Here is a 57671-nt window from a genome sequence, read left to right as displayed (position 1 = left end):
TGTTTACTTGGGTGTGCATTGGCCGTCGGATGTACTGGCAGGCTGGACGGTAGGGATATTCTGGTCAATCTTATCGCTTATGATAGCCTCTTCCTTACAATCTTCCGGCACTATTGAGCAAGAAACTGATGACAATGATATGTCTCACGACAAGTCGGCGTTGCACAACATTTAAATGGCAACGCAGCTTATTGCGCTGTCAAAAGTGCTTTTTTTGCGGCGGGCTTGGTGAGTAGAGAGGTAAATGGAATGTGAGATAAAAGGGCAAGTATTTCAATGTCTCACTGGCAAACTAACCAACATTTTCCGATAATCATAGTTTTACGCTATTTGAATTTACCATGGAAAATCGACTTCCTTTATATAAGAAATTATTGGTCATGTATCGCATAGAGCCTGGATGCCTTGGTCCACAAGGTGCAGACTTTGTGGAAGACTTTTGTGTATTTGCAAAACAAAAGCTTAAAGATACACATGGTCACTGTTTGCGCTGGACAATTAAACCGCGGTATGACAAATCGCTGCCGGAGCTTGAGTTTCAGATAAAAAACGCAGTGGTGTCTCGTGAAAATGCAACTAAATACATGGGAAGTTTTGATATTGATATTGATGCTTTCGAAGAAAGCTTAGATGAGACATTGGCCGATTTGGTGGATGCGTATTTCGAAAGATAGAGAGACCTTGCCAAGCAAAGGCAAGGTCGCTACTCATTGAGCATTTTCTAGTCAATAGAGGTTAATTTTGCGTAGCCCTCTGATTCTAGCTCGTCATTCACGCATTCTAAAATAAATGCCTCCATCGGCTTGCCTTGCGTACCTTCATCTTCAGCAACTTCTGCACAATATTGCTTTAGTTCAGCAATCAGCTCAGCCGGGGCTTTCTCAGATTCGGTTGCCAATACCGAAAACGTCAGTGCGCTTAAACCAATTAACAACAAACCTTTCATAACCACCTCTTACATTGAGTTAACGATTAACATTTACGAGCTGAATATTGCGCCTAGTTGCTGATATTAAAAAGCTAATTTTTTTGTTCTAGAAGACAAATTCTTTTCATCATTGTGTATCGCTCAATGGGAATAAACTGAATGCTCTTGAGGGAAATGCAAACCTTTAATGGGCATTCAAAGCGCTTTTTGGCATAATGCGCGACCCTAAGTAAAAAGAAATAACAGCGTTAAGCCATGCCCACAATCAACAATGTTTTCTCATCAGACGGTCTACTTGCTAGTGCCATCAAGGGATTCGTGCCGCGTGAAGCACAAACCGAAATGGCAAAAGCTGTAAAGCGTGCCATTGATACGACCGGTAGCCTGATTGTTGAAGCGGGAACAGGTACTGGAAAAACCTTTGCCTATCTTGCACCTGCGCTATTAAGCGATGGCAAAGCAATTGTTTCAACTGGAACGAAAAACCTTCAAGAGCAATTATTTCATCGAGATCTGCCTTTGGTAAAAAAAGCATTAGGCAGTAAACGTAAAACGGCGTTGCTAAAAGGGCGAGCAAACTATCTGTGTTTACACCGCTTAGCACAGCATGGTGGTAACTCGACATTGGTAGAGAAAGATGTTTTAGGTCAGTTATCCGAAGTGAAACGCTGGTCTAGCACCACGAAAACAGGAGATATGGGGGAACTTAAAACGCTGCCAGAAGATGCGCGCGTTTTACCTATGGTTACGTCAACGGTTGATAATTGTCTTGGGCGAGATTGTCCAGATTATGAGGACTGTTATCTGGTGAAAGCGCGCCGTAAAGCGCTTGATGCTGATATTATCGTTGTTAACCATCATTTATTTTTTGCCGACATGGCACTCAAAGATACAGGGTTTGGTGAGCTAATTCCTGAGGCTGATGCCATTATATTTGATGAGGCACATCAAATTCCTGACATCGCTAGTGATTACTTTGGCGAGTCTTTGTCTACGCGCCAAATTCACGATATGGCAAAAGACATTACACTGCTATTTAGAACTGTGCTCAAAGATGCTGGGCAGCTCGATAAAGCAGCGGACAAATGTCGCATGATAGCGTCTGACTTGCGCTTGTTGTTTCCTGATAATCCCGAACGTGGCAATTGGGCTGAAGCCCTTGATAGAGATGACGTGAGGTTGCAAGTTGGCAAGCTTGCAGAAGCATTGGGTGTGCTTCACGAGGTGTGTAAGCTGCATATCGGCCGTGATAAAGACTTGGATAATATGTATGAGCGCGTGGTAGCCGCGCGAGAGCAGCTTGATGCGCTGAGTGATAACCAACAAGAAAATGTTAGCCTGTGGTATGAAACCACGCAGCGTCATCTGATTATGCACTTAACGCCATTATCAATTGCGGCAAAGTTCAGACGCTTTGTATCATCCCCCCCACGAGGTTGGATTTTCACCTCAGCAACGCTAATGGTGAATGGTGGCTTTGAGCATTTCCAGCGACGTATGGGGCTAGAAGAGGCAGAAACGCTAGGGCTCGATAGCCCGTTTAATTACCCTGAGCAAGCCATGCTATGTGTACCACGTTACTTGCCAGAGCCTAACAGCTTTAAGATGCGAGAAACGCTTTTAGAGACCGCTAAGCGTTTAATCAAAGCCAGTCGTGGACGTTGCTTTTTGCTATTTACTAGCCACGCGATGCTCCGTGAGATTGCTGAGAAGCTTGAAAATGAGGTTGATAACCCTTTGCTGGTGCAAGGGACTACCACAAAACAAGCGCTGCTTGATGCCTACCTCGCTGATGAAAAAGCCGTACTCATGGGCACTGGCGCGTTTTGGGAAGGCGTAGATGTGCGCGGCAATGACTTGGTTTGTGTGATGATTGATAAGTTGCCCTTTGCTTCTCCTGATGATCCATTGTTGCAAGCACGCATGGAAGATGTAAAAAAGCGCGGAGCAAATCCTTTTGGCGTCATTCAGATCCCACAAGCAGTAATTACGTTAAAGCAGGGCGCAGGACGATTAATACGAGACCCGTCAGATAAGGGCGTGTTGGTTATCTGTGATAATCGCCTTGTGACTAAGCCCTACGCAAAAACATTTATTGGTAGTTTGCCAGATATGAAGCGTACAAGAAGCCTCGATGAGGTAGAACGCTTCCTTGCTAACATCGATGAAGACTAATTTTGTAAGAGAAAATTATGAAAATTCTAGCTATTGATACAGCTACAGAAGCATGTTCAGTTGCTCTGCAACACAACGATGTGGTTACATCGCGATTTGAGGTGTGTCCTCAGCAGCACAGCCAACGTCTACTTCCTATGGTAGACGAGGTGCTAAAAGAAGCGGGCTTGGCACTAGGCGAATTGGATCTACTGGCATTTGGGCGCGGGCCGGGCAGTTTTACTGGCGTTAGGATCGCAACGGGCATGATTCAAGGGTTAGCGCTTGGAAGTGGCCACAAAGTTGCTGGCGTGAGTACGTTAGAAGCCATGGCGCACGAAACTGCCACAATAAATAGCATCGACAACCTAAATGCAAATAAAGACTACTACATAGCGGTGGCTTCAGATGCGCGTATGGATGAGGTCTATTTCGCGGTGTATAAGTATTCAGGCAATGCCATTTCGTTAGTGATAGAAGAGCAGGTGTGTCCACCTAATGTTGCCATTGAACAATTAGATGCACTTGATGACGCTAACGATGTTGTTGCAGCAGGAACTGGCTGGACGGCATATGAAGAATTGACGCATTGGCTAAAAGACAATTCGAGTCAGGAGATGGCGACGGTGACGTTACCCAATGCACGCTTTATGCTTGAGCTTGCTGCCGTCGCGTTTAAGCAAGGTAATGTGTCAGATGCCGTTGCGGTTGAGCCAGTCTATTTACGCGATAAAGTCACATGGAAAAAATTGCCTGGTAGAGAGTAGTAATATAGATTCACAGCGTCGTAACAGCGGCGCTGGTGTAAATATTGCATAGCCATACCTTGTATGAACATAACTAATAACTTCTCTATACCGTCATCAGGCGCTGAACAAGGGCGTGTTGGCAGGATAAGCAAAGACCCGCAGCAACAAGAAAAGGGGCAAGAACAGTCGTCATTGAAGGCGATGGTTGTTGCGCCTGACGAACAAGGCACAGACAACGCCAAAGCCTATCAGCAGTTCATCAGAGAAGATGGGAATGCGTATTCTCAGCAGGCTATTGCCTCTTATACGAGCTTCGAGAAGCTCAAGCAGCGAGAATCTATTCAATCTATGTTTGGTGTGGATATTTACGCATAATTACGTACTTAGCAGTATATTGCCATTTGATGGTGAACAATTTCTCTATATTGTGCTCTAACACCCATGCGGCACTCTCTTTACAAGTAATTGTTTAAGTTCTAAAACCTAAAGCCATTTTACGAGACGTTCAAGTGAGCTCGGCTATGTAAATTATCGTTTTGTAATAGAACGTTAGTGGTGGTTGTCGCGTAAAAATGCTACTGTCAGTAAACTGAATTGGCGCGTTGTTTTGCATTGCCACGCATTACCTCTTGATAGGTGCCAATGAAACGGACAAGCATATAATGTTGTTTTAGGGATTTCTTAGGAGCAGTAAAATGTCTCGATTCTTGTTGCTACTCGCGGTTGTTGTTTTCTCTGGTTGTGCCATCGTTCCAGAGAGTATTGATGTACCTGAGGGTACTCAACTTGTTAGCTATTCAAAAGCAGTAACCTCAGGAGCTAACGCGCAAGGGCAGAAAGCGCGATGGGGTGGACTTATCGTAGGTGTTGAGAATAAGCCCAATTTAACCCTGATCGAGTTAGCTCAATTTCCGCTTAATCACTACGGTAAACCCAATACGGGTGGCGAAACTGCCGGACGCTTTAAAGTACAGATTGATGGATTTGTTGATCCCATTGTATTTGAAGAAGGGCGAGCTGCGACGTTTTTAGGTACCTTAACGGCGCCAACGGCAGGGATGGTTGGTGAGCAGCCTTATATATATCCGACTATCGTTGCTGATGACTACCACATGTGGCGAAAGCGAGATGTTTACGAGGTAGATACCTTCTTTTTTAACTATCATACAGGTTGGTACTCACCATTTTATGGGTTTTACAGCCCGTTTTATCATCCTTGGGGACATCCCGGTTTTAACCGCACACGAGTCATAAGATATAGAAGTGCACCAAGTAAATCCGCAATGCCGAGCCGTTCTCAAGGTAGAATTATGCAAAGCAATGATGCCGGTCGCTCTGGCGAGCAATCAAACTACAAACGAAAATAACAGCAAATAAAAGAAGGCGGCATATAATTGCCGCCTTCTTCGTATGTCATGGCAATAATTGGTCGTTGTTATATGCTAATAGTTGCCGCAAAAGGAACTGCCAATGTTGGAAACAGAATTTAATGCTGGACCGTTGCAACTCGCTGCATTAGATAATCAAGGAAGTGGACCTGTTGTTATTGGTCTTCATGGCTATCTAGATAATGCCGAGAGCTTGCGCCCTCTTTCTCCCTATTTGCAATCGTACCGATTTATTGCCTTAGATCTTGCTGGACATGGGCGTTCACAGCATCGGCCGATCGGTGCTCAGTATAATCAAGCTGACTATATTCAAGATTTATATGCGCTTATTGAGGAAAATGGATGGGAGTCGGTCATACTATTAGGGCATTCATTGGGGGGAATATTGGCAACGATGTTCGCAGCTTTATTCCCAGAAAAAGTGTCAGCAGTAATCAGCATCGATGCGTGTGGCCCGCTCACTCAGCCTGCAACTACGACCTCTGAGCAAATGCGTGAGGCTGTGCTAAGTCGACACACAAAACGCCGTAACAAATTGCGAATTGTAGATTTAGACGAGGCGGTGAAGGCGAGATGCAAAGTCTCTGACATTCCACCTGACCACGCGCAAGTAATACTCTCACGTAACCTTACGCAAGATGCGGGTGGACATTGTTTTTGGTCCTCTGACCCAAGATTAAGAACTAAGTCGGTGCTGCGCCTTACTGAAGACCAAGCCGAAAACTTAATGAGAGAGATTCGATGCCCAGTACTATTTATCGGAGCATCGAACAGTTTTAAGCAGTTAGAGACTGTTTTTCCTAAAAGAGCCCCGTGGTTCAAAAATGCACAATATGTGCAATTCGTAGGCGGTCACCATATTCATATGGAAAATACTGACGATGTAGGCCTACTAATTCGGCAATTTGTTGAGCAATTGTAAATTGGGCCGTTTATTTTTTTTTACACATCCTATACTATTCGCAAGTTATCAGACCAGTTATATGAGACGCGGTCTCTTTGCGCTCATAAAAGTAGTATAAGAATAAAGTAGAGGAGGTTTTGGTGGAAAAAACCTGGCTTAAGCATTATGACCCTCGTGTATCCGCAGAAATTGATGCAGATCGCTATGCGTCTGTTGTAGACATTTTCGAGCAGTCGGTTAAAAAGTTTAAAAATAAAGAAGCCTTCATTAACATGGGGCATTCTATTACCTTTGAAGAGCTCGATACGTTGTCGGCGCAGTTTGCGGCTTATTTGCAAGCAAGTGGATTAAAGCGTGGCGATGCTGTGGCAATCATGATGCCAAACCTTCTTCAGTATCCTGTAGCTATGTTCGGGATTTTGCGTGCAGGTATGGTGGTTGTTAACGTAAACCCACTTTACACGGCCCGCGAATTAAAACACCAACTTAACGATGCAAATGCAAAAGCCATCGTTATTGTTGAAAACTTCGCGTGTACATTAGAAGAAGTTATCGCAGAGACTAATCTACAAGAAGTCTTTCTTACTGCACTAGGTGACATGTTACCAGCGCCAAAACGCTGGATTGTTAATGCCGTAGTGAAGTACGTGAAAAAGATGGTTCCTGCTTTCAACTTGCCAGAGACTACATCTTTCACTGCTGCCGTTAAGAAAGGGCAGTCGCTGGAATACAAGCGCCCTGAAATTGCAAATACTGACTTAGCATTTTTGCAATATACCGGTGGTACAACTGGCGTTTCAAAAGGCGCAATGTTGACGCATCGCAACATGGTAGCAAACCTTGAACAGGTTTCGGGTATTCTAGAAACAGTTATCGAGGAAGGGGAAGACTTTGTTGTTACGGCCCTGCCTCTTTATCATATATTCGCTTTGCTCGCGAACTGCCTAATGTTCGTAAAGTATGGTTGTCGCAACCTACTTATTACTAATCCGCGCGATATGCCAGGGTTTGTAAGCGAACTGAGCAAATACCCATTCACCATTTTGCCAGGTGTAAACACATTATTTAATGGCTTGTTAAACACCCCAGGGTTTGACGAACTTGATTTTAGCAAATTTAAGTTTGGTCTTGGCGGCGGTATGGCAGTCCAGCGTCCTGTTGCTGAAAAATGGGAAAAGGTTACCGGAACGGTATTGCTTGAAGGCTACGGCTTGACTGAGTGCTCTCCTGTTGTGGCGGTAAACCCTCCACAAATAGAAGCGTATAAAGGCGCTATTGGCATGCCTGTACCGTCTACGGATATTAAGCTGCTTGATGACGACGGAAACCCTGTTGAAAAAGGTGAGCCAGGCGAAATGTGGGTGAAAGGCCCACAAGTGATGAAAGGCTACCTGAATCGCCCTGAAGCAACAGAGGAAGTGTTGAAAGACGGTTGGCTGGCAACGGGTGACATTGCAACGATAGATGATGAAGGTTATCTGTATATTGTTGACCGTAAAAAGGATATGATCCTCGTATCGGGCTTTAACGTGTTCCCTAACGAAATAGAAGAAGTGGCTGCCATGCATGAAAGCATTGTAGAAGCTGCTGCAGTTGGGGTTCCACACGAAGTAAGTGGTGAAGTTGTTAAGTTATTTGTAGTACGCAACAATGAATCACTGACTGAAAAAGAGGTAATTGCGCACTGCCGTAATCACCTAACAGGTTACAAAGTACCTAAACAAGTTGTTTTCAAAGATGACTTACCTAAAACCAATGTAGGAAAAATTCTGCGTCGGGAGCTTAGAGACTAATCAACTATTTTTAGAATTAGTTTTTTAAAGCCGGCGTGAGCCGGCTTTTTTATTACTGTGCAAAATTATGCAATATCAATTAATAACGACATTTGAACAACTAGAAAAAGTATGTACTACAGCGCAGCGTCAAGAAGCAATAGCCCTTGATACCGAGTTTGTAAGAACACGTACACTTACTCCCCACTTAGGACTCATTCAACTGTATGACGGCCATCAGTTGGTGTTAATCGACCCGCTCGCTATTGAAAATATGCAGCCATTTGTGGCGCTGCTTGAAAATACTGATGTTGTTAAGGTATTGCATTCGTGTTCCGAAGACTTAGAAACGTTCTTAACTGCATTTGATACTATTCCAACCCCCATCTTTGACACGCAATTCGCCGCAAGCGTACTTGGAAAAGGGCCAACGCTGGGTTACGCAAAGCTCGTTGAAATGCTTTGTGACGTAGAGCTGGACAAAGGAGAGTCTCGAACAGACTGGTTAGCCCGTCCGCTACGAGAAGCGCAACTAAGCTACGCAGCTAATGATGTACTGTATCTACTGCCGTGTTATCAGCAGTTAGCCAGTGAAATACAGGCAGTAGGTAAAGCCGACTGGGTGTTTGAAGAAATCGCGTTGCTAGGTGCAAAAAAACGAGCGCAAATGCCTGAAGACTTCGCATACTTACAAATTAAAAATAGCTGGCGTTTAAATGCAGAGCAGTTAACGGTTTTACAAGCGTTAGCTGCATGGCGCTTGAATACTGCAAGAAAGAAAGACTTAGCGCTTAACTTTGTGTTTAAAGAAGGGCACTTATTTGAAGCGGCACAGCGTTTGTCAGATAGCAAATCTGCATTATCTCGAATCAATGGTGTTAATCATCAATCGGTGCGCCGTTATGGCGATACCATTGTTGCAATTATTGAAGAAGCCCGTACTAAATTCGCGCAAACGCCTGAAAAGTTCAGGTTGCCTGTTGTACTGCGTTTAATTGATATTCCTAAATATAAAAAGACGCTGGCTGAGTTAAAGAGTGTTTCTGAGCAAATTGCTGATGAAAATGGTGTAAGTAGCGACGTTATTGCCTCTAAAAAGCAGTTAAATCAATTGCTAAAATGGTACTGGTTTCAAGTTGATGAAACGCGAGTGCAGGGGCTTAAGCCTGACGTGTTGTCTACCTGGCGAGCGCCGTTATTTCAACCTTATGTATCAAAACTGTTGGGCGATGCCCCATAACTACGAATAAAATTTACCTCTAACACAAGGCGAGACGTATTATGCTATGTGCGGTATATAAAACCCGAAGAAAAGAAGGTATGTATTTATACGTACCTAAAAAAGGTGACTTTAGCGATGTGCCAGAGCCTTTGATGGCGCGCTTTGGTTCACCAGAATTGGTGACCATATTAGCGTTGGAAAAGCGCGAACGTTTGGGTCTTGTTGACAAACAAAAGTTGATCGATGAGCTCAATGACAAAGGTTTCTATTTACAAATGCCGCCCAAAGAAGACAACTTGCTAGAACAGCATCGCGAGTCACTCGGCCTTTCTAAAACGCCTGACAAAAAGTTCTAAGTTATCCATGTTACATTATCTAATTACCAGTCTTAAACGCTGGCAAAGTGCATTGTGTGCAAAGCAAGTACATCATTATTCAGGTGCAGGGCTATGCGTTTTTTTCACTCTGCTTACCGCTTTCTCTGTCAGTGCCTATGCGCAAGACGATAGCGCGGAAACCGAAGCTGCGTTTGCCAATTATGTTTCGGCTTTAAAGAGTGAGGCTGCTACCAAAGGCTTTGACCCTACTATTGTAAATGCCGCATTTGCAGACATTCGTTTTCGTCCAACTGTGGTGAAATCAGATAAGAATCAGCCTGAACGAAAAATTACCTTAGACAGTTATCTTGCTACCCGTGTGCCGGATTGGAAGGTTAACCAAGCTGTCACACTTTATCGTGAAAACAAAACACTGCTCGATAACATAGCTAAAGAGTATGGCGTACAAGCTCGCTTTATCGTGGCCTTATGGGGTAATGAATCTAACTTCGGCAAAATTCAGGGCAACTACAGCGTATTATCGGCTCTTGCGTCACTGGCATTTGAAGGTAGAAGAGAAAAGCTTTTCAAAGACAACTTCTTTGCAGCACTGAAAATACTTAATGAGGGCCATGCCGATGTGACTGCTTTTAAAGGGTCGTGGGCGGGCGCGATGGGGCAAACACAGTTTATGCCTGTGTCTTTTCTCAACTATGCTGTCGATTATGACGGCGACGGCAAAAAGGATATTTGGCAAACGAAAGCTGATGTATTTGCCTCTATTGCGAATTATCTTTCGTCAGAGGGCTGGAATGATCAAGGCACCTGGGGACGGCAGGTCAAACTGACTCGACCGGTAAAAATATCAGGCCTGTCAAAAGCAAATATGAAACCCTTGTCATTTTGGCGCGACCAGGGAGTAACGCGATACGATGGTCGAGATTTACCCAATGCCGATGTCAATGCGTCACTCATTATGCCCGATGGTGAGAATGGCCGGGTGTACTTGGTCTACGACAACTTTCATACACTCATGAAGTGGAATCGTTCTTCTTACTTTGGTGTGTCAGTGGGCTATCTTTCTGAGCGTATAAAGCGAGGTTATTAATGACTTATCAACATATTGACGATCACGGTAAGCCTATTGCACTTCCAGTAAACAAGGTGGTGTGCATTGGTAGAAATTATCTCGACCACATCAATGAGATGAACTCGACAATTTCAGAAGCACCGTTGTTGTTTATGAAGCCAAAAGCGGCAATGTGTAATATTGCAAACGACATCGCTATTCCTACTACACTAGGTCCTTGTCATAACGAACTTGAAGTATCGGTGCTACTGAAAAAAGGACTGAAAAATGCCAGTGAGCAAGAAGCTGCTGAAGCCATTTGGGGTATAGGCTTAGGCCTTGACTTAACGCTTCGCGAGGTACAAGGGGCACTTAAAAAAGATGGTCAGCCTTGGGAGAGAGCAAAGTCGTTTGATAATAGTGCTCCACTGTCTCAATTCATTCCAATTGATGCGTTTGGTGATTTGGACGACCTTAAGTTTACACTTACGATAAATAACGAAGTGCGTCAAAGTGGGCATACAGCATTAATGCTACACAAAATTATCCCGTTAATCGCTCATATGTCGACTATATTTACGTTAGATGCTGGTGATGTTGTACTCACCGGCACACCCAAAGGCGTTGGTCCACTGTTTGAAGGTGACATTTTGTCTATCTCGTTACATGACTATTTTACACTAGAAACAAAGGTAACCGGGGAATGACGACCGCTTTTTGGGAAACTAAATCATTAGAAGAAATGACTCAAAGCGAATGGGAGTCTTTGTGTGATGGCTGTGCAAAATGCTGCCTTCACAAATTCATTGATGATGAAAGCGCAGAAGATTATTCGCCTACCGATCACATTAATACCAATGAACAAATTCATTACACGAACATTGTATGTTCATACCTGAATACCAAAAAGTGCGAGTGTACTCAATATGCTAAGCGTACAGAGCTTGTGCCAGACTGCGTAAAGCTAACAAAAGACAATCTGAAAGATATCTTTTTTATGCCCCCCAGTTGTGCTTACAGACGGTTACACGAGGGAAGAGGGTTACCCTCATGGCACCCGCTTTTGAACAAAGGGAAAAAGCACGCTATGCATGCAGCGGGCATGTCGGTGCGCAACAAGACGGTATTTGAAACCGATGTCGACTTAAATGATTTTGAAGATTACATTGCAATTTGGCCGCTTGAAGATTTGGATTAGTCTTGCATTAAACACTATTTTTAGTCGTTGACGATGGCGTAGAGTAGGGCATCTCTGCCGAATACACGTTTACGGCATAGCCCTTCTTTATTGCAGCCAATACGTTCAGCAACCCGAATGCTCGCCTTGTTATTAGGCTCAACAAAGCATTCTAAACGGTATAAATTCATCTGTGAGAATGCGAGCTTCTTAAGGGCTTCGCAAATGGCGGTTGCTAAACCTCTACCACATGCATCAGGCCTAAGCCAGTAGCCAAGGTTTGCAGTTAGGTGGGTGTGGTTGATGTAATTAATGATCCCCATCCCCAAACACTTTTCATCGTGCATAAGAAGGTAGGTCAAGCCATAACCCGTGTCCCGCGCCTTTTCCATATTCTCGATACATTGCTTTGCCAACGCTGGAGTCACCGGACAAGTCGATGCACCAAACCAAGGTTTGACGTGGTGAATAGAGTGTTGACCAGCTTCACACAACGCATTGCAATGCTTGTGTGCAATGCGTTGGATAGTGACTGGCCCTTGCTCGGTGTGAATGGGCGGGAGCCTAGAAGGAAGTATGGATAGGTCAATCAAAAGGGTTTCTTATCCAACAAGCGGCTGCAAAAAACAACAACGAAAACGACAAAGTAGGCCGCAAAGATAATTTGCATCCACTCAGCCATGCCCATTGATAAAAATTGCCAACTGTCTTCTAGGCAGTCGCCTTCAGCGGCAAATACAGCAGGTAGCCACTCGTGAAGCTGTAACCAAGACGGAAAGTTCGGCACAATTTCGCAGGTAGCAAAAAATGGATTGGCTGCGTTTAAAATACCGATATGCTCTTTAGCAATTAAAAAGCCCCATGCACTAGACACTGCCCAACCTGCAAAGCCCACCATACGAGTGAGTCCATTGTTTTTAATCAAAACAACAAGTGCAGATATAACAATGCCATACATTGCCGTACGCTGGTAAATACACATAATACAAGGCTTAAGCCCCATACCATATTGAAAATACAGCGCGGCTATTTCGAGGGCCAGCGAGGTGGCGAAAAGCACAAGCCACGATGACCTATGCTCTGCCCACTGACTAATATTGTGAATAAGTGAACGCATGGCTTAGTGGCTTACCGTACCAGTGCCAACATCCGTCACACTGTGATGTTCAATCAAGTGCATGTCGTATAACCATTGCGTTGCATCTGCCAGGCCAAGGTAAGTGGCAAGCAAACCTACAATTGTAAGTACAATAGTGTAGGGTAATGCCATCATTACCATCTTGCCGTAAGACAAACGAAGCAAAGGCGCTATTGCCGAGGTTAACAGGAATAGGAATGCGGCTTGTCCATTTGGTGTTGCTACACTTGGTAAGTTAGTACCCGTGTTAATGGCAACGGCAAGCATATCATATTGGTCACGGGTGATTTGCCCAGACTGTAGAGCAGCAGTGACTTCTGTAATGTACACTGAGCCTACAAACACGTTGTCACTCACCATAGAGAGCACACCGTTTGCGAGGTAGAACATTACCATTTGTGTTTCGCCCTCAAACGACAGCACCCAGTGGATAACTGGTTGGAACAATCCTTGGTCGATAATAACTGCAACCACGCCAAAGAATACGCACAACAGTGCTGTAAACGGTAGGGCTTCTTCAAATGCTTTGCCAAGGGCGTGCTCTTCAATTACACCACTCATTGAGGTGGCAAGAACGATAACTGATAAGCCGATAAGGCCCACTGATGCCATGTGGGTCGCTAGACCAACAATCAACCACACGCCAATCAGTGCCTGAACAACAAGCTTAGCGGATTCGCGCTTGCTGCGCCCTTTGTCCATGTGGTCGTTGTAATCAACAAGAATCTGACGCACTGCAGAAGGCAGCTTGGCACCGTAAGAGAATAAACCCGTTTTTTCAAGCACTACGGTTGTCAGTAGGCCACAAACAAAAACCGGAAGCGTTACCGGGGCCATGCGGATGAAAAATTCAACAAAATTCCAGCCTGCTTTATCAGCGATAATAAGGTTCTGTGGTTCACCTACCATTGTCATTACGCCACCTAACGCAGTACCAACAGCTGAGTGCATCATAAGGTTGCGTAGAAACGCCCTAAAATCTTCTAAATCGTGGCTGCCAAGCTCATCGTCGCTGGTATGGTCATGGTCTGAGTGAAATTCTTTGCCCGACGCGACCTTGTGGTAAATTGAGTAAAAACCCAAGCCCACGCTGATGATTACTGCAACTACCGTTAATGCGTCAAGAAACGCCGATAAGAACGCTGAGGCAAAAATAAATGAAAGCGACAATACCAATTTGTTTTGCACCTTGATCACAAGCTTTGTGAACAGGTACATCAACAGGTCTTTCATGAAGTAGATGCCAGCCACCATAAAGACTAGGAGTAACAGTACTTCAAGGTTGACTTCGATTTCGTGCATCATATGTCCCGGCGATGTCATACCGATGAACATGGCTTCAATCAGTAACAAACCTCCAGGCTGTAATGGGTAACACTTAAGTGCCATGGCCAGCGTGAATATGAACTGAATAACAAGCGTCCAGCCTGCAATGTAAGGGTCCACCATAAAGAGGACGGGGTTTACAATGAGAAAGGCAATAATCGTTTTTTTATACCAGTCGGGCGCGTGTCCCAGGAAGTTCTTATAGATCGCCGCGATCATTGAGGTTTGCATGAGTTCCTGTTCCTTTTACAACAAAGCGCACGTTTTTGCGCACTTTCATACTGTGTAGTTCCGGGTATTGCATACATAAGCCGCTGTTAGCGAAAGAGGTTCTCACTCGCTTTGCGGTTTTGCTGCTGTCATTATAGTCGGAAATTAAGCGTACATGATATTAACGCCTTGAGAAAGCAAATCACAGACCCCACCCTGTGAAAGTCACTGAATATTTATCGATTTTTCCTTGATGTTTATTATTTAAATTCAAAATAGAACAATGTTGCTTGTTTTGTAAACAGCGGCTTGTTCTTTTGCTCATGCTAATGGCCATATTTTAATAAGTTGTTAAAAGCTTTACTGGACGCGGCATATTTCAGTGTGATAATAAATGAGCATCTGGTACAATCAGTTACAAAATAACAATAACGTGCAGGCGATTAGTTATGATTTATAAGGCTCAGAGTCCAGCTGGATTCGCCGAAGAATATATTGTTGAATCAATTTGGAGTGGACGTTTTCCACCAGGCACTATTTTGCCTGCAGAAAGAGAACTTTCTGAGCTTATCGGTGTGACTAGAACCACACTACGAGAAGTGCTTCAGCGTCTGGCGCGCGACGGTTGGTTAACAATTCAGCACGGTAAACCCACCAAAGTGAATAACTTTTGGGAAACGTGTGGTTTGAACATTCTTGAGACACTAGCTCGACTCGATCAAGAGGGTATTCCCGAGTTAGTTGATAATTTGTTAGCAGCGAGAACGAATCTTAGTGCCGTGTTTATCAGAGGTGCGATCCGTAACAACCCTCAAGAGTCAGCAGAGATTATTGCTCGATACAAAAACGTTGAACAAGAAGGTTTAGCATTCGCACAATTTGACTATCAAATGTCGCATGACCTTGCATTAGCTTCTAACAATAATGTGTTTGTATTGATGATGAATGGCTTTAGAGGTTTGTATTCGCGAATTGGTGGCTTTTTCTTCACTTACCAACAAGCCCGTGACGTTGCAAATAAGTACTACGCAGACTTATTAGAAGTTGCTGAAAAAGGTGAGTACGACCGCGTGCCGGTTGTTGTGAGAAAATACGGTATTGAAAGTGGTAAGGTGTGGCAAGAAATTCGAGATGAAATGCCAAAAGACTTAGTAGACTAAGTCAGTACTCATCACCTTCAATAAACAAAAGCGCCGTTAAGGCGCTTTTTTGTTGGTTTAGTTATAGAAGCAGAGCCTCAGTCAAATATCTTGTAACACTTTTCATATCCTTTGCCCCGTGCACAACCACATAGCGTGTAGACCAAAAATTCCAATTGGATATACTCAATAGGTTGATAAAAACAAACCTTACAATTGGGAATAAGAATGAAATATGTATGGATTGCACTAGCTGCAGGTGGCCTATTAACGGGTTGCAGTGGCGAAAGCGAGGTAGCAAAAACGCCGATGGAAAAACCACAAAGTACGGCTTCTAGCGTGGTATTGAATACGCAAGCGCAAGCGCCGGTCGCCAAAAGAGTGCCTTACGAAATGACAGCGCACGGCGTCACACGAACCGATAACTACTATTGGATGCGCGACGATTCGCGCACAGATGAAGCCATCCTAGGTCATCTAGAGAAAGAGAATGACTATGTTGAAACGGTATTAGCACCGCTTAAAGAAACCCGTGAAAAGCTGTATGAAGAACTAATAGCGCGTATCGAAAAAGATGACTCTACTGTTCCGGCTTTTTCAAATGGCTATTGGTATTACACGAGCTTCTCAGGCGAGAACGAATACCCAATTTATTTGCGTAAACCGTCGTTAGACGCTCAGCCTGAAGTGTTGCTAAACGCGAATGTTATGTCTGAAGGGCATGAATATTTCAGCATTGGTGACTATGAAGTTAGTACGAATAACAATCTTATTGCTTACTCGGTAGATACCTTGAGTCGTCGCATTTACACCATCAACATCAAGAACCTAAAAACAGGTGAAATGCTTGCTGATGAGCTAGAAGGTACGTCAGGACAAGTGGTGTGGGCGAATGATAATCAACACCTTTTTTATGTGAAAAAAGATCCACAGACGCTTCTGGGCTATCAAGTTTATCGCCACAAGCTGGGTTCACAGCAAAGTGAAGATGTGTTGATGTATGAAGAAACTGACCCTACGTTTTACACCTTTATCGGGAAAAGTAAGGATCATGAAGACATCTACATTTACCACAGCAACACTGATAAGAAAGGCGTAACACTGATTGACGCAAACGAACCTACAAGCGGTACAAATGTCTTTCTACCGCTTCAAGACGGTCAAGAATACAGTGTTGAAAAGTTAGGTAATGCTTACTTCGTATTAACGAATATTGATGCAAAGAACTTTAAGGTAATGAAAGCGCCAGCTGACGCTACCGATGATGTTTCAAAATGGGAAGAGGTGGTTGCACACCGCCCGGATGTATTTGTTCAAGACATCGAAGTGATGAACAACCATTTGGTTGTAAAAGAAAAAGAGAACGGCATGTTGCGTCTTGTGGTGCATAACTTGACTACGGGCGAGCAAAAAGTTTTACCAACACAAGATCCCATTTACGGCGCATTTTTTACAGGCAATACACAGATAGATACTAACAAGCTGCGTCTTTACTACAGCTCCTTGACCACGCCAGCGTCTATCATTGACGTAAACCTTGATACCTTCGAAACTGAAGTTATGAAGCAAACGAAAGTATCAGAGACATTTTCATCTGCTGATTATGCGTCTGAGCGCGTTATGATTGAAGCGCGCGATGGCACTGAAGTACCTGTTTCGTTGGTATACCGCAAAAGCCAGTTTAAGAAAGACGGTACAAATCCACTTTATCAGTATGCCTATGGCTCTTACGGCGCAACTATTGACCCCACTTTCAGAAGTAGCTGGATTTCATTGTTAGACAGAGGATTCGTTGTGGCTATCGCTCACATTCGCGGCGGTCAGATGATGGGTAGAGAGTGGTATGAAGACGGTAAAATGGATAACAAGGTGAATACTTTCACCGACTTCATTGATGTAACCAAAGGCCTAGTTGCAAAAAATTATGCTGACGAGTCACGTGTTTTTGCGATGGGCGGAAGCGCTGGTGGTTTATTAATGGGGGCTATCGTCAATATGGCACCAGAGCTCTATAGAGGTGTAAGTGCACACGTCCCATTTGTTGATGTGGTCACTACCATGAGTGACGCCTCTATTCCTCTAACTACTGGTGAGTATACCGAATGGGGAAATCCAGCCAATAAGGCGGAATTTGAATACATGTTGTCATACTCACCTTACGACCAAGTAGAGGCGAAAGCATACCCCAACATGCTTGTTACAACAGGCCTACATGACTCACAAGTACAGTACTTTGAGCCAATGAAGTGGGTGGCGAAGCTAAGAGAAATGAAAACAGATGACAACCTCCTGCTTTTCAAAACTGATATGGAGGCTGGTCACGGAGGCGCTTCGGGTCGCTTTAAGCGCTTTGAGTCTACCGCTTTAGAGTATGCATTTGTACTGCATTTAGCTGGAGTTTCACTGTAGCGAATACGAAGTTTGCTAGAGCGTAAAACCTCACATTAATACAAAAGCCCGACATTATTTCGGGCTTTTTTTATTTTTTTTAGTTTTTAGTATGCGGTTTCTAATTGTTGAGCGTAAATTGAACTCATGGTGTTGAAGATACACTCACATTTAGCATTCATAGGAGCTGAAAATGACTACTACAGATACAATTAAAGGCAAAATCAACGAAGCTGAAGAAATGGCTCGTAAAATTTGGTTAGCGGGTCTTGGCGCTTATGGAAAAAGCGTAGAAGAGGCACAAGGTCGTTACGAAAAGCTTAGCGAAGAAGCGAGCAAAATGTTCGACGAATTAGTAAGCAAAGGTGAAACACTAGAAGACGATGCGCGCAGCAAGTTCAAGTCTACTACTAATGATGTTGAAAACCGTGTTGCTGACGTTCGTAAAAAGCTAGGTTTAGACTCAGAGCCAGCTGACCAGCGTATCGAAGAGCTATCTGCTAAAATTGATGCACTAACTGAAGCGGTAGCTAAATTAGCTGCAAGCAAGTAAACGTTAGCGTATAGCAAGTTTACAACAACTGCGTTAGTGACATCATATAACACATCAACACTTGATGTGTTGGGACTAGGGCCAAAAACGATACACGTTTGGCCCTTGACCATTCCTACAAAAATCTCCTCACAAGGAGGCATCATGAGTAACAAAAATACGCCAACAACGACAAATACTGGCGAAACCGTGACAGAGAATCCTCTCGTTACGATTAACGGCACTTCATCCTCTTCATTAAAATCGTCACCGCTTTTCGGATGGTTGTTCGCAGGTTCTGATTTGCTTTCAGCAAAACTAGACCAAGCCGCTGGCATGGTGAGTCAAAAAATAGACGACACACATGAGACTATTATGGCGATGCAAGCGAAGGGCATGGAAGTAGAAAGTGAATTAAAACGTACACTTAATCCGTTTTCACTCGTTGATACTGCGCAAAAGCTTGTTACCGCCAATCCGATATTTAGCGTACTTTCGGGTGGTCAAAAAAGACAGCAAAAAGAGCAACAACTCGCGTTGCTAAATGCAAAGGTAGATTTATTGGTCGAGCAAGTGGCATTACTTGCGGCGAAAGAAGCGGCGGCTAAGGTCGAGAAGTCAACGACAAAAGAAGAAGCACCGAAAGCGTCTTCTACAAAGCGTGCACCGGCTAAAGCCAAGACGACAACTCGCACAAGGGCGACGGCAGCCAAAGCGGCAGCGCCTAAAGTGAGCACAAAAACAGCTGCGTCGAAAGCGTCTACTAGTACATCTACAACAAAGCGAAAAGCACCCGCAGCTAAAGCGGCTCCGTCAACAACTGCTACAACGAAAACGTCAAAAAGTGCTGACACTAAGACGGTTTCAAAGGACGGTGAAGACAATTAATGCGTTAGCCTAGCTACCTTAATGAGTAAAAAGCAAACAGAGGTTTGCTTTTTTTATTTGTTCTTCGCCCAAATATTCTGGTGGTTTTTAAAACTGAAAAAGTCGTAAGGTTCCCAATAGCTAGGAACAAGATCGTCGAGTGCATCGGGTGTGAAATCGCTGGAGAGTTCTCTCATGATCTCCATTAGCCGCTCCTTACCAATACGCATTAACTTTTTTCTGTTTGCGGGGAAATATAAATTGCGGCTTTTAGGGACAACTTCATTGCTTCCACTGGAGATATACGTCAAATTTCGAGTAACCACTCTACACAAAGGTTCAGCAGGGTTGGACGGGTTCAGCCCTGTCACAACGGCGCATTCATACTGATCTTTCTCTTGGTCATTTTCGTTGGTAGGAATGAAGGTAATGCCAAAGCCTTGTGGAAAATAGCCAACAATACTCAAAAAGTCTTCAGCAAGCTGTTTGTTCAAGCTGCCTTTTTTGGCCAGTTGCTCAATGAGCATATACCCTTTGGGCAAGCTTAATCTAGAATAGTCAGACTTTGTGGAAAACACGATTGAGGCGTAAATCTGCGGTATTTTAATGACTTCCCCTAAACCTGTTTTTGAGATGAAGGCATCTTTAACCAGTTGAAGTATAAATGCGTTAGCGTCACGGTGAGTTTGCACAAACTTATCGCGTTCTAAACGGTCATTACCTACATATTTAGGCAGCCCCAAGCCTTCAGATAAATACTTTAGCGTGTGGTGATAATTAAGTTTAAGTAAATCTTTTCGTTGAGATTCTTCTAAAAGTCTAAATTCATCTTCATCGCCATTATCGCCTTTTAAAATGCGCAATGCGGCAGGGCACTGCAATCCGATATCCTGTAACAGCGAGGCCGTAATTAACGGAACGCCTAACTCAACTTTCCATTTCTCGCGCCAGTATTTATCGTTTTGAAAACGCGCCGACGACTCACGGTACTTAGACAAATACTTATGCGCGATAGTGTCGTGCTCTAGTAATTTGTCAACGAGTCTTAGAGTAAGTACGGCTTTGTAAAGTGGCTTGAATCTTTGATGGATACGCGGCGATTTACGACCAGAACCCGGTGTCAACAACATGAGCGTGCCTAACAGCTTACCACTTAAATGCTGAGTTTCTTGCCAGTTTTCACCTTCGCACAGTTCAATAAGTTTTTCGCTGACTTGCTGCAAGCGCTCTAGGCGAGATAACCGTTCTTCTTCTAGTTTTTCTCGGTTGTTTTTGATTTGGTCAGACAGCTGCTCTGCCAGTATTTCTTTGTTTTTTTGCGCTTTAATCTTGTCGAGTTGCGCAACGAGGTCAAGTGTATGCTTTTCAAGCGACGGAGTAAGGCTAAAATAATGATTAGCATCCTCAAAAACAGAGCCGTAGCCTATTTCGTGAGGGTAAACCATGTTTATCAGTTGTTTTACTTGTTGCGTGTAAATGCTGTCGGGCTTTGGGCTTTTTGCGCTCACCGTCGTCCTTACCAATCTAACTGGGCGTTACCGTTTAGCTTTAACCATTCTTACGATAACTAGGGGCGATGAGTTTGCTTTTTGGGCTAACGAACAAGGTGTCCTAATTCCACCGCCTCGCGTTTTTTCAATTGTGCCAGATGATACCTCAAATTTTCACTTATTTTGGTATTTCTTTTTATAACGTGCAGTTGTGGCCACGAAGCGCGTTCACCACTCGCTATGAGTTGCTGAATACTCTGTAAAGTCGGGTTAGACAATACCTGTGACAAGTTTCTAATTTGTCGCTTAGGGAGTATGTTGATATTGCCAACATATTGCTGATCAATAATAGAGCGTACTTTATGGATTGCCAATTTTGCCGCTTTATTTCCTGTTAAGCGTTCAATGATATCTATGGCAAAAATGCTATTAGTCTTAGCAAGTTGACCAATGTGGCGTGCAGACATGTCCCACAAGGAATTAGGATCAATGCGATTAGATGAAATAAACGGAACCGCAAGCGGGTTAGTTTGACTCACAATGCTATGGTTAACGCCATAAAGCCTTGCGAGACGGTCAAAGGGTAAGTCTGCCATAAGTGAACCATCTGCGAAGCGTCTGTTCGGAATGTAAGGCACTACCTCACCACTGAGTGTCTTTGCACGTAATTGAACTGGGCTAAAAATAATTGGCACGGCGCACGAGGCGCGAACCGCTTGGGTAATAATGGCATTTGGCGATGTTTTAGCATTGAGCAAACGCGAATGTTGATGAAGGTCGGCAGGTGATACCGTGATGGTGATGTGGCGGCCCGTCTTTTTAAAGGCCTCCTCGAAGGTGGTTAAGTCGAACAGTTCGATAAGTGCGTTCTCTAGCACTGAACTGTCGAATAAACTCTTTTTGCCGAGCCCTGCAAAACTGCGCCAGTGTTTAAAGGATTCATAAATAAATTCGGCGCTTAACGACTCAAGTAATTCGTCGTGATCGCGCGTGCCAAGCATAGCGGCAATAATAGAACCCGCACTTGCCCCTGACACTACAGTGGGCAGTAAATTTTTCTCGTTAAGCGATTTCACCACGCCGGCGTGAAAAAAGCCAAGGCCTGCTCCGCCTGATAGCATTAGACAACTGCGACCAAACGCATGAGCTGTTTCTTCAAAGAATGATAGCTTTTCGTAGAAATCGACGTCGTTTTCGTCGGCGTGATAAATTTGCTCTAGCGCAGTGATAACCTCATCAATAAACTGCTCTATCAGGTATTTCGTACCGATTTTGCACTTACTAATTAGTACGGGGTTGGCGATATTGCCCAGATTGCCATGGAGCCCTTCGTGAAGAATTGACATAAGCGCATGTATGTCTCCTTTGCCGCGGGCTAGCTGCAAACGTTGAACACGCTTTCTAATTAATTTGTAATCGTAGTCGTCGCTGGCATCTTTCGCTTTCCATTCTTCGGCACCAGAAAGGGCATCATGTGCAAGACATGCTGCTTCGTATTCATCACTACTACTAGCATGCTCAATGTCATGTTCTAGTTTTTTTAAACGCAAATCGAATACTGCCATGGCAACTACCTATTCAGTTTGAAAGACTGAGCAACGCGCTTTTTAACCAGCAGACACGCTACTTTTACGTCAACATAGTTCAGTGTAAGTCTGAATTTTAGAATCTACTACCTAGAAAATCAGAATTTGTTGAGTGTGTATATATTCCACTTTTTAGCCGCACATTCACTTGTTTTCAATCAACAATTAGCACTAAATGTCACTTTTACATTGACCAAATCCTATGCACTCAGTAGCCTGAGAAAGAAAATAATAAATCGGACCACTTACTCGCAGTATGGAATGGAATTTTGAAACGCTCACTCTGCTATCTATCCCGCTGATAAGCGCCATAGTAGGCTGGCTAACAAACTATTTAGCGGTAAAAATGATGTTTTACCCTATAGAGTTTGTTGGCATTAAACCTATATTTGGATGGCAGGGGCTAATACCCGCCAAACGCCGCCAAATGGCAGAGATTGAAGTTGAATTGGTGTTGGGCAAGCTGCTAAGCGTTGAAGAATTAGCGCAGCGTTTAGACCCCGACGAGCTCACTAAGGCAATGGAGCGTCGCTTAAGCCAAGTGATACGAAAAGTCGTCAATAATGTGATGGCTGAGTCAGCCCCTCAGTTGTGGGCTGCGTTGCCTGTGCAAGGCAAAAATTTGGTATACCAGCGAATCGAGAATGACATACCTAATGTGGTTCACAAAATGGTGGACGACTTTCAGCACAATGTGTCTGAAATTTTGGACATTAAAGAACTTGTTGTTGAACAGTTAGTTAACTCACCAGAGCTGATCAATGAAATCTTTCTGACAGCAGGTAGTAAAGAATTTCCGTTTATCGTTCGCTCGGGTTTTTATTTTGGTTTTCTGTTTGGTTTGCCAACCATGTTGTTGTGGTATTTCTATCAGGCATGGTGGATATTGCCGTTAGGCGGGCTCCTGGTGGGGTATGCGACGAATTGGATTGCCATCAAAATTATCTTTGAGCCGAAGCGCCCCAGAAAGCTGGGCCCTATGACCATACAAGGTATGTTTTTAAAACGGCAAAAGGAAGTGTCTGAGGTCTATTCATCAATTATCGAAGAAAAACTGATTACCCCTAAAAACATTACTAATATTATTTTACATGGCTCTGGTTCAGCACAACTACTTGAGCTTATTGAGCTGCATGTCAACGACGCCATTGAGCGATACGTTGCCATCGCGCAGCCGTACTTTGCCCTTGGGGTAGGGTCGGAAAATTACCATAAAATGAAAGCATTAGCCGTGCAGCAAATCTTTGACAATTCAGACAAGTATCTTATGTATGCGTTTGACTATGCCAATGGTGCTTTGCACGTAGGTCAAGACTTGAGTGAGCGCATGCAGGCACTTTCTGCTGAAGAGTTTGAAGGCGTACTGCGCCCAGCTTACCAGCAAGATGAATGGAAGCTCATTGTAACAGGTGCAATATTGGGCATGGTGGCAGGCTTCGCGCAGTTGTACTTTGTTTTTATGTGATAGTGAGAAGTTGAGCATCCAGGCGAGATAAGTTAGCGGTACGATTGGGTGAGTAAACACAGATAAAAATGCCTCTATTGAGGTGCAATAGGTGTTGAATTTGTATTTATGAAAACCGCACAAAGGATTTTATTGACGGCATTGACCCTGTTTAACGAGCATGGTGAGAATACCGTAACCAGTGTTGATATTGCCGTTGAGCTGGATATCAGTCCGGGCAATTTATATTACCACTTTAAGGGCAAGGATAGCCTTGTGACAGCGCTAATGAAAATGCACGAACAGCAAATGCAAAAGCTGCTTGTGAAAGACAAGCTCGATACCTTGCACGCTGAAGATATTATGTATTACCTGTATTTGCTGGTGGATAGTATTCATGTGTTCAGGTTTTTCTATCGAAGTCCAGCAGATTTGGTTGAGAAATACCCCTCAATTATTCGCTCCCGCAAAAACATTCTATCGAGTTTACGCTCGCAGCTTACTTACCTTTTCGATTCGCTTCGCCAGCGTGAAGTATTACTAGCGAACAAATCCGACAATGCGTTACTTGTCGATTTGGTGTCGCTCATAATTACGCAATCATGTCAGTTTGATGAGCTCAATAGTCATATGGAAGACACGCTTCAGAAGTACCATGCGCTTTCATTAATGATGGTAGCCATTTTGCCAAGGTTAGCGTTAAGTGACGATGAAAAGCTGAAGTTGGAGCAAACGCTCAACTCGCACGATTTTGTAAAAGATTTCAAAACCCAGTCGCCCCTCGACTTTGCTTAAAGGAATAATGATGGCAAAAACGCTCAGTTTCTTAGATAAGTCTTTTTGGATAACCGAGTCTGATGAGAATCCAAAACACGTTGCATGTTTGCAGCTACTTGCCATGCCGAAAGGGGCCAAAAGCACTGAATACGTACCTGAACTTTTTCAGGAAATTCGAGGGTTTGCCCGAGCGACATCGCCATTTAACTGCGCGGTAAAAACGGTTCTCGGTTATCCAGTAGGCTTCGTTCCGGTAAAAAAATTGAACATGGACTACCATGTTCAGATACATAAGGTGGCTGATGTGACTAACCGCGAAGCATTAGATGCGTTTGTTGCACGTTTGCACGCCTCACGCCTTGATCCTGACAAGCCGCTCTGGCAATACCACTTTATCTTCGACGAAAACAGCGACACATTTGCTATCTATGCGCGGGTTCATCACATGTATGGCGATGGTGCGACTTTGGTGCGATGGTTTCAATCAGGCTATGTGCCACACTCTCACGACACCAAATTTACGCCAGTGTGGGCCGTTAAACGCCTAAGGCATAAAAAGCGCGACCCAATCAGTTTTTATAAACGTTTGGTGGGCGTGGGGTATGCGCTAAAAACCGTACTTGATTTGTGTATTATCTTTTTGCGCATATTCATGAAATTGGTAAGAGTTAACCCACACTATATGCCTATTCCTTTTACTGGCACGAAAACGGTGCTTACAGGGCAAGTTAAAGCGGGCAGGGCAGTCGCCACTATGGACCTAGACTTTACACGCGTAAAACAGTTAGCCCGCCGTACGCGTTCTACAGCCAACGAAGTGCTGCTTTGCGCGTTTGATATTGGTGTGCACAAGCTATTACAAGATCATGGGCAGGTGTTCAAAAAAGCTCTTTTTACCAACATGCCTATCAACCTAAGAAAACCTGGCGAGAAAACCACGGGTAATAAAATTGCCATTGTGCCTGTGCAATTAGCCCATGGCGAAACCGACCCGTATCTGCGTTTACGACAAATTGTGGTTAATCACCGTATAGTGAAACACGCCGCGCAACACGCAAGACCTGCCGCGTTTAGTGGCTATACCATCGCCATTCAGTCATTAGCCCTTGTATTTGAGTGGCTTAGGCTTTCAAGTGTGGTTAAGCCCATCGCCAATATTCTGATATCTAATGTTCCAGGGCCCAAAGACACCCGCTACTTAAAAGATGCAGAGTTACTTGCGTGTTATCCCATATCAACGATGACGCCCGGAGGCGGTGTTAACATTACCCTTATGACCTATGCTGGCACGGCTAATGTAGGTTTGGTGTGTTGTAATAAGAATATAGAGTCTTTGCAGCCTCTAGCTAAATACGTTAGTGAAGCATTTGATATGCTTGAAGCCAGTGTTGATGATCCTCGATTGAATATAGAGGACATTGGTGAGCAAGTAGAGGTGATGCCGGTGTCTATTGTGAGTGATCATTAAGGTAAAAACGAAGCACGTTATCTTCAACGCGCACGTTTTTACCCAGGCGAGCAAACAAGACTTCTCGCCATTGTGTATCACGCATGCGGTGGCTTAAATCGTCTTGAGTGAGCTGTCGAGTAATGGCGTTATCTATTTGTGGTTTGTGGTAATCAAGAATAGCTTGTTTTGACCCTGAAAGATAAAGCTTTAAATACTCTGATGCCATATCTGACGTGCCTGCCGTAAACAACGAAAGGGCAGAGCGCAAAGGTTTGCCCAGCAGCGAGTTTAAGCTTTTTGGAAAAAACTTAGATAACAGAAATTGCGTATCACGAATAAACGCATAGTCGTCGTTAATTAACGTGAGCGTGTCCGTGGTTAAATTGGTGAGGTACAGGGTTTCAGCATTAGTGTCGTAGTGCGGAGTAGCACTTAATGCAAATACGATGTGGGCACGATAAATAGTGCTTGCAGCCACTTCAATATGAACGGCAGCTAAGCATTGCAACCCAACGCGATTGGCGGCGTTATCCAGAGTCACTTTGCCTTCAAGCACATTTACTGTACCTACACCAACTGGAATATCGAAAGTAAATTGGTAAGGAAAGGCATCTTCGATGAGTGCTTGAAGCTCAGGTTGGGTAAAGTCGTCGTGATTGAGTTTTCCAAATTTTACCAACCATGTGGCGATAAAGAGTGTTATGCGGTCTTTAAGCGTTAATTGCGTTGTTATCATAGTTGTTTTGACCGCTGCCCGTCACGAGGTTGTATATAAAATGGTAAGTTGAAACGTTACCAATGTACTACATAAGAGCTACACAAGAGCACGTATACTTAATAGTTCATTTTTTTGAACGTATAGCTTCTAAATTACCAAGATTATTAGATTTTTTAAAACTTACAATATAAAACTTTTCTCGCTGTAGTGTTATTTGGTAATCTGGTCGTACCACAACATTTTATTAACAAGTTGATGCCCTAAGTATATCACTACTATTTAGTGGCAAGGAGTAAGCGTAATGAGTGAAGTACTAAATAAATACGATTACATCATCGTAGGCGGTGGCTCAGCCGGCGCAGTACTTGCCACGCGACTATCTGAGAATCCAGCATTAGATATTCTGCTTCTTGAGGCTGGTTCAAAAGACACCAACCCGTTTATTCATATTCCCTTTGGCCTATCATTGTTAAGCCGCTTTGAAGGTATTGGGTGGGGTTATCATACCGCACCACAAAAAGAGATGTATGACCGTGAGCTGTTCTGGCCCCGTGGAAAAACCCTTGGCGGTAGCAGTTCCGTTAACGCTATGTGCTATATACGGGGTCAAAAAGAAGACTATGACCGGTGGGCACATGAAGAAGGGGCGACGGGATGGTCATTTGATGAAGTCTTGCCTTACTTTAAGCGTGCTGAAAATTTCGAAGAAGGCGCTGATGAATATCATGGTACAGGTGGCCCGTTAAATGTCAGCAAATTACGCCATACCAGTGTGCTGTCAGATGCCTTTGTGAATTCAGCGTCGTTTGCAGGGTATCGGCAACTTGATGATTTTAATAGAGATGACCGGGAAGGGCTGGGCTATTACCACGTAACTCAGGTTAACGGTCAGCGTTGTTCAACTGCAAAAGGGTATTTGACCCAAGCTAAACATCGCAACAACTTAACGGTACTTACCAAGGTAGCCGCTGAAAAAGTTCTGCTGAAAGAAGGTAGGGCAATTGGTGTTCAGGTAAGAGAAAAAGGCGCTGTTAACCGCTATTTTGCCAAAAGCGAAGTGATATTGTGCGGAGGCGCTATCAATTCACCGCAACTTTTAATGCTATCTGGCATTGGTCCACGTGCCGAATTAGAAGAAAAGGGGATCTTTGTACAACAAGATTTGCCGGGCGTAGGCCAAAACTTACAAGACCATCTAGACGCGATTGTCCAATACACCTGTAAAGCCCGCGAAGGGTACGCAGTTGCAGCGGGTGCACTACCGTCTTATGTTAAGGCTACGGCTGATTATGCCTTTAAGCGCAAAGGTATATTCTCTTCAAACATTGCCGAGTCTGGCGGGTTTGTGAGTTCTAGTCTTGCAACACAGGGACCAGATATTCAGTTCCATTTCTTGCCCGCTATTTTAAATGATCACGGGCGACAACTGGCCTTTGGGTATGGATACGGGTTACACGTGTGCTGCTTGTATCCCAAAAGTCGCGGTACAATTTCGCTGCAGAGTAACCATCCTGCAGATCAAGCTTTGATTGACCCTAATTATCTTTCTGCTGAGGAAGATCAGCAGGTAATGATTGAAGGTGTGAGAATTGCCCGAAAGTTACTTTCAGCACCAGATTTTGAGAAATTTGGTGGCAGTGAACTGTATCCCGGTGAAGACGCGCAAACCGATGAAGAGATTCTCGACTTTTTGCGAGAGCGGGCAGAGACGATTTATCACCCCATAGGCACATGCAAAATGGGCAGCAGCGATGATCCAATGGCGGTTGTGGATAATCAATTAAATGTGCGAGGCGTAAAAGGGCTTCGTGTAGTGGATGCCTCTGTAATGCCAAGCTTGATTGGTGGCAATACCAATGCGCCTACCATCATGATTGCAGAGCGCGCCGCTGAATTTATTAAAGCGGCCCACGAAGGGCAACCAATACCTATCGCAAGCTAAGATGTGAAAAATTCACTGCAAAAAGCGCTAGGGTGTTTGCATAAACAGATCGGCGGCACAGTCACACATTTCTTCAATGTGACTGTTGTCGGCGTAAATCCCATCTATAAGAAGTCGCGCAATACCGTGTAGCGTGCCCCAGGTGACCTGGGCTAATCGCAAGGCATCTTTGTTATCTGGCAACAGGCCTTTTTCTTGCCAGTAGCGTGTCATGGTCACCTGGAATTGAAAGCACGGAAAGGCCACCTCTTTTAAATCATCTGTCGCAGCGTTGTTGCGCCAGATGGTGCGACCAAACATCAATTCGTACATTTCAGGGTTATCTGCCGCATACCCGACATATTCGTGTACAAACTCTCTAAAACGCGACTGTGGTGTTTTGTCTTCTTGTTCAAAAATACGTTTTGCAGCGTTATGCCAATCACTAAAGCCTTTGGCGGCTATTGCGCTTAGCAAAGCACTTTTGTCTTTAAAGTGATGATACGGCGCTGTGCGTGAAACGCCTGCATCTTCAGCAAGCTTTCTCAATGACAGACTGTCTACGCCTTGGTGTGCAAGGCGCTTTGTTGCAACCTCTAGTAGGGTGCTGCGCAAATCACCATGGTGATAAGTTTGTACTGCTGATGCCATAAGTAAACACGAATTCCGAAAACATTGACTACACTTTTGAGTCCATAGGCAGTGTTGCGACTACCCTAGGTGCACGGACAATGCCTCTTAAAAAGCACAAGGTCAATACACCGCGGCCCAATACCTTACTTTTTATCTTGACACTGTCAACATAGCCTTTTATCTTGACGCTGTCTAGTTTGCAAAATTGTTAATAGGAATTCGCCATGGAGACAGCGCAAACCATGAATTACTCTACGTTAGAGATTAAAACCGAAGGTCATATTGCTCATATTGTGTTAAACCGCCCAGAAGCGATGAACAGTATGAATCCTGCTTTTTGGACCGAATTACCGGCTGCGGTGCGTGCTATTGACGATGCCGCCGAGGCAAGAGTTATTGTGATTTCCTCTACAGGAAAGCATTTCTCAGCGGGTATGGATTTATCTGTCTTTTTGAATATGAAAGAGGATTTTAAAGGCGACCCCTCACGTCGCGCGGAACGCATGCGCCGTATGGTCATGCTGCTTCAAGATAGTTTTACTGCCATAGAGCAAGCTCGTATGCCCGTTATCGGTGCTGTGCAAGGTGGTGCAATTGGCGGTGCAGTAGATTTACTGAGCGCTTGTGATATGCGCTACTGCACTACTGATGCGTTCTTTACAATCAAAGAGACTCAGCTTGGTATGACCGCGGATGTAGGGACATTACAACGCCTTCCAAAACTTATTCCCATTGGCATCGTAAAAGAATTAGCGTACACCGGGCGCAACTTTGGTGCGCAGGAGGCGCAGCAACTGGGTTTTGTTAATCGCGTCTTTGATGATCAAGCCACCATGCTTGAAGAGGTCATGACCATTGCTAAGCAAGTAGCGGCAAATTCACCACTCGCCGTATCGGGTACCAAAACCATGATTAATTACGCGGTAGAGCACACCGTGGCAGAAAGTCTCAATTACATGGCGACTTGGCAAGCGGGTATGTTCCAAATGGAAGACGTATTTAAGGCCATGGAAGCACAAAAGACAAAAGTACTACCCGACTACCCGCCGTTACATGGCGCGGTAAAGAAAATGAATTCATAACAATAAAAATTAACGTCGTCGCGTTAAAGCGACAATACATTATTAAAAATACAACGTTATAAAATTATCAGGTATTTCTTATGAACCAGACCGTTACTGATCATTCTGTTTATCCTCATTTATTTCGTCCACTCGATCTTGGTTTTACGACGCTTAAAAATCGCGTGCTTATGGGCTCTATGCACACAGGCTTAGAAGAATTGCCAGACGGCCATAAGCGTATGGCCGCATTTTATGGTGAACGTGCCAGAGGTGGTGTAGGCCTTATCGTTACTGGCGGTATCGGCCCAAATGAAGAAGGCGCTACGCATCCTTCTACATTTCGCTTAGACACCGACGAAGCAGTAAAAAATCATAAAGAGGTGACCGATGCCGTGCATATTGCTGGCGGCAAAATTTGCATGCAAATACTGCATACCGGTCGTTATGCGTACAGCCCAAAACTGGTTGCACCATCAGCAGTGCAAGCGCCAATTAACCCTTTTAAGCCTAAAGCACTTGAAGCAGACGAGATTGAAAAGCAAATAAAAGATTTCATTACTGCGGCGACTCAAGCGCAGCGCGCCGGCTACGACGGCGTTGAGATCATGGGCTCAGAAGGGTACTTCCTGAACCAGTTTATTGCTAAGCGCACCAACCATCGTGATGATGAATGGGGTGGTGAATATGAAAACCGTATTCGACTGCCTATCGAAGTGGTTCGCCGTGTACGCGAAGCGGTAGGTAAAAACTTTATCATTATTTATCGTCTATCTATGCTTGACTTGGTAGAAGGTGGCTCGACGTATGAAGAGGTGGTTCAGTTAGGTAGAGAGATTGAGCAAGCGGGTGCAACTATTATCAACACGGGTATTGGTTGGCATGAAGCGCGAATTCCTACTATTGCGACCAAAGTACCTCGCGCGGCCTTTACATGGGTAACCGCGAAATTTAGAGAAGCACTGTCTATCCCCGTAATTACGTCTAATCGCATTAACACGCCAGAGGTGGCTGAAGAAGTACTTGCCCGCGGCGATGCAGATATGGTTTCAATGGCGCGCCCTTTCTTGGCAGACCCAGAGTTTGTGCGCAAAGCGCAACAAAATAAAGCAGACGAAATTAACACGTGCATCGGCTGTAACCAAGCCTGCTTAGATCACGTATTCAACGGCAAAATGACAAGCTGTTTGGTTAATCCGCGCGCCTGTCACGAGTTAGAAATTAACATTAAGCCTGCCGAAACGAAAAAGCGTGTTGCGGTTGTTGGTGCTGGACCTGCTGGACTAGCGGCAGCGGTAACTTCGGCCCAGCGAGGCCATGACGTTGTCGTTTACGATGCAGCCAGTGAAATTGGTGGCCAATTTAATGTGGCTAAACAAATTCCAGGTAAAGAAGAGTTTTATGAGACGTTGCGTTATTTTGCCCGTCAAATAGAGCTTCACAAAAATATTACGCTTAAACTCAATACCTATGTCGATGCCGCTGCGCTTAATGATGAAGGGTTTGACGAGGTTATGGTTGCAACAGGCATTAAACCGCGCACGCCTGCTATCGAGGGTATCGAGCATGAAAAGGTACTGACTTACCTTGATGTATTAAAAGATAAAAAGCCGGTAGGCAACAAGGTGGCTATTATTGGCGCTGGTGGCATAGGGTTTGATACAGCTGAGTATTTATCTCACGGAAAAGAAACGCCAAGCCAAGATATTCCTGCGTTTATGAAAGAGTGGGGTATTGATATGACATTCTCTGCTCGCGCGGGAATTGAAGGTGTTAAACCGCAGCCAGAACCATCGCCACGAGAGATTTTCTTGTTACAGCGTAAATCATCAAAAGTGGGCGCAGGGCTTGGTAAAACAACCGGATGGGCGCACCGCGCAGGGTTACTGGCAAAAGGCGTTACTATGATCCCAGGGGTGTCGTACGACAAGATTGATGATGAAGGCTTACATATTACGGTAGAGGGTAATAGCCAAGTGTTGCCGGTGGACAACATCATCATTTGTGCGGGCCAAGAGCCCATGCGAGATATTGTTGAAGGACTTAACATGCCATACCACTTGATAGGTGGGGCTGACGAAGCATTAGAGCTTGATGCTAAGCGCGCTATTGATCAGGGCACGCGCGTATGTGCTGAAGTTTAGCGTGTAAAGTAATCTAAAAAGTACAAAGGTAAAAAGCACTTATCTATGAAGTGCTTTTTTATCGTTTCGACAGCCAAAGCTCGCTAGATTGTGGCTTAATGGAGAAGTCGAATTCACCCAATACATTCATTCCCAGTAAACCATCGGTGTCAGGCAATGCCGCCTCTGGTAAAACAATGGCTGATACGTTTTCAAATTCATAACCTGCAAAGTAAAAACGCGGTATTTGCACTAAGGGGGCTTCAATGGTGCCTGATGCCGTACCAACGTTAAAGTTACCTAAAAAGGTAAGCCTGCGCGTACGGCCAAGTCGCGCGTACAACCTTGATGAAATTGCGGTTGTCGTGGCGCCTGTATCTAAAATCATCACCGCTTTCTGATTCAGTGCTTTTGCCTGAATACGGTATTGGTCACCTACGCGAGTGAGAGCAATGCGTTTTTCACTGCCTTGCATGGATGGCGATTCAAAAGGTGACGCTTGTTCAGGTTCTTGATTGCTTGTGGCATAGGCCAAATTTCGAATGGCCTCTGCTTGAGCGTCAAAGCTAGGTAACGCGGCAAGCGCGTCTTCCATTAGCGTAAGTTTTTGCTGATGAGCGTAAGCCTCGGCCAGATTAAGCGCAAAAAGACGGACATCAGGTAAACGTTGGAACAAAGGCTCATTGAGCATGGCCACAAGCTCCCACTGGGCTTCTTTACTTAACTGCGCTTGGGCTTGTTGGTACAGCTGTGTCACTTTTGCTCTTATGTCTTCTTGAGCTTCAAGTGAGAGGGGAAGTTCCAGTAAGTCGTAGTAGTGAACCAGTGCTATCGGTAGCGGTTTGGTGAGCTTTATAAGCTCAGCTTCTATTAACAATAGCGATTCGTCAAAAGGGGAGGCTTTTAGCTGTTCTGTTAGGTATTGAGACAACTGTTCGTAGTCGCCGTCATTAAGCAGCGTTTGCATCCATTGCTTTTCATTTACTTGTCTTGTCGTTGTGGCTACGTCTGCTTGCCAACTCGTTTCACCACTATTGTTGTTTACTTCTCGAGGTATCAGCTCAGCGGTGCTATTTTCTGTATGCTCTGAGGTGGGTAAACACGAATTACTGTCGCTTTGATTTAATGCAAACCATAAATAAACATTAAGCCCTAGTGATAGCACCAAAAGACCGACAAGTAGCACTGCCAGCGTGGCCCTCATTGAGGCTGCTCCACATGGATACAAGCCTTGCCATAGGCCTCGGTAAATTGTGCAGGCATACGCTTGGGGGCGCCAGTATCTAAACTTACACATACAAATGTCGTAACCGCGTCAAACACGGTTTTCATACGCTTAGGGCAAATAAATTGAAACTGCCGTTTAAGGGTTAGTTTTGAATCACAGTGCACAATCCACGTTGCACAATATAAACTATCGCCTAAATAGGTGGGCAAGTGATAATTCAGTTCGTGGCGCTTGATCACCATGCCGCGATTAAGTGATTGGTAGTCTGAAAAGTGAAGGCCGAGCGCGTTTGAATGAGCCCACGCGAGTTTTTCAAGTTGCGTTAAATAGGCCACATTATTCACGTGCTGATAGTGATCAATATGGGTCTTATCTATATGCCACTGCTCAATAAATGGCGCATCATGCATCCAAGGTAGCGCTAGGTCGGTCAAATTCATTCCTTAAGGTTGTAAAACGTCAGGCAGAGGATTGTCATCCGGCAGCGTTAGCGTGTCATCAAACAAGCGGTGCATTAGCGCGCTTTCACGTTCAAGCACAGGTCGAATAAAACTCTGCACATCGCCAATGGCTTTAAACGCATTAAACCCTCTTTCGAGAAACTCGTGAAGCGCTAGCAGGCCTGCCAGTTTTGCAGGTCGGCGAGACAGCGAAATAAGCATACCAATTCCTCGAATCTTGATGACATCGGCGAGTTGATCACCAAGATGTGAGATAATTTCAATTTGATGTTGTCGGTCATCGCGTCTGCCCACATGGCGATACGCTTCGGCATAGCTGTGTTTATCTATTGGTTGACCTGCAAAATGCGCGTTGAGATATTGCGCCATAGCCATATCAAGGTCGAACGATAGGGCATTTAACGACAGCGCATCGTCCATGGCGTTCATTGCTTTGTCGGGCAATACTTTGGCTAATTTGGGTATTACACGCACTAAATCAGCATCTCGTTGGCTGAAATCTTTTGGTCCATATAACTCTTCTACAAAAAACGCCATGGCTTTTTGATATCGCTGCTGTTGGGCTAAATCATCATGGCTTACCAACAGTCGCTGGCACTGCCAATGCTGTAATTCATGAATCTTGTGCATCACATCTAACTTAGTGGCAAGGTCGCGAAGTGCATTCACCCTGTGGATGTGTTTTATGATTTCTTGTGCCAAAAATAAGCTCCGACGTAAAAAAGAGTAAACCTAGATTGACCCAACCAGCTTTTGCTTTCAAGGGACAAGTTTAATCCCTTTGGCTTTTACTGGTATACTTCGCGCCCAATCTTAAGCAGTTCATGGATAAGGTTAACACCACGTAATATGGAACCAATAGGTAGTTCGTCATTGCAAAGCAGCATTAGTAATAGCATTGGTATTGATAACGAGCCAATGGAAGTAGACCGTGACGTCCCCGCGCTTATTTCGCTATTCAATGATACGTTTTCAGACTTTAATACGCGCCTAGTATTAGGAAGCGACGAACCTATTTATCTGCCTGCTAACGAGACATGTGCCTATAACCAAATTGTGTTCGCTCATGGGTTTTTCTCAAGTGCGCTTCATGAAATTTCGCATTGGTGTATTGCTGGAGAAGCGCGTCGTAAGCTAGAAGACTATGGATATTGGTACTGTCCAGATGGACGCGACGAACAGCAGCAGGCCGATTTTGAGAAAGTGGAAATAAAGCCACAGGCTATCGAGTGGGCCATGACAGAGGCGGCTGGGCGTACCTTCCAAGTCAGCACTGATAACTTAAACGGCGCAGAGCCTGACAGAGAAGGGTTCACACGCAACGTAGCTGCGCAGTTGCAACGTTATAAAGCCGAAGGGTTTCCACCCCGAGCGGCGCGCTTTATCCGCGCATTAGAACAAATATTTTTATCTAAAGCGCCTTACCACGCTGAAAACTCGGCACCTAATCAACATACAAGCACGCCAGTAGGAGGAAATGCAGCATGACTCAACCCTTGTTTCGACTAGGTATTATTGTCAATCCTTTTGCGGGCATTGGCGGTGCACTAGCACTTAAAGGCAGTGACGGGGCCGAAATAAGAGAAAAAGCCTTAGCGATGGGCGCTGAAAAAAAAGCCAACGAAAAAATGGCGCGCGCATTAAGCATACTTGATGCCTTGTCTGGGCAGTTTACCGTTGTCACTGCTGCCGGCGATATGGGCGAGAGTGTTTGTGAGTCGCTGGGTATTCCATTTGAGGTTATCTACGCGCCAGAGCAGGAGCAAACTGAAGGGGAAGATTCAGAACGCGCGGCCAAGGCGATGGTAGAGGCTCGTGTAGATTTACTGTTATTTGCGGGCGGCGACGGCACTGCGCGTAATATTTGCCGTATGGTAGGCAACGACGTACCCGTGTTGGGCGTACCAGCCGGCTGTAAAATTCACTCGGGCGTTTATTGTGTTTCTCCCTCTGCCGCTGGGCAGGTCGTTAGTCAAATGATTGCCGGCGAGCTTGTCAGTGAGATGGATGCTGAGGTGAGAGACATTGATGAAGACGCGTTCAGAAAAGGCAAAGTCATCGCAAAACACTATGGTGAAATGCGCGTCCCTGCCGAACTCAGTTACGTACAAGCCGTTAAAATGGGCGGCAAAGAAGATGAAGCCTTGGTACTTGACGATATTGCAGCGTACATTAGCGAAATAATGGATGACGAGCCTGATACCTACTTTGTAATGGGGTCTGGGTCGACGGTTGGCGCTGTGATGGAATACCTTGGGTTTGATAACACATTGCTGGGTGTTGATATTGTTAAAGGCGGCGAACTTGTGGCCAGTGACGTTACGGCGCAGGCACTTATTGATATTACTAAAGGCCATCCAACAAAAGTGGTGTTGACCGTCATTGGGGGGCAAGGGCACGTGCTCGGTCGCGGTAACCAGCAGTTAAGCCCCGCATTTATTCGCCAAATTGGCAAACCAAACATGCTTGTGGTTGCCACCAAACAAAAAATTCAGGCGCTTCAAGGAAAGCCTTTGCGTCTAGATTCCGGTGACGGCCAGCTAGATGAAAGCCTTGCTGGTGCCTTTACCATTATTACGGGTTACAAAGATAAAGTACTTTATAACGCGGTTTAGCCACAATTACCTCATTGAATTGTTTAAAAAAGAAGAGTTAGGAGAAAACCTTGTTACCACCTGCTGCTGCGCCACAAGACGTGGTTGATGCTATTGCAAAAATTGAAGCACTACTTGACGATGTCGTTAACCACGGCAACGATGACGAGCTCTTTATCGCCAGCTATTTGCAAGGCCACTTTGCTGTTGAGGCGCGTCAATTAGAAATGGTTGAAGGAGCAAGTTTGTCGATGCTAAACGACAAGATGACTGACAGTCTTCAGCGGGCTTTTGACAACAACGAGCTTGACGCGCAAGACGCAGAGTTAGTTAAAGCGCTGTGGAATAGGCTTTTTGAAGGGGCTAGCAAGCTCTGTACTAACTAAGCCCTCTAATTATAAATGGCAACCTGCATACGCTTTGTCAGTGTGTTGCCGTTGGTACCTCTAGCATGAAAAATGCGTTACCATGCAACAAGTTATTAACATGTTGCGAGTGAGTTATGCTAAATCGTGCGTCTAAGCCATTTGTTAAGTTAGTCGAGCGCTATCTACCAGACCCTTTCATTTTTGTTCTCATATTAACACTGGTTACACTCGCCGCTGCGGTCATTGTTGAGCAGCAATCGCCCGTTACGGTTATAGAGCAATGGGGCAGTGGTATCTGGGGCCTACTTACCTTTTCGATGCAGATGCTGCTTGTGTTGGTCACAGGCTTTATGCTCGCCAATACGCCGTTGATGAAAGCGCTTCTGTCGCGACTTGCCATGCTGGGCAATACGCCAGGCAAGGCAATAGTGCTTGTCACTATAGTGTCGCTAACCGCGAGTTGGATAAACTGGGGCTTTGGGCTTGTCGTGGGGGCATTATTCGCAAAAGCATTAGCGCGTAATACTCGAGTTGACTACCGTTTGCTTGTGGCAAGCGCCTATTCTGGGTTTGTGGTTTGGCATGGTGGCCTGGCAGGTTCTGTTCCTCTTACTATTGCAACCGAGGGGCATTTTGCCCAAGTTCAAATAGGCGTTATCTCTACCAGCGAGACGATTTTTAGTGCATTTAATCTGTCTTTGCTGACGATTCTGTTTGTGGTTATTCCGCTGGTAAATAGGCTAATGCTGCCCACTGAGCATGACAGTGTATTTGTTGATACAGACAAGTTGAGCGAAACACATGCTCCCGTTACAACCAACCAAAGGCCCGCAGACAAACTAGAAACCAGTAGGGCGCTCTCTTTGTTAGTGGGAGCGATGGGGCTCTTCTATTTGGTCAGTTATTTTATTAAAGAGGGCGGGCTAAACTTAAACATTGTCAATATGCTTTTCTTGTTTTTGGCTATTGTGTTACACGGTACGCCAAGAAGTTTACTGCACAGCTTACAGCAGGCAGTACAAGGCGGTAGTGGCATTATCATTCAGTTTCCGTTTTACGCTGGCATTATGGCGGTTATGGTGCAATCTGGTTTGGCACAATCAATGTCTCAATGGTTGATTAGCATGGCAAGTGCTGACTCTTTGCCAGTGTGGAGTTTTATCAGTGCAGGCATTGTTAATATCTTCGTGCCTTCTGGAGGCGGGCAGTGGGCAGTTCAGGCCCCCGTTGTTTTGCCTGCGGCCATGGAGCTTGGCGCTGATGTTTCTCGCGTTGCTATGGCGGTCGCCTGGGGAGACGCATGGACAAACTTGATTCAACCCTTCTGGGCATTGCCTGTTTTGGCTATCGCTGGACTTAAAGCCAAAGACATCATGGGGTTTTGTCTATTACAGCTAGTGATTACAGGCGTGATTATTGGATTGGTGCTTAGATTTGTTTAAAGCTGTTAAACAAAAACGGCTTACGCTGCTGTTAAGACAGCGTAAGCCAGTGGATAGCATTACATAAACGGTTTTAGTGCCTCAACCTCTTTTAATTGCGGCATCACGCTTTCAGTGTCACCAACAATGGTCAAGTGCATTTTATTCACATCCAAGTATTTTGCAGTGACCGCTTTTATCTCTTCTGGTGTGATAGCGTAAATGGTTTTCACATAGTCAGCTAAATAACTCTCGTCCAAACCATGTAGCTCTGTAAACGCAAGTTGAGAGATGATGGCAGTACGTGAAGAATTTCTTAGCACAAAAATACCTGCCATGTAGTTTTTAATCCCCTCAAGCTCTTCTGCAGTCGGAGCTTCGTTAGCGAGTAAATTGATCTCTTTTATGATCTCGTCAAGTGCAGCCCCCGTTGACTCTGCGGTAACATCGGCTGCTTCATACCAAACACCCGTACCAACGCGGTCTACCATCGAAGAACGAGGAGAGTAAGTGTAACCTTTATCTTCGCGGATATTTGATGTAATACGGCTTGAAAATGCGCCGCCAAGTAACGTATTCATCAGGCTCATTTTCATATAGTCGTCGTGCGCGGGTGAAAGTGTTGCTAGACCAAGTCTTAATGTTGACTGTGGCGCACCTTCGCGCGCGAGTATCTCAAAAGACGGCCCTGTTTGCGTTAACACCGTCTTGCGCTCAACGTTTTCACCTTTCTCCCATTGACTAAATGAAGCTTCTACCGCCTTAGCTACTTCATTTTTATTAAACACGCCTGACACATAAAGGTGGCTGCGATTAGGTACAATATTTGTCTTAACGAAATCGGCTGTATTTTGTGCTGTAAGTGCAGAAATGCTCTCGCTTGTAGGGTAAAGTCGACCGTATGGGTGATTACCAAAAACCGAGTTATAGAATGCTTCATTTGCAATTGAAGAGGGGTTTGAAAGTGATACGGTTAGACGTCGCTGAGTATCTGTTTTAATGCGCTCTAGGTCATTGGTTTCAAACTTGGCATTCATCACCATATCGGCAATTAATGCCACAGCATCGTCACCAAACTCAGATAGTACACTCATACCGATGAAGCTTGAATCCATACCCACTGAAGTATTTACTTCACCACCCATGCTCGCTACTGACTCTGCTAATTGTTTTGCTGTGTATGTATGGGTGCCTTGGCGCAGCATTTCATAGCTGATATCTGAAAGCCATATGCTTTCGCCATCGTCAATGTTGCCCGTGCCGGTGCGTAACTGCAGTGTCACTTTGGGCGTTTTACCATAAGGAATAAAGGTAACTTTCAAACCATTATCGAGTGTTATTGTATCGGTTTCTGGCACAACAAAATCTTTGGGCTGCCCACCTACAGGCGGTGTCTCTTTTGCTATAACTGAAAATGCGCTCAACGTGCACAATGCTGTCACCGCGGTGACGAGAATTTTTCTCTTAAATTTCATGGTTACTCTCCTTGTTCCGCGGCGTCAGTTGTCGTTTCAGGTTTGGCACTAGGGTCTTCACCTGGCGTGACGGTTAAAATGGTACGGTTCGTAGGGCGAAGATACTCTTTAACCGTTTTAGCAATGATTTCAGGCGTTACTTTCTTAAAGTTTGTTTCTAATTCATTGATTTTACTTGGGTCATTATCAAACAAGGCAAAACTTGCTAATAGGTCTGCGCGACCAAAACCATAAAATCCGTCTACTGCATCAAATAGGCTAGAGCGTATCTTTACAATCGCGCGCTCCATTTCTTCTTCACTCAGTGGTGTTTCTTGTAGTTTGTTAACAACCTTGTCGATGGCTGCAGTAATGGTATCGCGGCTAACGGTATCGTCATGGGTAAACGAACTCATCCAAAGCATGGGGCCGTTATAGTTGAACATGTTGCCAAGCAAATAGTTGATACCGCCATTTACACTCCCCGTGATTTGCTGATTTTTAACAAGTTCTTGATACAGCAAACTGTCTTCACCTTGCACTAAAATTTGGTCAATGATGCCCATTGCATAGTATTCTGGCGTGTTTCTCGGTGGCATTTTATAAGCAAAAGCATACGCAGGTTTTGGTGCAAGCTTGTCGAACTTATTAAACACCTTTTCTTTTTCTTGGCGAAGCTCGGTAAGGTCAGGTTGAGGGGCTAGTTCGGTCGACGGTATTGCAGCAAAGTATTTTTCGACCAATTGCTTAGCTTGCGCAACATCAATGTCGCCCACTACGGCTAATACCGCATTGTTAGGAGCGTAGTACATATCAAAAAACGCGTCTACGTCTTCAAGGTTCGCAGCGTCTAAATCGGCAAGGTCGCCGTAAAAATTGTGTGCATTGTACCAGTTGTTAAACGCGTATTGCGGCATATCAAGCCATGGGAAACCGCCGTAAGGTCGGTTAAGTACGTTAACTTTAACTTCGTTTTTAACCACACCTTGCTGATTTGTTAAATTTTCTTGCGTTATTGCGAGCCCTTTCATTCTGTCGGCTTCGGCCCAAAGAAATGTTTCTAATTTATGCGCTGGAATAATTTCAAAGTAGTTAGTGAAATCAAACCGTGTTGAGCCGTTTAAAACGCCGCCATTGTCATTGACCAACTTAATAAATTCCATTTTTCCTAAGTTTTCAGAGCCTTGAAACATCATGTGCTCAAAAAGGTGGGCAAAGCCTGTGCGGTCTTTAGGCTCATTTCTAAAGCCAATATTGTAATAAACAGCCACAGTGACCACAGGCGCAGTGTCATCTTTTGATAAAACGACCTTAAGTCCATTGTCTAACGTGAAGTATTCGACGGGTACGTTATAGCCAACGTCCATTTCAACGTTACTTGCAGCCTCAACTATTTTTGAGGTTTGATCGACCGAGGTTTCTGATTGTGAGCGCGTGTCTTGACCACAGCCACTCAACAATACCGACAGAACACCTGCCGCAATTAAGGAAAGTTTTTTCATCGTTCTCTCATTCTTTTATCTAGGTGATACCGTGCACATCAACATCCTTGCCGACCAAACACCAAACGGAGCGTGTAAAGATGGGATACGGTGTGAGTGGCGCGCTCTTTGACATTCAAAATAAGAAAAGAGGGCACCTTAACGTAGAATGCAGGGAGGTATTAAAAGGGTCAACAGAAATTCGCAACACTTTGTTAATTGCTCAGACTGTTGAGAGAACCGGGCCGTAGTCTTGCATATCCAATCTGTTGGGAATGCTTGGTAGGCTCTCATCCTCGTGATGTGTCACATATAGCACCGTACTTGTTTTTGCGTTAGCGACTATATCGATGAACTTAAGTATTTTTTGCCGATTAAATTCATCTAGTCCATTACACGGCTCATCGAGAATGAGTAGTGTTGGGTGTTTAACCATTGCTCTTGCGAGCAGCACTAACCGCTGGTCGCCGAAAGAGAGCGACTGAAATGGAGTATGCTTCTTATCTTCCATACCCAATACGGTTAGCCATTCTGCGGCGCAATTTTTCTCTTCTTGGCTTGCTTTTGTGTAAAGGCCAATACTGTCGTAAAAACCAGAAAGTATCACATGTTCTAGGTTTGCATTTACCTTGTATTGCATATGCAGCGCGTTGGACATTATGCCAATGTGCTTCTTAATATCCCAAATGCTTTCACCCGTTCCTCGTTTGATACCGAAAAGGGTCAGTTCGTTGGTGTAACAATGAGGATTATCGCCTGTTATCATTTGTAGCAAACACGTTTTACCAGAGCCGTTAGGGCCAACAATTTGCCAGTGGGTATGTTGTGTTACCGTAAAATCGAGATTTTCAAATATGGTTCTGCCGTCGTATCTTACATAGCCCTTTTTAAGGGAAATCAGTACCTGAGGTGACGCCTTGTCTTCCACTGTATTTGAGGTAGTGATTTGATGAGAAAGCAGCGCCTGCGGCAGCGACACCGCATCGTAGCTTAATGCAAACCATGTGCTGAGCTCGTCAATGATACTCTCATAACTGATGGCTTTTTCAGAACGCCACGTCACCGCGAGATTTTCCATAACGATGACATAGGCGATTATTCCCTGAGGAATATCGCTCAGTTTGTTGGCAGTTATTACAAGTGTGGCTTGTTGTTGAGAGGTGAGAAACTGACTAAACGCTTTTGCAGAATCAATATCTAGTCCTTCGAAAGGTTCATCGAGCACGATAAGTTTGGCATTGCTAAGCCATGCCATAACGATAATGACTTTGCGTGTCTCGCCAGTCGATAATGCAAGAAACTCGGCATCCAGCAAATGTTCAATGCGAAGTATTGTGACTAATGTGTTGAAAAAAGGGTGGTTGATATAGTCCGTATTAGTGCGAGTAAAAAGCTCTCTGACTCTAGTTGGTGTAGCTATAACATCAAGTATATCAGCGCTGTCTTTTCGTCTCTCTTCCTCGATCAACGCTTGTTGTGCGGCTATCGAGACTTGCGCTACTTCTGAGTCGAACTCCCGTTTTCCAGCTACGGTTTTACCATCGCCAGCAATAGCAGATAATAACAGTGATTTTCCGGCCCCATTTCTGCCCGCTACAATATAGTGAGTTGGCTTTTCGTGACCGCAGGGGGTCTGAATATCAATTGAGAAAGCGGGTGTTTTAAACCCTGAAGGCAACGAAAGAGCAAATTCAAAAAGCGATAGCATGCGATGATAAATGAAAGCTAATATGTCGCCTCATTGTGAGTGAAAATATGCCGCTGTCAATGGCGCAACGAAAAGTGTGTCACAGTCACTCCGTTTGGATGGGAAAAGGATTGCGCTTAGGCGGCAAACCTATTCCGCATTTTGTATAAAATAAGACAAGTTCTTTTGCGATGGGTAGCGCTTCTGTAGGTTAAGCTTAAGAAACTACTTTGTGGTGCAATTATTGCAGTGTTGAGCGTAATAACACAAGTATGGGTGATTTTTTGACCCACGTCGTCGGTTTGATGGCACTTCAACTAGCATAAAACTGTCAGCCGAATTTTTGTGTGACTTCACATTCAATAATGACGGACTGTATTTGGAATCGAAAAATGAATGGCGCTCAGTGTAAACCTAATTCGAAATCGTTGACTATCGCTGTTAGGTGGTTAGCAGGTATTGCCGCAGCAATAAGTGTGATGACAGGGTGTACTGCTTCACAAGAAACGCAAAGCCAACTTGCTCAAACTAATTCATCAACGATAAATGCCCTTGGCAACGTTGAATATTATACCTATTTGCTTGCCAATGAGCTTTTTGCTGATGCGGGCCCATCACGCCAGTCTCGTTATGCAGTAGTGGGCTTTGTTCCCGCTGATACAATGAAATTTGATGCTAATCATCAGCATCCACTGATGCTGCTTGGCCATCAACTAGAGCAAGGCATGATTACTGAGGCGACAAAACGGGGTTTTTCTACTCAAGAATTTAAGCTATCAGACGATATTATTGTTAGTGACGAAAGTGACAGAATACTGACGCGTGAAATTGAACGACTGTCTAACATTGAGCGTGTCGATTTTTATATTACTGGCACTATGGTGTATCAGGAATCTGGTGCAGTGGTAAATGCACGTATTATCAACGCGCGAAACAAAGATATTGTTGCCGCTGCCACCCGTTTTTTTCCAGCAGAATTGTTTTGGCAAGAAGAGCGCGTAACCACGCGTAACGGCAAGTTATACAGAACCGAGAGTATGAGGTAATTCATGACAACTAAATATAAATTGGCAGGGCTCATGCTATCGGCTTCACTACTAACGATAAGTGGTTGCTCGATGATGATGGAAGAAGAACAGGTAGCCGAGCAAGCACCTCAGCGTCCAGCAATGAATGTGATAGACGTTACCGCTCAAGATCGTGCCCCGAGCAGACCTCAAGTGACAGAAGATGAACAAGAAGTGAGGGGAATGGATGCGTATGGCGCAATTGGGCAACCACCTTTATATTCAAGCGTTCAAGGGGCATATAAAGGCAGGCCGCTAACCAAACATATTGGCGATTATGTGAAAAACATGACGCAAGACCTCATTGCTAACATGGAATATGTTAATGACAAAACGCCTATCGGCGTAACACATTTTGCGTTACTGGATACCAACTTACAAAAAACCGATTTGCTCGGCAGGCAAATGGCGGAATCGTTTGTTCACGAACTTCATAAGTTTCGTGTGCCTGTTATTGATTTCAAGGCGACAGAGTACATTCGTATTACCGAAGACGGTGACTTCGTGTTAAGTCGAGATTACTTGGAGTTAAGCAGCAGTCTTCCTATTGAGTATGTACTGACAGGTACAATGACAAAGCACCAAGGTGGCGTTTTGGTGAATGCGCGAATATTGGGTATGGAATCACGCGCGGTTGTTGCTAGTGCACAAATGCTTGTACCATTTTATGTTGTAGATGCACTCATACCGAGTGATGGCAGCGAACAAAATGGAATGCGCGACGGCGTAAAACTAAGCCGAGGTTAAGAGGTCTCTCATGCTAAAACAGTTTCCATTACGCGCGTGTTCACTATTGATGGCGGGCGTAGTTGTGATGACATTGAGCGGGTGCACAAGCACAGATTCTATTGGCTCTTTTTGGCTTGGTGAAGATGGTGAAATTACCCATGACGCAGAGCCTGTTCCAGTGCCAAGGCGTTCAGGTTTAGTGTACACACCAGATTCAAGAGACCGCGAGTATCAACAACACGTTGCGGTGGAGCCTGGCTATAAAGATCCACTACACCAAGGCTTTTTCCCTTCACAAACCCATAAAAGGCTGAACGATTACGCGTCTCAGCTGGCAATGAAGTTAATGGACAATGCAACGCGACTGACCCATCAGGATATGGTTGGGGTCGCCAGCTTTGTGCGTCTAAATCATTCGCTTAATGAAAGTACTGTGCTTGGCAATCAACTATCAGAGTACTTAATTGCTGAACTACAAGATTTTGGGTTAGCCATTGTCGACTTCAAGCTGGCCGGTGGAATTACCGTTACGCCAGTGGGTGATTTTGTACTTTCGCGCAGTGGAAAAGCGCTTGCAAAGCAAGTAGAAATGGACCATGTGGTTACAGGAACTATTATCGAAGATGACAGGGGCGTGCGAGTTAACGCACGCATTGTGTCACTTGAAAATAAACAGGTGGTGGCGAGTGCCGATGTGTATATACCCGCTTTTATCGTAATGGACCTGAACAAAATGGCGAGCGTACGCACACCTTAATTCGCCTAAATACCACGAATAGCCTCTCGGGTCATAAAGCGGCTGGTATTAACCGCATTTAGCAAGTCGTTGCTCATTGGAAGAGGTTGATTACACAAGCTACTGACTAATACTTCAGCCATCAAAGGTGCAGTGGTCAATCCGCGTGACCCCAAGCACGTTAATGCAGATACTGCACTAGCAGGCAGTGTGGGTACTGCTTCCAAAGGTTTACCGACACCGAGATCGCTGTAATATGCTTTCAATAGCGTAAAGTCATGAAGTACACCCACTACAGGCTGATGATCCGGTGAGCCCAATCGTGTAGCTGCCCTTGCCATGCCGTCATGTTTGAGTTGGCCGACAATGTCTGTGTCGGCTAGTGCTTGGGAGTGGGTAGCCAAATTTGTGTCGGTTTCTTCACCACGTATATCTGTTGCCATATCATTTTTAACATAGGTTGAGCCAAGGGCATGTCGTTCATTTAAGCTAGGTGTCATATAGCCTTTGTGACAAAGCACTGTTTGTAGTGATGCAATGGGGTCTTGCGTCGGTATGGCTTCAACCTGACCGCGAACGGGTCTAAGCGATAAGCTATCAAACTCGGATAAACCAACCGCGCCAGCACCTGGAGCTAATATTATGTGGCTAGCGCTTTGTGTGGTTTCACTCGTGTCATGAATAAAATGTGCTTTAACGCTTTCTGTAACGCTTTTGGGGTTGTCGACTACGCTGTGACCCACATAGCGATGTCCTGCTTTAATCGTGAGATTACCCGTCTTTTTAGCTTGGCTTACCATGGCATCAACGAGATGCGGGGGAGACAGCCAGCCACCTTCTTTTATTAATAAACCTGAGTATGGAAGCGCAATATTGGCTATTTCACTAACCGTGTTGCTGTCAATCTTTGCTACTAAGTCTTCGGGCCACACGTCTGAATCTGCGAGCTTATTTTGACGCTCGGCTACCTTATCGTTAAAGCTAAGCTGAATAACGCCACAAAATTCATGTGCTACCTGCGGGTATTCCTGGACTATGTGTTCATAACACTGCTTGGCATATAAAAAACTATGAGCTTGAATTCGGCTGGCAATGCTTGCTTCACTATGTAACTGAGGGTAGAAGCCGCCTTGTGGATTGCCGGAGGCGCCCGCGGCCAATTCTGCCTCTTCAAAATACAAGGTTGTCGCAATACCTCGATTGGCAAGCGATAAACATACACTTGCAGCGGCTAGCCCAGAGCCTACAACAATCACGGAACTTTCTGTTGTTAACGTTGGGTTGCCGTAGCGGTAATAGGGGCCTTGGGGCTGCCGAAGCTTATGGGGAACGTTTTCGCTCACTTCACTGAAAACACCGGTTAACATATCGCGCTTGCGTCCAAACCCGTTCCTTTTTGCGATGGTGAAGCCTACATTTGCTAAGCCTCTTTTTACGATACCCGCTGCAGTAAAAGTGCCAAACGTAGTGCCTGTTTTTGATAATCGAGCCATTTGACTGAACAAGGCGTCAGTCCACATATCAGGGTTCTTACTTGGCGCGAAGCCATCTAGAAACCATGCATCCACCAGTCCGTTTCGAGGAGAGTGCCACTGGGGTAGAAGCGTGTGAACATCGCCAATCCACAAATCCAGTGTGGTCGAAAATGTATCAAACTGAAGTCGGTGACAGCCTTCTAGACCCATGGGATACACATCAGCTAACGCAGTGGCTTCACTAAGTAGCGCGGGAAATGCCGCTAATGCTCGTTGCATATCTGACTGCGGAAGAGGGTATTTTTCGGTTGTTAAGAATACGAGGCGTTTTAGAGGGTGACTCGGATTTGCTTCTCGAAACTTTTGAAATTCGTGCATCGCAACTAAAAAATTTAAGCCTGTCCCAAACCCCGTTTCTGCAATAACAAACGTGTATTCAGTCCAGTTTTGCCAACGCGTTTTAAGGTCGTTACCATCAACGAAAACGTGTTGAGTTTCATCTATACCACTGTCATTGGAAAAATAAACATCGTCAAAATGATCGGCCACAGGTGTACCGCTGTCATTAAAATGTACCTGCGCGTGCTTAGATTTCAATTTTTCTGGTTCTCCGCTTAGCTCAACTTTTCATTACCAATGCGCTATAACGCGCTGTGACACCGTTTGACCACTCATCATACCACCAATGGTAACCCATCGGCCGTCAATTTGGATGAGTCCTCGGTGATCCATCGTCGGTGTTGGGGAAGTCGTGATGGACCATTTGCCGGTAGCGATATTATATACCCAAATATCAGCACTGGGCTCGGATGGTTTGCCGTTATACCCGATGCCGTTATAGTTGTAAGGATTGTTAGAGCCGCCAACGAAAAGTATACGGTTCGACTCCGTATCACCTGCACTTGCCATGCGATACCGCGCTGTTCCTGTTGGGTGCTGAACAATTCTCCAGTCTATTTTTAAATGGTTGGCAGTATCGATAACGCCCTTATAACAGGCTGTTTCCGCGTGAAAAGAACGACGCTTATCTTCGTTTGGGAGCACGGCTACGCCGTCGCAAACAAGCATAGTATTTTGAACTAGGCCGCCAGCGTGACCAAACACAGGTTTACCTAAAAATGGACTAGCTTGGTGCCAAATATTGGTTTGCGTATCGAATACTTGCACTACGTTTACGTTGCCGTCATTGTGCCAACCAGAAATCAAATACACATAGCGAGATTGGTACACAAGGGCAACGGCGTCATCCACAGGAATTGGCATAGGGGATAGCAGAGTATATTTCTTCTCGACAGGACTATATTTGTACACATCCGGTGTGCTTATTTCAGTGTGATCTTCCGCTACTGTGTAGCCACCAAAAATGTAAACCGCATCATTAACACCAACGGCAACGGACGCTAATCGCCCTTTAAGCGGCAAGCTGGACGGTACGTCAGGCAGTGCTTGCCATTGACTAATATCGCCATTAATTATCTTTAGCTGCCAGGCGTTGTTATGAACATCATTATGCGTTTTGCCATTACTCAAGCCCATAAAGCTAAACAAATACACGGTGTCATCAATATTTAACGTTGCCACCGCATTGTTAGATGTGCCTTCGGGTAAAGAGGGGATTGTTATAGAAGAATGCGCGGCATTCGCTTTCTCTGTAACTACGCTTGTTTCATTAGCACTCGCGCTCAACGGCTCTGAATTTGCGCTCATGGCCTCTGACTGTGCGCTCATGGCCTCTGACTGTGCGCTCATGGCTGTGACCCAGGCAAGCAAAACGATAGCTATGATGCGAAGGGGGCGGGGAAAATGAGCGGACTGTTTTTGTGCGTTAAAAGTAGTTAGCATATTTTTCGCTGCTTTCTCTAATTAGGTATCACAATGTTTGGATAATAAAAAGGGCATTGTAGCGATCATTAAACATGTTTGCTTGGGAAAGTCGGCAGAAACGTGTTTTGCCCTATGGCGCATTTTCTCAAAAGGCATCTCCATGACATCACATGTGCCAAAAAAGCGCTGTGCTATTGCATCAAATAGTGGGTGGTCTAAGCACACTTTGGGGTCATTGATTTTGTTTGCTTACACGTGTACGCTGAGTTGAAATAATTATATAAATTGCCGCTGTGCAATAATTTAGTGGAAACGCATTTTGAGATATGCGCTAAGCAGACCACTTTATGATTCAAAATCGTTACCATAAGCCGCACTAACGCAAAGGGTAAACTATGAGAAGAGCAGTCATCACCGGTCTTGGCATTGTATCAAGCATCGGCGTAAATAAAGAAGACGTACTCGCTTCACTAAAAGCGGGCAAGTCTGGTATTACATTTTCAGAACAGTTCGCCGAAATGGGCCTAAGAAGCCAAGTTTGGGGCGATATTAATATTGATTTGAAAGACCACATCGATCGTAAAGCAATGCGCTTTATGGGGGATGCGGCAGGCTACGCTTATGTTGCAATGCAACAAGCTATCGCAGACTCAGGCTTAGAAGAAAAAGATATTTCTAACGAGCGGACTGGTATTATTGCAGGTTCTGGTGGTGCGTCCTCTGAAAACCAAGTGTTATCAGCTGACATTCTTCGCGAAAAAGGCGTTAAACGTGTTGGCCCATATATGGTACCTCGCTGCATGGCGTCAACCGTATCGGCTTGTTTAGCGACACCGTTTAAAATACGTGGCGTTAATTACTCTATTGCCTCAGCATGTGCTACAAGCGCACACTGTATCGGTAACGCTCTAGAGCTTATCCAGTTAGGTAAGCAAGACGTTGTTTTTGCGGGTGGCGGTGAAGAACTGCATTGGTCGCTATCTAGCCAGTTCGATGCGATGGGTGCGTTGAGCTCGAAGTATAACGACAACCCATCAGTTGCGTCTCGTACGTACGATGCAGCACGTGATGGATTTGTCAGCTCTGGTGGTGGCGGTATGGTTGTCGTTGAAGAGCTTGAGCACGCATTAGCTCGCGGTGCCAAAATCTATGGTGAAGTTGTTGGCTATGGCGCAACGTCTGATGGTTATGACATGGTGGCACCATCGGGTGAGGGCGCTATTCGTTGTATGCAAATGGCGATGCAAAACGTTAATGGCCCGATTGATTACCTCAACACACACGGCACATCAACGCCTGTGGGGGATGTCAAAGAGTTAGCTGCTATTCAAGAGGTGTTTGGTCAATCAGGCGTGCCAATTAGTGCGACTAAGTCTCTAACGGGCCACGCACTGGGAGCTGCGGGGGTAAACGAAGCAATTTATAGCCTGCTAATGATGGAAAACAGTTTTATCGCGCCATCGATTAACATCGATACATTAGATGAGGCGGCTCAAGGCCTAGATATTGTAACTGAAGCACGCGATGCTGAATTAAACACTATTATGTCTAATAGCTTCGGTTTTGGTGGTACTAACGCAACGTTAGTAATGCAAAAATACAAGGGCTAGCGATGACTGATTAGGTAGACAACGATGTTTGTCTATATAGTCATACATTGAAACTAAAAGCGCGCAATGCTTCTGCATTTCGCGCTTTTTTTGTGTAGTTGTACTAGAGCGTTATATAAATTGATACTGGCGAAACAGGAGGTCAGGGTCAGGAATGGTGAGTTTCCCATAATGACGCTTAAGAAGTCCCTCTTCCTGAAGCTCACCCAAAAGCTGGTTCACTGTCTGACGACTACTATTGATCATCTGCGCGAGAGATTCTTGGGAAAGCGTGAGTGTAATGGTGTCATGCCGCGGCAAGTGCTGCCCGTAGCTGGTAGTTAGCATGAGTAAGCGTTTCACTAACTGGTGCTTTAAACTCAATCCAGCACTGGAGTCGATAAATTGAAATGCACTGCGCACCCGTGTGCAGAGTAAACGTGTAAAATGTGGGTATAATTCAGGGTGTTTTTCCAACAAGGCCTTGAAGGGCTTCTTTTGAATTATTGCTACGGTACAATCGGTCTCGCAAAAGTTATCATGGGTGCGAGGAAGATCATCAAACATGGATATTTCACCAAACCACGTGCCTGGCCCCAATAGCGCAAACAGCATTTCTCTTCCATCTATGCCAACAGACACAACCCTAAGTCGTCCTTCACAAACACCGTAAAAGCCCACGCCTTGTTCGCCTTTTGCGTGCAATTGTTGGCCCGCTTTAAGGTGCTTTATTCGCATGTTGTCAAACATGGCTTGTTGCAATTTTTCTGGTATGTCACTAAACCAGATGGAACTAGCAAGGATTTCTTTATAGTTGCTCATTTAACAAATTTATTACATTGTCGGATATCCGACAGTGTATAGTAGTTGTAACGCGTATTGTAGCCTCATAATTGATGTTAAATGATAAAAGTGGAGTGGGTTATGACACAGTCTGTAAAGTCGCAAGTTAGTGAACAGGAATGGCAAACACGAGTCGATCTTGCCGCATGTTATCGCGCCGTAGCCATGTATGGCTGGGATGATCTCATTTTTACACATATTTCAGCCCGTATTCCTGGGCCTGAACATCACTTTCTGATTAACCCCTACGGCATGATGTTCGACGAAGTAACTGCCTCAAGCTTGGTAAAAGTAGACCTAAATGGCAACAAGGTGATGGACAGTGAGTTTGACATTAATCCTGCGGGTTTTACAATTCACAGTGCCGTGCACGAGGCAAGGGATGACGCCAAGTGTGTGCTGCACTTGCACACGGCAGAAGGCGTTGCAGTCTCCATCTTAGAAGATGGTTTGCAACCCTATTCTCAACAGTCATTGTTCCCTCTTGCATCGCTTTCGTACCATGCCTATGAAGGCGTAGCGCTGAATCCTGAAGAAAAAGCGCGCTTGGTAAGAGATTTAGGTGATACTCAGTTTATGATTTTGCGAAATCATGGCTTACTAACCTGTGCTGATAATATTGCTGATGCATTTTTATTTATGTTTATTCTACAGCGCGCATGTGAAATCCAACTGAAAGCACAAGCGACTGGTCAGCCACTCATTCCAATTCATTCTGCAATACTGCAAGGCATTCAAGCACAAGCTTCCGAGGTAACAAAACAGGCCGGTGGTGCGTTGGCGTGGCCGGGTATCAAGCGTCGTCTTGAACGCCGCTTTCCTGGCTTTGATCAATAACACTGTCTAATTTTAAACAATCTGATTGGCGCTAGGTTACTCATCGCGTAAGTTGCGGTACACTTAGCGCCATGAAAATACTCCTCGAAGATACTATTCCATTTGGTAGTGATTACCTCAACGACCTTGCTGAGGTAACCACTTATGCGTGGCAATCATTGCAGCCAGAGATGCTACGCGATATTGATATCTTAGCGTTGCGCTCAACAACAAAAGTCACACCTCAGCTACTTCAGTATGCAAATAAACTCAAGTTTGTGACCACTGCTACAGCGGGCACTAATCATTTGGATAAAGCATTTCTTGATAAAGCAGGCATTACGCATAGCTCAGCCGCGGGGTGCAACGCAGTAGCGGTAGCCGAATACGTATTGAGCGTATTATTACATGCTCACAAAAGCAAAAAGATATCACTGGCCAATGTGACGGTTGGCATAGTGGGCGCAGGTAATGTGGGGAGTGCGCTTTCGGCCATCCTAAAAACACTTAATATCAGCTATAAACTGTGCGACCCGCCGCTTGCCAAGTCAGGCGACTCACGCGATTTTGTATCAATGGATGAAATTGCTCAGTGCGACGTTATTTCGCTGCACGTGCCGTTTATAAAGAGCGGGCCTTACGCCACAGAAGCGCTTATAGATAATGCTTTTCTTGAGCAGTTAAATGCAAATCAACTACTCATAAACGCATGCCGCGGTGAAGTAATCGACGAAAATGCTTTAGTCACAAAGCTAAACGGCAACAATGCGCCAACTGTTGTGCTCGATGTATTTGACAATGAACCGAACATTAACACCGCGCTTTTTGAACACGCGTGGTTTGTGACGCCTCATATTGCAGGTCATTCTGTTGAAGGTAAAGTGCGTGGCACGCAAATGATCTACGAACAGATTTGCGAGGTACTGGGAAAGCCTGTAGAAAAGCGATTAGGCGATTTTCTCTCGCCAACACAACCCATTAAGATAACGCTTAAACAACCACAAGCACGTTCTCTTTCATATGATGATTTAGCCACAATTTATTTGAAGGTCTACGATGTGGCGATAGATGATGCCAAAACGCGAGAGACACTACTTCCCAAAAAAGGGGGAAGCGGCAAATTAAGTGAAGCTGATATCGGCGATAGGTTTGCGCAACTTCGTAAACAATATCGAATTCGAAGAGAGTGTAGTGCATACACGTTGCATACATCGCAAGATGTTAGCACTGAGATAGCACAAACCTTGAAGCAGTTAAGTTTTACTATCAAACACTCAGACAAAGTATTGGCGCAGTGAGGTAGGCTGGAAAAAGGCTTGCACAATAAATTCACTCGCTACTTGAATCTTTAAGAAGTAATACAACCATAGATGAGAAGTTTAAAAGCAATGTATTCTCATTTTTTTAATTAGGAGCACAAAACATTATGTCACAAGCGTTTGACGTCGCGGTACTTGGCGCCACTGGATTAGTGGGGCAAACCATGATTGAACTATTAGAAGAGCGCGATTTTCCAGTTAATAAGCTGTATCCGCTTGCCAGTAAACGTTCAGCAGGGAGCACCGTTTCGTTTAAAGGTGAAGACATTGAAGTGTTAGACGCCGATGAGTTTGACTGGTCACTCGTTCAGTTTGGTTTTTTCTCAGCTGGCGGCAGTATATCCGAAAAATTTGCGCCACTTGCCGCAGACGAAGGGTGTATTGTTATCGACAATACATCTCACTTTAGATATGAGCCAGACATTCCGTTGGTTGTACCCGAAGTTAATGCTCATGCGCTAGCCGACTTTCGCAATCGAAATATTATTGCAAACCCAAATTGTTCGACCATTCAAATGTTGGTTGCATTAAAGCCTATTCAAGACGCAGTAGGTATTGATCGTATCAATGTGTGCACGTATCAATCTGTATCAGGTGCAGGCAAAGAGGCGATGGAAGAACTCGCGAAACAAACCGCTGGCTTACTGAATGCACGTGAAGTTAAAGCAGAAGCATTCACGCGCCAAATTGCATTTAACGCTATCCCACAAATCGATGTTTTCCAAGACAACGATTACACTAAAGAAGAAATGAAAATGTTGTGGGAAACACAGAAAATAATGGGTGACCAAAGTATTTTAGTTAATGCAACAGCGGTAAGAGTACCTGTTTTTTACGGTCACGCAGAGGCTATACACCTAGAAACGCGTTCACCCATAGATGCGCAACAGGTCAAAGAGTTGCTTGCCAATGCGCCTGGAGTGACAGTGTACGAAGGCAATGAGCAATTCCCTACGCAAGTTGGTAACGCAAGTGGTAATGACATAGTTCATGTTGGCAGAATTCGAAATGACATTACGCATCCGTGTGGCCTTAACCTTTGGGTTGTTTCTGACAATATCCGAAAAGGGGCGGCAACAAACAGTATTCAAATAGCAGAAACGCTTATACGCGACTATTTGTAAGCAAAACAGCTGTTGGTATTGAATGCGGTAAGCACAGAAAAAGTAAACATATTTCTGTGCTTGCCGATAGAAATGATAGTTGGCGAAAAGCGTAAATCGATGACACAAACTAGATTGCCTACCACAACTGGTTTATAGTTTGTGTAACGCTATTGTTTTAATGCTTGTGGTATTTGAAAAAATAACCAGAGGTCAGTGGTTTATCTAGTTCAAAAACAACAAAAGAACATGTATTACGTACGTGTTGCACTGACCACAATTGTCACCGCAAAATGTTAGGAATGCGGGTGATTTAAGAACAAAAATAAAAGCCAATAAAGTTAACATAATAAAGATTGGCTCAAAATCCGCTTCGACGTCACAAGCGGTAAAGACGCTTGAGGGCATATAGGACTGCTATGAAATTGCATTTGACGGGCTTACTTTTACTTACACTTTGTTTGTCTGCCCCTATCGTTTCTGTCGATGCACAGGAGCGTTCCACGCTATTAAAGGGCCCCAAAGACGCCAGTAATCAATATTCTGGATTGGAATATGGTCCAATAGACTCTAGCGATACCTTATGGCGCATAGCGGAGCGTTACCGCCAAAATAATAACCTGTCAGTTTATCAGGTTATGACCGCTATCTATGAACTCAATCCAAATGCCTTTGAAAATGGCAACCTCAATTTGCTCGTCGATGGCGCGGTTCTCAAACTTCCCTCAGAGCGCTATATCGCGCGTATTGATAAACAAAAAGCGCAAATGCGCGCAGAGCAAGATGATAGAGCGTTTGCGGAGCTTCTCAACAAACCCGGTAGCAGTGTAAGAAATATCAAGCCAGCTTCACCGCTGGTGAATCAAAATGATCTTACACAGACCCAAAGCGATATCGAACAGAAAATTACACGTTTAGACGAAGAGCAGACGCGCCAGTTCGATGAACTTCGCATGCAATTTGCGGCGTCACTTGAAAACGTGCAAGCCATACTGGATGAAAATCGACGCCTATACGAGCGCGTTGAAGCCGTAAACGGTGAGCTTGAGACCTTGCGCGGTCAAGTTGAAGGCGATGTTAAGTCTCAATTGGACATGCAGGTAGCGCTTCAGCAAGAACTGCTCGATATGATCAGAGCCGAACAAGCGCAAAGAGAAGCTGAAAAGCAGGACTCTATTTTAAACGCATTAACCAGCCCAATGAGTCTAATTATAGGCACGGGCGTTCTCACGTTACTTTTAGTGGGCGGTCTAATTACTTGGCTATTAAAGCGAAATAGCAGCACTGAAGAAGCACCAGTAACTACACCGCCTATTACCTCGACTACTGACGACGTACCGGTTCCTGATGAAGATATTGGTGACCTCTCAAGCGCGCTAGCACCAGATTTGAGCGAGCAAACGGAGTTGTCAGATGATGATTTGTTTAACGATGATGATCTTCTAGATGACGTACTCACTTCTGATCTGGAAGATACCCTTGATGACGAATTAGACACATTTGCCGATCTTGAAGATGACATGCTGGTGCCAGACGAAGGCACAGATGATCTTTTCGAAGAGGGTGCTGATGAACTGGACCAAAATGAATTAGATAGCCTTTTCGACGATGACGACCTGTCTGATAAGGTATTGAACGAGGGTGAAACTGATGACCTCGAAGGTTTCGATTTATCTGGTGATGATGATGTTTTTGAAGAAACTGAAGATACCACAGATAGTGAAACGAGCGAACAAGCACTAGACGAAGTTTCAGATGATGATTTTGATATTGACGACTTACTCGACGATGTTCAAAGTCAGGGCGACGCTGAAAGTGAGAAAGAAGAGACACAGGGCACAAATGAAGATATTGGTGCACCCGACGATAATGTTGATGACGATGATATAGATGCTCTGTTGGCCGGTGCATCGCTTGATGATGCTGAAGAAGAAAGTGAAGATGTGTCGTCGGAAGATACTGAGGATACTTCTCCTAGCTTGCCTGCGGTAGAAGATGATGATGACACGCCAGAAATAAGTATTGACGATTTATTAGAAGAACACGGCGTAGATGCTGGGTTGACTGATGAGCTTGACAGCAATGATGATCTCATCAATGAAGAAATGCTGGAAAAACTCGACGACGAAATAAACCAGCAAAATAAAGAAATAAACAAGATTACAGACGATTTGCTTAATGAAATAGAGCAAATTGAAATGATGGGTGGTTTAGGCGACGAGTTCGCTGAAGACGACGAAATAGAAGATGAAATTACAACAACACCATCACCTTCGCCACAGTCTATTCAAAGCTTAGATGACATTACCGATGATTTGGATGACATCGATGTTGGCGAAGACATTGATGGCGTAGCTGATTTTTCTGACCCGTTATCTGATGATCTTATTGCTGAGTTGCAAGCTGAAGATGAAAGTGAATCCTTTGATAGTGATAGCGAAGTAGATGAAGAACCAGCTGCTGTTGAAGAAGCTAAGGACAGCGAACCGTCTAGCGAAATTGAATCAAGTGAAGATTTTGAAGATCCGTTTACCGACGAATTATTAGCTGAACTTGAAGCTGATTTAGAAGTAGAGCCAGAAGAGCCCGAATCAGTACAAGAAACCAACGAACTTCAAGATGAAGAAGACTTCAGTGATCCCCTTACTGATGAGCTTCTTGCTGAGCTGGAAGCTGAGGAAACTGACTCCGCAACCGACGCTGATTTATTAGCAGACGAGCTGCTATCGGAGCTTGAGGCGGAAATCGAAAACGAGTCAGAAATAGATCAAGTCGACGATATCAATGATGCTTCGCCTAGTGATGATGATGAACTAGCACAAGAAAATGTTGAGCAAGATGCTGATTTAGATGAAGAAAATCTTGACATCGAAAGTGCTCTAGATGACGCTCTTGCAGAAGCAGAAGCAGAAGCAGAAGCAGAAGCAGAAGCAGAAGCAGAAGCAGAAGCAGAAGCAGAAGCAGAAGCAGAAGCAGAAGCAGAAGCAGAAGCA

General features: G+C 44.7%; 52 protein-coding genes (1 of these 52 running past the window's edge). 35 read left to right on the top strand and 17 right to left on the bottom strand.

From position 1 onward, the window contains the following. Together LHL20_RS11305 and LHL20_RS11300 are read left to right on the top strand one after the other, a co-directional pair. Positions 1–175: the final stretch of a phosphatase PAP2 family protein gene (locus tag LHL20_RS11305; protein ID WP_226433399.1), read on the top strand. 557 nt of this gene lie to the left of the window's left edge; 175 of the gene's 732 nt are visible here — the last part of the coding sequence; its start codon lies off the left edge, out of view; it ends in the stop codon at positions 173–175. Between the two features lie 166 nt (positions 176–341). Further along, positions 342–674: a hypothetical protein gene (locus LHL20_RS11300; RefSeq protein WP_226433398.1), complete on the top strand. Its 333-nt coding sequence runs from the start codon at positions 342–344 to the stop codon at positions 672–674. A 47-nt stretch (positions 675–721) separates the two neighbouring features. On the opposite strand, the gene LHL20_RS11295 is transcribed toward LHL20_RS11300, so the two are convergent. Next, positions 722–946, bottom strand: coding sequence for a hypothetical protein (locus tag LHL20_RS11295; RefSeq protein WP_159626289.1), 225 nt, complete (start codon positions 944–946; stop codon positions 722–724). A gap of 237 nt (positions 947–1183) precedes the next feature. Here LHL20_RS11295 and LHL20_RS11290 point away from each other — a divergent pair, with 237 nt between their 5' ends. The 11 genes from LHL20_RS11290 (at position 1184) to LHL20_RS11240 (ending at position 11701) form a co-directional block, all read left to right on the top strand. Then, positions 1184–3103 (top strand): ATP-dependent DNA helicase, encoded by a 1920-nt coding sequence (locus LHL20_RS11290; RefSeq protein WP_226433397.1) that lies wholly within the window; start codon positions 1184–1186, stop codon positions 3101–3103. A 17-nt stretch (positions 3104–3120) separates the two neighbouring features. Then, on the top strand, positions 3121–3849 hold the full coding sequence (gene tsaB / locus LHL20_RS11285) for a tRNA (adenosine(37)-N6)-threonylcarbamoyltransferase complex dimerization subunit type 1 TsaB (protein ID WP_226433396.1): 729 nt from the start codon (positions 3121–3123) through the stop codon (positions 3847–3849). Between the two features lie 63 nt (positions 3850–3912). Continuing rightward, a complete protein-coding gene (locus LHL20_RS11280; protein WP_226433395.1) occupies positions 3913–4206 on the top strand; it encodes a hypothetical protein in 294 nt (97 codons plus the stop codon). A gap of 320 nt (positions 4207–4526) precedes the next feature. Beyond that, on the top strand, positions 4527–5198 hold the full coding sequence (locus tag LHL20_RS11275; RefSeq protein WP_159626281.1) for a Slp family lipoprotein: 672 nt from the start codon (positions 4527–4529) through the stop codon (positions 5196–5198). 103 nt (positions 5199–5301) lie between these two features. After that, the gene (locus tag LHL20_RS11270) at positions 5302–6141 is read left to right on the top strand and encodes an alpha/beta fold hydrolase (RefSeq protein ID WP_226433394.1); all 840 of its coding nucleotides are present in this window, start codon (positions 5302–5304) and stop codon (positions 6139–6141) included. A gap of 122 nt (positions 6142–6263) precedes the next feature. Next, positions 6264–7916 carry a long-chain-fatty-acid--CoA ligase FadD gene (gene fadD, locus LHL20_RS11265; protein WP_159626277.1) on the top strand — a complete coding sequence of 551 codons (1653 nt, stop codon included), beginning with the start codon at positions 6264–6266 and terminating at the stop codon, positions 7914–7916. A gap of 67 nt (positions 7917–7983) precedes the next feature. Next, positions 7984–9135 (top strand): ribonuclease D, encoded by a 1152-nt coding sequence (gene rnd, locus LHL20_RS11260; protein WP_226433393.1) that lies wholly within the window; start codon positions 7984–7986, stop codon positions 9133–9135. 41 nt (positions 9136–9176) lie between these two features. After that, positions 9177–9473, top strand: coding sequence for a YcgL domain-containing protein (locus LHL20_RS11255; protein WP_159626273.1), 297 nt, complete (start codon positions 9177–9179; stop codon positions 9471–9473). A gap of 7 nt (positions 9474–9480) precedes the next feature. Next, entirely contained in the window at positions 9481–10542 is a 1062-nt protein-coding gene (locus tag LHL20_RS11250; RefSeq protein WP_226433392.1) for a lytic murein transglycosylase, read from the top strand. Then, on the top strand, positions 10542–11210 hold the full coding sequence (locus LHL20_RS11245) for a fumarylacetoacetate hydrolase family protein (protein WP_226433391.1): 669 nt from the start codon (positions 10542–10544) through the stop codon (positions 11208–11210). The genes LHL20_RS11250 and LHL20_RS11245 overlap by 1 nt, the downstream gene beginning before the upstream one ends. Further along, positions 11207–11701 (top strand): YcgN family cysteine cluster protein, encoded by a 495-nt coding sequence (locus LHL20_RS11240; protein ID WP_159626267.1) that lies wholly within the window; start codon positions 11207–11209, stop codon positions 11699–11701. The genes LHL20_RS11245 and LHL20_RS11240 overlap by 4 nt, the downstream gene beginning before the upstream one ends. 20 nt (positions 11702–11721) lie before the next feature. Here LHL20_RS11240 and LHL20_RS11235 read toward each other — a convergent pair whose 3' ends face one another. Genes LHL20_RS11235 through nhaB form a run of 3 tightly spaced genes read right to left on the bottom strand, consistent with a single transcriptional unit; the run spans position 11722 to position 14375 of the window. Then, positions 11722–12273, bottom strand: coding sequence for a GNAT family N-acetyltransferase (locus tag LHL20_RS11235; RefSeq protein WP_226433390.1), 552 nt, complete (start codon positions 12271–12273; stop codon positions 11722–11724). Further along, positions 12270–12797 (bottom strand): disulfide bond formation protein DsbB, encoded by a 528-nt coding sequence (gene dsbB / locus LHL20_RS11230; protein WP_226433389.1) that lies wholly within the window; start codon positions 12795–12797, stop codon positions 12270–12272. Before dsbB ends, LHL20_RS11235 begins: the two co-directional genes overlap by 4 nt. A 3-nt stretch (positions 12798–12800) precedes the next feature. Continuing rightward, positions 12801–14375 (bottom strand): sodium/proton antiporter NhaB, encoded by a 1575-nt coding sequence (gene nhaB, locus LHL20_RS11225; RefSeq protein ID WP_226433388.1) that lies wholly within the window; start codon positions 14373–14375, stop codon positions 12801–12803. Between the two features lie 428 nt (positions 14376–14803). Between nhaB and fadR the strand changes: the two genes are divergently transcribed. The 4 genes from fadR (at position 14804) to LHL20_RS11205 (ending at position 19301) form a co-directional block, all read left to right on the top strand. Then, the gene (fadR, locus tag LHL20_RS11220) at positions 14804–15514 is read left to right on the top strand and encodes a fatty acid metabolism transcriptional regulator FadR (RefSeq protein ID WP_226433387.1); all 711 of its coding nucleotides are present in this window, start codon (positions 14804–14806) and stop codon (positions 15512–15514) included. A 207-nt stretch (positions 15515–15721) separates the two neighbouring features. Continuing rightward, on the top strand, positions 15722–17902 hold the full coding sequence (locus LHL20_RS11215; RefSeq protein WP_226433386.1) for a S9 family peptidase: 2181 nt from the start codon (positions 15722–15724) through the stop codon (positions 17900–17902). Between the two features lie 172 nt (positions 17903–18074). After that, positions 18075–18434 carry a phasin-related domain-containing protein gene (locus LHL20_RS11210; protein ID WP_159626257.1) on the top strand — a complete coding sequence of 120 codons (360 nt, stop codon included), beginning with the start codon at positions 18075–18077 and terminating at the stop codon, positions 18432–18434. Positions 18435–18578: 144 nt separating this feature from the next. Next, positions 18579–19301 carry a hypothetical protein gene (locus LHL20_RS11205; protein ID WP_226433385.1) on the top strand — a complete coding sequence of 241 codons (723 nt, stop codon included), beginning with the start codon at positions 18579–18581 and terminating at the stop codon, positions 19299–19301. Between the two features lie 53 nt (positions 19302–19354). Here LHL20_RS11205 and LHL20_RS11200 read toward each other — a convergent pair whose 3' ends face one another. Together LHL20_RS11200 and LHL20_RS11195 are read right to left on the bottom strand one after the other, a co-directional pair. Beyond that, positions 19355–20788 (bottom strand): hypothetical protein, encoded by a 1434-nt coding sequence (locus LHL20_RS11200; RefSeq protein ID WP_226433384.1) that lies wholly within the window; start codon positions 20786–20788, stop codon positions 19355–19357. Positions 20789–20874: 86 nt separating this feature from the next. Next, the gene (locus LHL20_RS11195) at positions 20875–22335 is read right to left on the bottom strand and encodes a DUF3336 domain-containing protein (protein ID WP_226433383.1); all 1461 of its coding nucleotides are present in this window, start codon (positions 22333–22335) and stop codon (positions 20875–20877) included. 277 nt (positions 22336–22612) lie between these two features. Here LHL20_RS11195 and LHL20_RS11190 point away from each other — a divergent pair, with 277 nt between their 5' ends. From LHL20_RS11190 to LHL20_RS11180, 3 genes are all read left to right on the top strand, one after another. Next, positions 22613–23821 carry a DUF445 domain-containing protein gene (locus LHL20_RS11190; protein ID WP_202261914.1) on the top strand — a complete coding sequence of 403 codons (1209 nt, stop codon included), beginning with the start codon at positions 22613–22615 and terminating at the stop codon, positions 23819–23821. Positions 23822–23929: 108 nt separating this feature from the next. Next, on the top strand, positions 23930–24595 hold the full coding sequence (locus LHL20_RS11185) for a TetR/AcrR family transcriptional regulator (RefSeq protein ID WP_226433382.1): 666 nt from the start codon (positions 23930–23932) through the stop codon (positions 24593–24595). 10 nt (positions 24596–24605) lie between these two features. After that, entirely contained in the window at positions 24606–26045 is a 1440-nt protein-coding gene (locus LHL20_RS11180) for a wax ester/triacylglycerol synthase domain-containing protein (protein WP_319003227.1), read from the top strand. Here the strand turns inward: LHL20_RS11180 and LHL20_RS11175 are convergent. Further along, complete coding sequence (locus LHL20_RS11175) at positions 26026–26763, bottom strand: DUF1439 domain-containing protein (protein WP_226433380.1); 738 nt, start codon at positions 26761–26763, stop codon at positions 26026–26028. The two genes, LHL20_RS11180 and LHL20_RS11175, sit on opposite strands and share 20 nt — an antisense overlap. Positions 26764–27046: 283 nt before the next feature. Here LHL20_RS11175 and LHL20_RS11170 point away from each other — a divergent pair, with 283 nt between their 5' ends. After that, positions 27047–28687, top strand: a complete 1641-nt coding sequence (locus tag LHL20_RS11170) for a GMC family oxidoreductase (RefSeq protein WP_226433379.1) — start codon at positions 27047–27049, stop codon at positions 28685–28687. A 27-nt stretch (positions 28688–28714) separates the two neighbouring features. Here the strand turns inward: LHL20_RS11170 and LHL20_RS11165 are convergent, their stop codons facing one another. Then, on the bottom strand, positions 28715–29317 hold the full coding sequence (locus LHL20_RS11165; protein WP_226433378.1) for a TetR/AcrR family transcriptional regulator: 603 nt from the start codon (positions 29315–29317) through the stop codon (positions 28715–28717). A 224-nt stretch (positions 29318–29541) separates the two neighbouring features. On the opposite strand from LHL20_RS11165, the gene LHL20_RS11160 reads away from it, so the two are divergent. Together LHL20_RS11160 and LHL20_RS11155 are read left to right on the top strand one after the other, a co-directional pair. After that, positions 29542–30381, top strand: coding sequence for a crotonase/enoyl-CoA hydratase family protein (locus LHL20_RS11160; RefSeq protein ID WP_226433431.1), 840 nt, complete (start codon positions 29542–29544; stop codon positions 30379–30381). Between the two features lie 80 nt (positions 30382–30461). After that, a complete protein-coding gene (locus LHL20_RS11155) occupies positions 30462–32504 on the top strand; it encodes an NADPH-dependent 2,4-dienoyl-CoA reductase (protein WP_226433377.1) in 2043 nt (680 codons plus the stop codon). A 58-nt stretch (positions 32505–32562) separates the two neighbouring features. Here the strand turns inward: LHL20_RS11155 and LHL20_RS11150 are convergent, their stop codons facing one another. Genes LHL20_RS11150 through LHL20_RS11140 form a run of 3 tightly spaced genes read right to left on the bottom strand, consistent with a single transcriptional unit; the run spans position 32563 to position 34874 of the window. Further along, the gene (locus tag LHL20_RS11150) at positions 32563–33687 is read right to left on the bottom strand and encodes a retropepsin-like aspartic protease family protein (RefSeq protein WP_226433376.1); all 1125 of its coding nucleotides are present in this window, start codon (positions 33685–33687) and stop codon (positions 32563–32565) included. After that, the gene (locus LHL20_RS11145) at positions 33684–34151 is read right to left on the bottom strand and encodes an acyl-CoA thioesterase (RefSeq protein ID WP_226433375.1); all 468 of its coding nucleotides are present in this window, start codon (positions 34149–34151) and stop codon (positions 33684–33686) included. The genes LHL20_RS11150 and LHL20_RS11145 overlap by 4 nt, the downstream gene beginning before the upstream one ends. 3 nt (positions 34152–34154) lie before the next feature. Beyond that, the gene (locus LHL20_RS11140; RefSeq protein ID WP_226433374.1) at positions 34155–34874 is read right to left on the bottom strand and encodes an FFLEELY motif protein; all 720 of its coding nucleotides are present in this window, start codon (positions 34872–34874) and stop codon (positions 34155–34157) included. A 216-nt stretch (positions 34875–35090) separates the two neighbouring features. Between LHL20_RS11140 and LHL20_RS11135 the strand changes: the two genes are divergently transcribed. From LHL20_RS11135 to LHL20_RS11120, 4 genes are all read left to right on the top strand, one after another. Beyond that, positions 35091–35660 carry an elongation factor P hydroxylase gene (locus LHL20_RS11135; protein WP_226433430.1) on the top strand — a complete coding sequence of 190 codons (570 nt, stop codon included), beginning with the start codon at positions 35091–35093 and terminating at the stop codon, positions 35658–35660. Continuing rightward, a complete protein-coding gene (locus LHL20_RS11130; protein ID WP_226433373.1) occupies positions 35657–36787 on the top strand; it encodes an ATP-NAD kinase family protein in 1131 nt (376 codons plus the stop codon). The genes LHL20_RS11135 and LHL20_RS11130 overlap by 4 nt, the downstream gene beginning before the upstream one ends. 50 nt (positions 36788–36837) lie before the next feature. Beyond that, positions 36838–37152, top strand: a complete 315-nt coding sequence (locus LHL20_RS11125) for a YfcL family protein (RefSeq protein WP_226433372.1) — start codon at positions 36838–36840, stop codon at positions 37150–37152. A 116-nt stretch (positions 37153–37268) separates the two neighbouring features. Beyond that, entirely contained in the window at positions 37269–38576 is a 1308-nt protein-coding gene (locus LHL20_RS11120) for a short-chain fatty acid transporter (protein ID WP_226433371.1), read from the top strand. 59 nt (positions 38577–38635) lie between these two features. On the opposite strand, the gene LHL20_RS11115 is transcribed toward LHL20_RS11120, so the two are convergent. From LHL20_RS11115 to LHL20_RS11105, 3 genes are all read right to left on the bottom strand, one after another. Next, positions 38636–40030 carry a M16 family metallopeptidase gene (locus LHL20_RS11115; RefSeq protein ID WP_226433370.1) on the bottom strand — a complete coding sequence of 465 codons (1395 nt, stop codon included), beginning with the start codon at positions 40028–40030 and terminating at the stop codon, positions 38636–38638. Positions 40031–40032: 2 nt separating this feature from the next. Continuing rightward, positions 40033–41511: a M16 family metallopeptidase gene (locus LHL20_RS11110; protein ID WP_226433369.1), complete on the bottom strand. Its 1479-nt coding sequence runs from the start codon at positions 41509–41511 to the stop codon at positions 40033–40035. Between the two features lie 202 nt (positions 41512–41713). Further along, the gene (locus LHL20_RS11105; protein WP_226433368.1) at positions 41714–43198 is read right to left on the bottom strand and encodes an ATP-binding cassette domain-containing protein; all 1485 of its coding nucleotides are present in this window, start codon (positions 43196–43198) and stop codon (positions 41714–41716) included. Positions 43199–43656: 458 nt separating this feature from the next. Between LHL20_RS11105 and LHL20_RS11100 the strand changes: the two genes are divergently transcribed. The 3 genes from LHL20_RS11100 to LHL20_RS11090 are packed head-to-tail and all read left to right on the top strand — an operon-like array spanning position 43657 to position 45730. Continuing rightward, on the top strand, positions 43657–44223 hold the full coding sequence (locus LHL20_RS11100; protein ID WP_319003226.1) for a FlgO family outer membrane protein: 567 nt from the start codon (positions 43657–43659) through the stop codon (positions 44221–44223). 3 nt (positions 44224–44226) lie between these two features. Further along, the gene (locus LHL20_RS11095; RefSeq protein WP_202261879.1) at positions 44227–44991 is read left to right on the top strand and encodes a FlgO family outer membrane protein; all 765 of its coding nucleotides are present in this window, start codon (positions 44227–44229) and stop codon (positions 44989–44991) included. A gap of 49 nt (positions 44992–45040) precedes the next feature. Beyond that, positions 45041–45730 (top strand): FlgO family outer membrane protein, encoded by a 690-nt coding sequence (locus LHL20_RS11090; protein WP_413228897.1) that lies wholly within the window; start codon positions 45041–45043, stop codon positions 45728–45730. A gap of 5 nt (positions 45731–45735) precedes the next feature. On the opposite strand, the gene mnmC is transcribed toward LHL20_RS11090, so the two are convergent. Beyond that, complete coding sequence (mnmC, locus tag LHL20_RS11085; protein ID WP_226433365.1) at positions 45736–47781, bottom strand: bifunctional tRNA (5-methylaminomethyl-2-thiouridine)(34)-methyltransferase MnmD/FAD-dependent 5-carboxymethylaminomethyl-2-thiouridine(34) oxidoreductase MnmC; 2046 nt, start codon at positions 47779–47781, stop codon at positions 45736–45738. 33 nt (positions 47782–47814) lie between these two features. Next, on the bottom strand, positions 47815–48891 hold the full coding sequence (locus LHL20_RS11080) for a Kelch repeat-containing protein (RefSeq protein ID WP_413228896.1): 1077 nt from the start codon (positions 48889–48891) through the stop codon (positions 47815–47817). Between the two features lie 512 nt (positions 48892–49403). On the opposite strand from LHL20_RS11080, the gene fabB reads away from it, so the two are divergent. Beyond that, a complete protein-coding gene (gene fabB / locus LHL20_RS11075) occupies positions 49404–50618 on the top strand; it encodes a beta-ketoacyl-ACP synthase I (RefSeq protein WP_159626225.1) in 1215 nt (404 codons plus the stop codon). 111 nt (positions 50619–50729) lie between these two features. Here fabB and LHL20_RS11070 read toward each other — a convergent pair whose 3' ends face one another. Beyond that, entirely contained in the window at positions 50730–51419 is a 690-nt protein-coding gene (locus LHL20_RS11070; RefSeq protein ID WP_159626223.1) for a Crp/Fnr family transcriptional regulator, read from the bottom strand. Between the two features lie 102 nt (positions 51420–51521). On the opposite strand from LHL20_RS11070, the gene LHL20_RS11065 reads away from it, so the two are divergent. The 4 genes from LHL20_RS11065 to LHL20_RS11050 all read left to right on the top strand — a co-directional run. Beyond that, entirely contained in the window at positions 51522–52277 is a 756-nt protein-coding gene (locus LHL20_RS11065; protein ID WP_159626221.1) for a class II aldolase/adducin family protein, read from the top strand. Between the two features lie 71 nt (positions 52278–52348). Beyond that, positions 52349–53554: a 4-phosphoerythronate dehydrogenase gene (locus LHL20_RS11060; RefSeq protein ID WP_226433363.1), complete on the top strand. Its 1206-nt coding sequence runs from the start codon at positions 52349–52351 to the stop codon at positions 53552–53554. A gap of 128 nt (positions 53555–53682) precedes the next feature. Continuing rightward, entirely contained in the window at positions 53683–54699 is a 1017-nt protein-coding gene (locus LHL20_RS11055) for an aspartate-semialdehyde dehydrogenase (protein ID WP_226433362.1), read from the top strand. 398 nt (positions 54700–55097) lie between these two features. Continuing rightward, the coding region (locus LHL20_RS11050; protein WP_319003225.1) for a FimV/HubP family polar landmark protein at positions 55098–57671 on the top strand (2574 nt) is incomplete at its 3' end.

It is taken from the genome of Alteromonas sp. McT4-15 (genome assembly GCF_020515205.1).
GTDB lineage: Bacteria > Pseudomonadota > Gammaproteobacteria > Enterobacterales > Alteromonadaceae > Alteromonas.
Note: the sequence above shows the minus strand (reverse complement) of the source record. Positions and strands in the feature narration are given on the sequence as shown.

What these genes read in the sequence shown, in the direction of transcription:
- LHL20_RS11300 (WP_226433398.1), top strand. Translation starts at nt 342, where the DNA reads ATGGAAAATCGACTTCCTTTATATAAGAAATTATTGGTCATGTATCGC.
- LHL20_RS11295 (WP_159626289.1), bottom strand. Translation starts at nt 946, where the DNA reads ATGAAAGGTTTGTTGTTAATTGGTTTAAGCGCACTGACGTTTTCGGTA.
- LHL20_RS11290 (WP_226433397.1), top strand. Translation starts at nt 1,184, where the DNA reads ATGCCCACAATCAACAATGTTTTCTCATCAGACGGTCTACTTGCTAGT.
- tsaB (WP_226433396.1), top strand. Translation starts at nt 3,121, where the DNA reads ATGAAAATTCTAGCTATTGATACAGCTACAGAAGCATGTTCAGTTGCT.
- LHL20_RS11280 (WP_226433395.1), top strand. Translation starts at nt 3,913, where the DNA reads ATGAACATAACTAATAACTTCTCTATACCGTCATCAGGCGCTGAACAA.
- LHL20_RS11275 (WP_159626281.1), top strand. Translation starts at nt 4,527, where the DNA reads ATGTCTCGATTCTTGTTGCTACTCGCGGTTGTTGTTTTCTCTGGTTGT.
- LHL20_RS11270 (WP_226433394.1), top strand. Translation starts at nt 5,302, where the DNA reads ATGTTGGAAACAGAATTTAATGCTGGACCGTTGCAACTCGCTGCATTA.
- rnd (WP_226433393.1), top strand. Translation starts at nt 7,984, where the DNA reads ATGCAATATCAATTAATAACGACATTTGAACAACTAGAAAAAGTATGT.
- LHL20_RS11255 (WP_159626273.1), top strand. Translation starts at nt 9,177, where the DNA reads ATGCTATGTGCGGTATATAAAACCCGAAGAAAAGAAGGTATGTATTTA.
- LHL20_RS11250 (WP_226433392.1), top strand. Translation starts at nt 9,481, where the DNA reads ATGTTACATTATCTAATTACCAGTCTTAAACGCTGGCAAAGTGCATTG.
- LHL20_RS11245 (WP_226433391.1), top strand. Translation starts at nt 10,542, where the DNA reads ATGACTTATCAACATATTGACGATCACGGTAAGCCTATTGCACTTCCA.
- LHL20_RS11240 (WP_159626267.1), top strand. Translation starts at nt 11,207, where the DNA reads ATGACGACCGCTTTTTGGGAAACTAAATCATTAGAAGAAATGACTCAA.
- dsbB (WP_226433389.1), bottom strand. Translation starts at nt 12,797, where the DNA reads ATGCGTTCACTTATTCACAATATTAGTCAGTGGGCAGAGCATAGGTCA.
- nhaB (WP_226433388.1), bottom strand. Translation starts at nt 14,375, where the DNA reads ATGCAAACCTCAATGATCGCGGCGATCTATAAGAACTTCCTGGGACAC.
- fadR (WP_226433387.1), top strand. Translation starts at nt 14,804, where the DNA reads ATGATTTATAAGGCTCAGAGTCCAGCTGGATTCGCCGAAGAATATATT.
- LHL20_RS11215 (WP_226433386.1), top strand. Translation starts at nt 15,722, where the DNA reads ATGAAATATGTATGGATTGCACTAGCTGCAGGTGGCCTATTAACGGGT.
- LHL20_RS11210 (WP_159626257.1), top strand. Translation starts at nt 18,075, where the DNA reads ATGACTACTACAGATACAATTAAAGGCAAAATCAACGAAGCTGAAGAA.
- LHL20_RS11205 (WP_226433385.1), top strand. Translation starts at nt 18,579, where the DNA reads ATGAGTAACAAAAATACGCCAACAACGACAAATACTGGCGAAACCGTG.
- LHL20_RS11195 (WP_226433383.1), bottom strand. Translation starts at nt 22,335, where the DNA reads ATGGCAGTATTCGATTTGCGTTTAAAAAAACTAGAACATGACATTGAG.
- LHL20_RS11190 (WP_202261914.1), top strand. Translation starts at nt 22,613, where the DNA reads ATGGAATGGAATTTTGAAACGCTCACTCTGCTATCTATCCCGCTGATA.
- LHL20_RS11185 (WP_226433382.1), top strand. Translation starts at nt 23,930, where the DNA reads ATGAAAACCGCACAAAGGATTTTATTGACGGCATTGACCCTGTTTAAC.
- LHL20_RS11180 (WP_319003227.1), top strand. Translation starts at nt 24,606, where the DNA reads ATGGCAAAAACGCTCAGTTTCTTAGATAAGTCTTTTTGGATAACCGAG.
- LHL20_RS11175 (WP_226433380.1), bottom strand. Translation starts at nt 26,763, where the DNA reads ATGATAACAACGCAATTAACGCTTAAAGACCGCATAACACTCTTTATC.
- LHL20_RS11170 (WP_226433379.1), top strand. Translation starts at nt 27,047, where the DNA reads ATGAGTGAAGTACTAAATAAATACGATTACATCATCGTAGGCGGTGGC.
- LHL20_RS11165 (WP_226433378.1), bottom strand. Translation starts at nt 29,317, where the DNA reads ATGGCATCAGCAGTACAAACTTATCACCATGGTGATTTGCGCAGCACC.
- LHL20_RS11160 (WP_226433431.1), top strand. Translation starts at nt 29,542, where the DNA reads ATGAATTACTCTACGTTAGAGATTAAAACCGAAGGTCATATTGCTCAT.
- LHL20_RS11155 (WP_226433377.1), top strand. Translation starts at nt 30,462, where the DNA reads ATGAACCAGACCGTTACTGATCATTCTGTTTATCCTCATTTATTTCGT.
- LHL20_RS11150 (WP_226433376.1), bottom strand. Translation starts at nt 33,687, where the DNA reads ATGAGGGCCACGCTGGCAGTGCTACTTGTCGGTCTTTTGGTGCTATCA.
- LHL20_RS11145 (WP_226433375.1), bottom strand. Translation starts at nt 34,151, where the DNA reads ATGAATTTGACCGACCTAGCGCTACCTTGGATGCATGATGCGCCATTT.
- LHL20_RS11135 (WP_226433430.1), top strand. Translation starts at nt 35,091, where the DNA reads ATGGAAGTAGACCGTGACGTCCCCGCGCTTATTTCGCTATTCAATGAT.
- LHL20_RS11130 (WP_226433373.1), top strand. Translation starts at nt 35,657, where the DNA reads ATGACTCAACCCTTGTTTCGACTAGGTATTATTGTCAATCCTTTTGCG.
- LHL20_RS11120 (WP_226433371.1), top strand. Translation starts at nt 37,269, where the DNA reads ATGCTAAATCGTGCGTCTAAGCCATTTGTTAAGTTAGTCGAGCGCTAT.
- LHL20_RS11115 (WP_226433370.1), bottom strand. Translation starts at nt 40,030, where the DNA reads ATGAAATTTAAGAGAAAAATTCTCGTCACCGCGGTGACAGCATTGTGC.
- LHL20_RS11110 (WP_226433369.1), bottom strand. Translation starts at nt 41,511, where the DNA reads ATGAAAAAACTTTCCTTAATTGCGGCAGGTGTTCTGTCGGTATTGTTG.
- LHL20_RS11105 (WP_226433368.1), bottom strand. Translation starts at nt 43,198, where the DNA reads ATGCTATCGCTTTTTGAATTTGCTCTTTCGTTGCCTTCAGGGTTTAAA.
- LHL20_RS11100 (WP_319003226.1), top strand. Translation starts at nt 43,657, where the DNA reads ATGACAGGGTGTACTGCTTCACAAGAAACGCAAAGCCAACTTGCTCAA.
- LHL20_RS11095 (WP_202261879.1), top strand. Translation starts at nt 44,227, where the DNA reads ATGACAACTAAATATAAATTGGCAGGGCTCATGCTATCGGCTTCACTA.
- LHL20_RS11090 (WP_413228897.1), top strand. Translation starts at nt 45,041, where the DNA reads ATGGCGGGCGTAGTTGTGATGACATTGAGCGGGTGCACAAGCACAGAT.
- LHL20_RS11080 (WP_413228896.1), bottom strand. Translation starts at nt 48,891, where the DNA reads ATGAGCGCAAATTCAGAGCCGTTGAGCGCGAGTGCTAATGAAACAAGC.
- fabB (WP_159626225.1), top strand. Translation starts at nt 49,404, where the DNA reads ATGAGAAGAGCAGTCATCACCGGTCTTGGCATTGTATCAAGCATCGGC.
- LHL20_RS11070 (WP_159626223.1), bottom strand. Translation starts at nt 51,419, where the DNA reads ATGAGCAACTATAAAGAAATCCTTGCTAGTTCCATCTGGTTTAGTGAC.
- LHL20_RS11065 (WP_159626221.1), top strand. Translation starts at nt 51,522, where the DNA reads ATGACACAGTCTGTAAAGTCGCAAGTTAGTGAACAGGAATGGCAAACA.
- LHL20_RS11060 (WP_226433363.1), top strand. Translation starts at nt 52,349, where the DNA reads ATGAAAATACTCCTCGAAGATACTATTCCATTTGGTAGTGATTACCTC.
- LHL20_RS11055 (WP_226433362.1), top strand. Translation starts at nt 53,683, where the DNA reads ATGTCACAAGCGTTTGACGTCGCGGTACTTGGCGCCACTGGATTAGTG.